Genomic DNA, 57,671 nt, shown 5'->3' with positions numbered 1-57,671 from the left:
ATTAGGCGTGGACAACGATATTGCCCTGCTTAACTACCTGTCATCGGTGAGTATGACTCCCGTAGAAAAATAAGGTCTGGTTCGCGTCACCCCGGTCAAAAGCATCATGTTTTTGTTCCTCATGGCCGGGCAGCGTGAATCTTCGGCCCCGTTATTTCGACAATCCGCCGGTCATCGGCGGGTTGACTCTTTATCTCCCTTCGCTGCCCCGCATTAAACGCTTTTCCGACTCTTTCTCACCCGCCCGGCATAAGAGAAGAGTACCTGCTGTAACGTCTCCATCGTGACCGGTTTAGACAGGCAATTATCCATGCCCGCTTCAATGCAGCGCTGTTTTTCTTCCGCCAGCGCATTGGCCGTCACGCCAATGACGGGGAACGTTTGCCCCAGTTCCCGTAGCCGTTGAGTAAGACGATAACCATCCATATTCGGCATATTGACATCCGTTAGCACAATATCAATCTCATTGCGGCTGATAACATTGAGCGCATCAACGCCATCCTGGGCGGTTTTCACCCGATAGCCCAGCGATCCTAGCTGATCGGATAGCAGCATCCTGTTAATTGGATGATCGTCTACTACCAGGATCAGGATATCGTCGTTATTAACGCTTTCCCCGACCTTAGCCAGTGCCGCTGGCGTACCTTGGGGCACCGCCACCTCAACACGATAGATGCGTCCCAGCAGCAGAGGCAGCTCGTTAGGGGTCGTGGTTGCACAGACCCAGCGCCCGCTTGCCACTTCTCTTGGTGCGTCGTTATGGCGTCCGTCAAAGCGAATGACCGCCCGTAAACTCTGCGGTGACTGGAACTCGTGATCGGTAATCAGAATGTCGTCAGCCACCGCCTCACCCTCATAGTGCTGAACCTGCATTCCATGTTCACGCAGCAGCCTGATAAGATAAGTGGCCAGGGTTTCATTACGTAACTGCAGCCAACACTGCTTACCCTGCAGCCCATCACAGGGTTCCAGCTTCATCACATGGCTGTTATACAGCGGAATGCGCACAACAAACTGACTGCCCATATCCGGTTCAGAGTCCACCTCTATGTCGCCGTCCATCATATTCATCAGCTTTTCACAGATTGCCAGCCCCAGTCCGGTACCCTGAAAGTTACGCTGCACGCCGCTGCCCACCTGGACGAAAGGATCGAACAGACGTGTTAGTTCCTTCGCCGATATCCCTACCCCGCTGTCACGCACGCAGAAAGTCAGGTAATCACCTTTGACGTAGACCTGCAGAATAATGCCGCCGGTGTGGGTAAATTTGATCGCGTTATTCAGCAGGTTTGAAATAACCTGCTGCAAACGCATCGGGTCACCCTCCATTAACACCGGCACATCGCTGTTGATAAAACACCACAGCGTCAGGCGCTTTTTGACCACCATCGCCAGGTAATTTGCGGTGATATGAGCAATGACCTCTCGGGGAGAAAACTCTCGCGGCTCTATTTTGAGCTGCTCCGACTCAATTTTGGAGAAGTCGAGAATATCGCTAATAATTTTCAGCAGCAGGCTGGAAGAGTTGTTCATCGCCGTCACCAGTGATTCGGCCCCGGCAGGCAGCGCTTTTGTTTTTAATAAATCAAGGTTACCGATAATCCCGTATAACGGGGTGCGCAGCTCGTGGCTGACGGTGGCAAGGAACATTGATTTAGACTCGCTGGCCTGTTCTGCCTCTTTGGCAATCTCATGCAGGGACTGCTCCATTTTCACACGCGCACTCACATCGACCAACACGCAGATCGCCACATTTTCATTGCGATAGCGAGAGTGCACAAAGCTGATTTGCAGGTTGGTATTGCTGCCGGTCAGTACGTCAACAAAGTTGACCTGCTGCCCGCAGATCATCTCGGTCAAACGCAGCCTGTCCTCCTGAGTCAGCAAGGTCAGATAGTTATGCGCCAGCTCATTGCTAAGTATGTTGGTTCCGTCGCTGGTGCGCAGAATACAGATCCCGACCGGGGCAGACGCCACGATTTTGCGGTTAAACTGCTCCTGTTCCTCCAGGCGGTAAGCGTTATCTTCCGCGGGCAGGAACATCCGCCGCTCAAACAATCGGGCAAAGGTCACTACGATGATGCCGCTGATCAAATTCAGCAAAATGGCGTTAACGATCAACATTTTTAGCCGCTCAATCATCTCACTGGTGGCGACGGTATAAACCACGCTGAGTGAAGAGGATGGCAGGTTCTTTTTCATCACCAGCCGACTGTAACCCGATATATAGCCAAACCACGTGGGGTCGTCAGGCAGATCGTCGGCGGAAAATTTTGCCTCGCCCCGCTCGGAGGTGAGCACGCGCCTGTTATTCTGGTCCACCAGCGTGACCGTCATGGGCAGACTCCCGGCCGTCATGAGATCTTCTATCCGGATACTTTGCTCGATACCCAGCAGCGCGGTGACCTTATCCGTCACGTAAACCGGGGTGATCATGTAGTAGAACCCGACGCCGGGCTGCACCGCAGGAGCAATCCATGAAAGATTATTCTTACGCTCTTCTTCCGTACCGTTGCGATAGATAGAAATTCTCTCACGCAACACTTTCATCATCCTGTTTTGGTCCGCAGCCGTGGACACCAGGTCGAAGTTTGCCAGGCATTGATTTTCCCCGCCAATAAAAAACACCCTGTTCAGTCGGGCGGCCGTAGCGAAGTTATCTCTCCAGTAGTTAAGAAAATAACTGAAAGACCCCAGGGAGTTATGCAGGGTGTTACGCATGTAATCACAGTCGGATGAGGGGTAAAATTTGCTGAATTGTGGCTGTAAGAAAGTGCCCGTATGTTGTTCGCTGCCCGACTGAATGGCGCTGTCGACTGATGTATTCAGATGATTTTCAGCGATAAATTTTAATTCTCGCATCACATCTAACGAGTGGCGAACATACCATTCGGCCTGCTGGTAGCTGGTGTTGAAATCATGTCGAACCTGGGTTTCTCTTTCACGTAACACATTGAAAATATAAAAAGCGGTCAGTAATGCTCCCAGCGTCCATAGCATCAGCGCCAGCGCACGGAACAGATAGCGGGAGATCTTTAACGTAGTGCGGAAAGAGACAGGATATTTCAAGCGTAACCTACTGGCAGCCATAGCGAAAAAAAGAGTGCCGATACAGTAGCGCCAGCCTGCGAAAAAAGCCAGTTATCCCGGCTATTGTCCGCAGATATTTCCCCCATTTTCATCCTGTTCCCCACTATTTCACGCCAGTAAAATAACGTTTCACCGGCAATACTGTGGAACGCGCGGTTAAGGCTAAATGTGCTCAGAAAAACCAATACCTGCCGCACTCAGTCCGTCATCTACAAACGGTCCCTGCGACGGGCAAAGTCTTAGACGACATATCCGCGGCAGCGTAACGGGCTGACGTCAGCGATAGTGATGAGTAGGGAATTCTTCCTGTGCGCCAACACTTTTGAACAGTTGATTGATGTTCACAAGAGGGGAACTCGTATCGCCGATCCCCAGCCCCATGATAAAAAAAGCCAGGGAATCGGCGTTGTTTACCGATATCTCAGCGCGAGTGATCCCTGCATCTTTCATTCCATCCAGAAAGATTCTGTCAATAGCTGCATCATTATTGGGGTCAGGTATATTTAATTTTTTGAAAAGATCGTCTCCGGGAACCAGCAGTGACATATCAGGTCTTTTCATAAGACGCGCCACTTTAGTCATCAAAACAGTATAAATATCCTTATTATACCGTATGCAGAAATCCAGCAGGCTTAAGCCTTTTTTACCTATAGTGGGATTCGAAGGGTAATAAAACAGGTCGTCTGTCTTTGCCACTCCATGACTAATCTCATGTATTAGTGTTATTGCAGCCATAGCGGGATCTAATTTTACAAAAAACGAATCAGTTATCATTATTACAAGTTCATGAGGTACAACGTACGCCAGGTCACCTATATCATCTGAAATCAGAATGACTCTCTTATCTCTTTCTTGATAATAAACTTCACTGCCTTGTGCAATTTCCATTACCTTATTTTTTACACTATCAGCCTGAGTTCCACTAATGCTTGTACCCGCATACTTCCCGAAAGCCATTATGATTTGCTCTTGACTCATACCGGTGACTTTATTTTTTGCGGTTTGACATAGCGAATAGGCATTTCTTAGTGACTCTTCGACTATCTGATAGCGAACCATATTGACCATCTTTAAGTAAGGTAACCTGAACGCGAAGGCTTTCTCCCCTCTTCCAAGATCAATATAAAAATGGTTGCCTCTATGAGCATAGGATGTTGCTGCGCATAGTTCCTCAATGCCCCTTTTGGGTCGACGAGAGCATATTGGAACTATACCCGTCGCGTCAGGGCCTCTCTTTTTTTTACCCCAATTTTTTTTCTCAATTTTTTTTTCATGCGTTCGAAACAGGGCTTTAGGGGGTAAAGACGGTACCAATTTTTCCCCGTCAAGGTAATAAAATCGGCCCAGACCCTCCCCTGTTACCGGATCGACAATCACATAAAGTTCCTTTCGATTTTTCAGCCTTACCGCTTTAACAGGGATTTTCAATTTCGAATTGGGTAGATACGCCTTTTTAAAATCAAAAACCTGATCGCTTATTTTTGCATCGACAGTGTTTATTTTATAAATAATTTTCTCTATATTTTTCATATCATCAGCGTTCTTTCCAGCGCGCACCCAGTCGGTGAGTTCACTGATCCCCTTGTAAGAGAATTTACCTACGCCGGCAAGAAGCTCAAAACCGGGGTCCAGCGTCTGCACTGCGGTTTTACTCAATAAGGTCAGCTCTGAAATTGTTGGCAAATGGATTTGTTTTAGCGCCTGCTTCCCGGCCGCTTTGGCGATGTTCGTCGACAAGGCACCTGAAGGTAAGAGTTTCACGCCTACATTTATCGCTCTTGAGAGATTGACTCCGAATTTCCCCGTTAAACCCGCCACCTGACCCACCAGAGGAATAAAGGAAATCACATCGAGGACACAGGAAATAATATTGTAGGGGAATTTTCCATTGATACAGTCGTAAAAAGGAATAAAGCTCTTTAATATTTCAATGACTATTTTCTCTGGTGTCTCATTATAACCGGCCTGTCGCGTGCGATCATAAAACTCCGAACGACGCTTCACCTTAAAATGATTAACGATATTTTCAGGAGCGCCCTCCCCGAGATCAACAACCCGTAAAGATGTTGTAATATGAAGCCGGTACGATGGCAGAAACTCGCAGCTACTGTATACCTGTGGTATCACGAAGCGGCGCCCCCTCATACGCTTGAGTTCAGGCGCGTCAAAAATGTCATATTGGAGATAATCATCGATGGTCCTGTCGACACGACGAATGACAACCTTGTCACCCTCTGGCCTGACAAATGCGTAAATCCGTTCTTGATTGCCAACAACCACTGAGAAAAGGTCAGAGATTATCAATTGCTTTTCCGGGGCGGGGATAGACAATGGACAGGAAAGAGAAGGTACGACCAGGCTGATAACAGCGCCCTCTGAACGAATAAAGTGAAGTTCTTTTTCTTTAAGCCCGCCCATTGCCGCAGCCAGCATATACTCATCTACAGCAGAAAATGTATCAGCCAGCTCTCGGGTTTTGCGGTCGTACTCTGCGGTAACGCTGAAATCGGGGCATCCGATAGGCGTCACGTCATTAAGATATCTATTCTTTGCAAAATCTCTGCCCCTTCTAAGGATTTTATCAGGCGTCTCACGAGGATTATTCATGATCGGAACCCACTTCCCGTTCCCCACCCAGTGTCCCATTTGCATCAGCCTATCTTCAGGACACTGCTCAACATATTTAGCGGCAATATCTCCACGGGATGTCCAGTTCTTACCCGCCACGTTGAATGCTTCGGCTTTTACGCGCAGGTCTGCGACAAGACTGCGATATTCAGCATATTGTTTAACGACCTTCAGGTGGAGAATGAAACCGTGCTTCTTACGATGAGACACTTTTTTAGGATGGTTCACCGCCTCAAACAACAGCGCCGGCAGGGTGAGGTATCTCAGATAACTCATGTCCATATCGCCGGACTCCACCCTCTGCCAGATTATCCTCCCAAGCGCCTGACACTCTTCTGCACTGAATTCACTCAGCTCAGCTCCTGCGTCTTTCAGCCAGAGCGCGCCGGAATGTAACCAGACAAAAGCATCATCCGTCGCGGTCTGGGATGCCACCTCCTCCGCTGCAAGAAAATTTTTGAAGGGCAGCGTATTATCCAGGGCATAGTCCCAGAACCTGTAAAGCTGCTCAATTTCTTTAGCGCCGATCCCCTCAAGATCGATTATCCTGGTCGAGCGCAGTGAGTCTGAATTCAACAGGCTTTTCATATCCGAGACGTTATACTGTCTGGGCTGATTTAAAGCCGCCAGTTTACCCGCGAGCCAGGGTTCGACAGGCATTCCCAGTACATTATCAAACAGCCAGTTCCGCACCACTATCCCGGCCCGCGCGGGGCTGACTTCTTCATATCGCCCGCCACCATAGAGTTTTTTTTCCTTGAGGATCTTTTTTGCAACGTTTATCAGCCTTTTATCCAAACCGTAAGCGTAATGAGTAAAACGGGGATCCGGGGCAAAAAGATAGATGCCAACAGCGGCAATAATTTCCTCTTTCTTGAAAGAGTCGGCCATTCTAGCTTCTTCAAGGATCCTGAATTTCTGCATTGTTTCAGTCAGCTTTGCATTAATGCTCTCCCTCTCTGCCCAGCGATGAGGTTTCCTGTCCTTATACGCATCCTGTGACGGTTGAATAACCGCCTCTTCAGCATTTTTCGCTGCGTACGAGTTCCATATTTTCCTGCCTATGAATGCAGCCCCGGCCAATACGGCAGCGCCACCCGCAACCCTCGCTACTTTACTTCTCAGCGCCTGAATCCAGGTGTTGACGACGGGGCCAGAAGAGGCTGCCATGGGGATAACGGAATATATGTGGGAGCTTTCGGCCGCCGAGTTTGGCAAGGAGGCAGATTCTTTCGTTTGCCGCTCAAAACTCGTGGCGGGTTTGGACAACGGCTCCGGAAACTTTATGGCCCCACATTTCATATTGATATGGGTATGGGTGGTTTTCACCCCGTCCTGATAATGTTGCGTTTGTGTCTGATGGGCTGTGCAATGCAACAGCCTGGACAGCAAGTGGTGTCTCATCAAATGCCCTATCACCCAAGCCTGCGCCTGCTTCTCCACGCTGTCAGTGACTCCCGGCGTCTCCATACTCCGATTTTCCACCGTTGCCGTTGTATAAGCTTCAGGATCCACCGTTGAGTTCGATGTAAAGGCGGTGATGAGCGTTTCTGGGGGGCCTTTAGCCATGCTAAAGTCTGCGGACGGCCTGAGGTATGAGACCGTTTCAATGCTGCTGTCTACCTCAAAGGCGGGCCGGACGGCAGGCTCCTCCAGGAGTATGTCGGGCTGCACCATTCCGCCAAGCGCTCTCCAGTAATAATGGACTCGCAGCATCAGGTTGGCGACAAAAGCAGGCACCTGAAACAAACCACGCTGCGGGGCACTGGGGGAGGTGATGAAGTAGCTGGCCGCTACAATCGCCACGGCTAAAGATGTATACAGATAAGCCTGATAGCCATCATCCTCACTGATGTCTTCACGCAAAAATGACGCGCCCGTCCAGTTGATTATCGTCTCCCTGATGAATGCGGCCAGCCTGGAGATAATATTTATATCAATAGGAAGATACCAAGATGCCAGAGAAAGGCAGTTCAGCACGGCACTGTCGATATGTTTTTTTTCGTTAACAGCAGTACACAGACTGTTGATGACCAGGATAATATTGGTTGGAACGTCAGGAAATATCTTTGTTAATAGCTGGGAAACCAGCTCGTTCTTTTTAACGTCACCCAGCATGATAATAAGTTGTTTGATGCAGCGGTAGCCATCTTCTGTCACCGGAACACGAGAGTCTGCGTAGTCTTCTGCGGATATATTTTTAGCAGGGGATTTACTTCCTTCATCAAACAATATGTGATCCACGTCTATCCGAACAAAGGAGGCTGATCCGATATCCTGTCCTTCAGTACCCGCCTCCCTTGGGGGATGACTTAATAATAGATTTAAAGACGTAGATTTTATGATATTGCTTAGCATTTATCGCTCCCTGATTAAGTGTAACCACGATCAAAAAAATCTGATTATCGGTAAGTTTTTACCGTTACATAAAATCATTCCCAACGAAAGACACCCTCTTCCATCCATTAGTGGGATTTATTATTTAATATAGTCCTACCTTACCCCTTACTCTTTATAGCAGCCAAAATCACATCACGAAAAAATGAACCTATCCCATTATAAAATGAAACAGGAATATAATAATCATTATCATTCGAGTCTATATATACAAAAACGAAAGTAAAAAAGTAATCGAGCCCTAAACTCATGCTAATTTAAAGTGATTTATTGATAAAACAGACATATACACTTTATCAGCAGAGGAGAAATGCAATAAGACCGTATAAATAGGATAAATCCAACATACTTATCGCGAGATAATCCGGATAGGAGGCTTATCAATCTGGCAGGTTCATAAAGTGATAACTTTACTTCGTCACCAAAGATAATGAGAGCAGAAATGGTTTCCGGCTCTCATGACTATCAGCGTCTCGCCGTAAATCAAAAATTAGATCTAATAGGATCGGTACAACTCAGGCTAAGACTGCCATGCTGGTATACACAGTTAAGGGGGCTGATGAAATGACAGATACAGTGCCTGCTGGCGCTAGTTTTCGTCTGAGACGTCATGGAAGGCTGGCTCAAAGCGGTAGCAGAGCATGCTGGGAAGGAATATGCGGTAATGGGAGAAGCGAAAATATTGCGATCTTGACTTCAGGCCGCTACAAAAAATAAACCCCATGTGAACCATGGGGTTTGTTAGCGGACTGAGCCGGTTCAGACGAACCGGCTTTTGTCAGGCTGCTTCTAACGATTACTCGTCGTCAGCTTCTGGCGCTTCATCATGAGCGTCCACTTCAGGGGCGATATCTTCATCCCCCTCGGCCAGACTCCCATCGATTGCATCAAGCTCTTCCTCGGCAACCGGTTCAGCCACGCGTTGTAGCCCCACCACGTTTTCATCTTCGGCAGTGCGGATAAGGATAACGCCCTGGGTATTACGCCCCACCACGCTGACCTCGGACACGCGGGTACGCACCAGGGTACCGGCATCGGTGATCATCATAATCTGATCGCCGTCGACTACCTGTACCGCACCGATCACCGGCCCGTTACGCTCGGTCACCTTGATCGAGATAACCCCCTGAGTCGCGCGCGACTTGGTCGGGTATTCGGCGTTAGCCGTACGTTTGCCGTAGCCGTTCTGGGTCACGGTCATGATAGCGCCATCATCTCGCGGCACGATCAGTGATACCACGCGGTCGCCTTCAGCCAGCTTGATGCCACGAACGCCGGAGGCGGTACGGCCCATCGCACGCACCGCGCTCTCCGCGAATCGCACCACTTTACCGGCGGCAGAGAACAGCATCGCCTCATCGCTACCGTCAGTCAGCGACACGCCGATCAGTTCATCGTCATCACGCAGGTTGACGGCAATGATACCGGCGCTGCGCGGGCGGCTGAACTCGGTCAGGGCGGTTTTCTTCACGGTTCCGCTGGCGGTAGCCATAAAGATATTCCAGCCTTCGGCATATTCACGTACCGGCAGAATAGCGGTAATACGTTCATTGGCTTCCAGCGGCAGTAAGTTGACGATGGGACGCCCACGCGCACCACGGCTGGCTTCCGGCAGCTGGTACACCTTCATCCAGTACAGACGACCGCGGCTTGAGAAGCACAGAATAGTGTCATGGGTGTTGGCCACCAGCAGGCGGTCAATAAAGTCTTCTTCCTTGATACGTGCCGCCGACTTCCCTTTGCCGCCGCGGCGCTGCGCTTCGTAATCAGACAACGGCTGATACTTAACGTAGCCCTGGTGCGACAGGGTGACCACCACATCTTCCTGGTTGATCAGATCTTCGATATTGATATCGGCACTGTTGGCGGTGATTTCGGTACGACGCTTGTCGCCGAACTGATCGCGGATCAGCTCCAGCTCTTCGCGGATCACTTCCATCAGACGCTCTGAACTGGCCAGAATGCGCAGCAGTTCCGCAATCTGCGCCAGCAGATCTTTATACTCATCGAGCAGCTTTTCATGCTCAAGCCCGGTCAGTTTCTGTAGACGTAAATCAAGGATCGCCTGCGCCTGCTGCTCGGTCAGATGGTACTGGCCGTCACGAATGCCGTACTGCTCTTCCAGCCACTCGGGGCGGGCGGCGTTATCACCGGCTCGCTCCAGCATCGCAGACACATTACCCAGCGCCCACGGGCGGGAAATCAGTCCCGCTTTCGCTTCTGCCGGCGTGGGGGCTGCGCGGATCAGCTCAATAATCGGGTCGATATTGGCCAGCGCTACGGCCAGCGCTTCGAGGATATGGGCACGGTCACGCGCCTTGCGCAGTTCGAAAATGGTACGGCGGGTGATCACTTCCCGGCGGTGACGCACAAAGGCTTCAAGAATGTCCTTCAGCGGCATGATTTTCGGCTGGCCCTGGTGCAGGGCCACCATGTTAATGCCGAAAGAGGTTTGCAGCTGGGTCAGCGAGTAAAGGTTGTTCAGCACAACCTCACCCACCGCATCGCGTTTCACCTCGATCACGATGCGCATACCGTCTTTATCAGACTCGTCACGCAGGGCGCTGATGCCTTCAAGACGTTTCTCTTTGACCAGCTCGGCAATTTTCTCAATCAGGCGTGCTTTGTTCACCTGATACGGGATTTCATGCACGATGATGGTTTCGCGGCCGGTTTTGGCGTCCACTTCAACCTCGCCACGGGCGCGGATGTAAATCTTGCCGCGTCCGGTACGATAAGCTTCCTCAATGCCGCGACGGCCGTTGATAATAGCCGCGGTCGGGAAATCCGGGCCTGGGATGTGTTCCATCAGGCCTTCGACGGTAATGTTCTCGTCGTCAATGTAGGCCAGACAGCCGTTGATCACTTCCGTGATATTGTGTGGAGGAATGTTGGTCGCCATACCCACGGCAATGCCCGAAGAACCGTTGATTAACAGGTTCGGGATACGGGTTGGCATCACTTCAGGGATCTGTTCAGTGCCATCGTAGTTGGGGACGAAATCAACGGTCTCTTTTTCCAGATCCGCCAGCAGCTCGTGCGCAATTTTAGACATGCGCACTTCGGTGTAACGCATCGCTGCCGCGGAGTCACCGTCGACGGATCCGAAGTTACCCTGCCCGTCGACCAGCATATAACGCAGTGAGAATGGCTGCGCCATACGAACGATGGTGTCATACACGGCGCTGTCGCCGTGGGGATGATATTTACCGATGACATCGCCGACGACACGGGCGGATTTTTTATAAGCTTTGTTCCAGTCGTTACCGAGCACGTTCATAGCGTAAAGCACACGGCGGTGAACCGGCTTTAAACCATCACGGACATCTGGCAGTGCACGGCCAACGATGACCGACATTGCATAATCCAGATAGGAGTTCTTTAACTCTTCTTCGATATTGACCGGTGTAATTTCGCGGGCGAGGTCGCTCATGGACGCGCATTCCTTACTATTTAATCCCGGATTCAAAGGTGCGAAAGTATATCACACTGCGTCCTGGTGGTGAATGGAAAGCGTTGCTGTCAGCGCTTAATCGCTTTCTGTCAGAGACATACGCCGAAGCGCTGCCCATCCTGGCGAGTAACCATGTATACTGCAGTAAACTTTGGCTGGAGTCCTGTCCCAATGAAAGCAGAACAAAACACAGACGCACATAACGTCGATCGCGGTGAAATCGCCAAATTTGAAGCGGTAGCTTCACGCTGGTGGGATCTGGAGGGTGAATTTAAGCCGCTGCACCGGATCAATCCGCTGCGCCTCGACTGGATTGCGCAACACGCCAACGGCCTGTTTGGTAAGAAGGTGCTGGATGTCGGCTGCGGCGGCGGCATTCTTTCCGAAAGCATGGCGCGCGAAGGCGCAAACGTCACCGGACTGGATATGGGTGCGGAGCCGCTCCAGGTTGCGCGTCTGCACGCGCTGGAAAGCGGCGTGAACATCGATTACGTCCAGCAAACGGTAGAAGAACACGCCGATCGATTTGCCGGGCAATATGACGTGGTCACCTGTATGGAAATGCTGGAGCACGTTCCCGATCCACGCTCCGTGGTTCATGCCTGTGCCAAGCTGGTCAAACCCGGCGGCGAGGTGTTTTTCTCCACTCTCAACCGTAACAGCAAATCCTGGCTGATGGCGATTGTGGGTGCTGAATACATACTGCGTATGGTGCCACGCGGTACGCATGACATTAAAAAGTTTATTCGTCCGGGCGAACTGCTCAACTGGGTGGATGAAACGCCGCTGCGCGAACGTCATATTATTGGACTGCACTATAATCCGCTGACCAACCGTTTCAAGCTGGCCCCCGGCGTTGACGTTAACTATATGGTGCACACTCACCGCAACATCACGGACTAGCTGGCCTTATTAGCACCACATTAACACCACGCGCCGTGCTGCTTCTTTGTACTGTAAGCCCCTCTTACCGTCGGGCTTACATGACACCGCCACGACGCCACCACTCGCCACGATCCTCCCCGACGGGTTTTTTTTATGCTTTTAGACGTGCGCTGGCGTTTTATTACGCGTATTTTTCCGGCCATAAAAAGTCCTTAATTACCAGGCTGAGCAAGAAACCTGCACCCGGTCAAATAACTAAAAAAAATCTTTACCCATTGACAATTCCCCAGGGCCTTGAGAATCGAGGACTTAGGAAATAAGCCAGCCAGGCACTCCCATTTTTCTGCGAAAATCAAGCCTTGTTAACCGCGCAGAAGTTACTAGAATACTCAGCATATTGTTGTTGAAACTTCTATCACCCCCTACATGTAGTGTTTATCCACAGAGTTACTCACAAAGAGCTACCTGTGTATAAGCGTGGGGATTATTTGTTAAGGACAGGTAAAACGCGACATGAATCAGAGTCTGCTTGTAACCAAACGCGATGGTCGCACCGAGCGTATCGATCTCGATAAAATCCACCGTGTTCTCGACTGGGCTGCCGAAGGTCTGCAAAATGTCTCCGTCTCCCAGGTTGAACTGCGTTCCCATATTCAGTTCTACGAAGGTATCCGCACTTCTGATATCCATGAAACCATTATCAAGTCAGCCGCTGACCTGATCTCACGCGATGCACCTGATTATCAATACATGGCAGCGCGCCTGGCCATTTTCCATCTGCGTAAAAAAGCCTACGGCCAGTTTGAGCCACCAAAGCTGATTGACCAGGTGACGCGTATGGTCGAGATGGGGAAATACGATCCGCATCTGCTGACGGACTACAGCGCCGAAGAATTTGAACAGATGGACGGCTTTATTGACCACTGGCGCGATATGAACTTCTCCTATGCCGCCGTGAAGCAGCTGGAAGGCAAGTACCTGGTGCAAAACCGCGTCAGCGGAGAAATTTACGAAAGCGCCCAGTTCCTGTATATCCTGGTGGCCGCCTGCCTGTTCTCTGGCTATCCGCGCACCACCCGTCTGGACTACGTCAAGCGCTTCTATGACGCGATTTCAACCTTCAAAATCTCGCTGCCAACGCCAATTATGTCCGGCGTGCGTACCCCTACCCGTCAGTTCAGCTCTTGCGTACTGATTGAATGCGGTGACAGTCTGGACTCGATCAACGCCACTTCCAGCGCCATTGTGAAGTACGTTTCCCAGCGTGCCGGCATCGGCATTAATGCTGGCCGTATTCGTGCCCTGGGCAGCCCGATCCGCGGCGGTGAGGCCTTCCACACCGGCTGTATTCCGTTCTACAAACATTTCCAGACGGCGGTGAAATCCTGTTCTCAGGGCGGCGTGCGCGGTGGCGCGGCGACGCTGTTCTACCCAATGTGGCATATGGAAGTAGAAAGCCTGCTGGTTCTTAAAAACAACCGTGGCGTCGAAGGTAACCGCGTACGCCATATGGATTACGGTGTACAGATCAACAAGCTGATGTATCAGCGCCTGCTCAAGGGCGAAGACATCACCCTGTTCAGCCCGTCAGACGTGCCGGGCCTGTATGATGCTTTCTTCGCCAATCAGGATGAATTTGAACGCCTGTATACGAAATATGAGAAAGACGACAGCATTCGTAAACAGCGCGTCAAGGCCGTCGATCTGTTCTCACTGATGATGCAGGAACGTGCCTCGACCGGCCGTATCTATATTCAAAACGTTGACCACTGCAATACCCATAGCCCGTTTGACCCGGCTATCGCCCCGGTTCGCCAGTCTAACCTGTGCCTGGAAATTGCGTTGCCTACCAAGCCGATGCAGGACGTTAATGACGAAAGCGGCGAAATTGCGCTTTGTACCCTGTCGGCGTTTAACCTGGGTGCTATCGAAAGCCTGGACGATTTGCAGGAGCTGGCAACGTTGGCCGTTCGTGCACTCGATGCGCTGCTCGACTACCAGGATTACCCTATCCCCGCGGCGAAACGCGGCGCGATGGGCCGTCGTACCTTGGGTATCGGCGTGATCAACTTCGCCTACTATCTGGCGAAGCATGGCGTGCGTTACTCAGACGGCAGTGCCAACAATCTGACGCATCAGACTTTTGAAGCCATTCAGTACTGGCTGCTGAAAGCATCCAACGAACTGGCGATCGAGCAGGGTGCCTGCCCGTGGTTTGCAGAAACCACCTACGCCCAGGGCATCATGCCGATTGATACCTACAAAAAAGATCTGGATGCCATCTGTAATACCCCGCTACAGCTCGACTGGGAAGGTCTGCGTGAGTCGGTGAAAACCCACGGCCTGCGTAACTCGACCCTGTCGGCGTTGATGCCTTCAGAAACCTCTTCACAGATTTCTAACGCCACCAACGGCATAGAACCGCCACGCGGTCATATCAGCATTAAAGCCTCGAAAGACGGCATTCTGCGTCAGGTGGTGCCGGAATATGAGCGCCTGAAAGATCAATATGAACTGCTGTGGGATATGCCAAATAATGACGGCTACCTGCAGCTGGTTGGCATCATGCAGAAGTTTGTCGACCAGGCCATTTCGTCGAACACCAACTACGATCCGACCCGCTTCGCTAACGGTCGCGTCCCGATGAAACAGCTGCTGAAAGATTTGCTGACCGCCTATAAATTTGGCGTCAAAACGCTCTACTACCAGAACACCCGTGACGGAGCAGAAGATTCACAGGACGACCTCGCGCCTTCCATCCAGGATGACGGCTGTGAAAGCGGCGCCTGCAAAATCTAACCTTTATCCCTGGGGCAGATACGTCTGCCCCCAGTTTTTGGAATGAAACATGGCTTACACAACGTTTTCGCAGAACAAAAACGACCAGCTGCTGGAGCCGATGTTTTTCGGTCAGCCGGTTAACGTCGCGCGTTTCGATCAGCAAAAATATGACATCTTCGAAAAACTGATCGAAAAACAGCTCTCCTTCTTCTGGCGTCCGGAAGAAGTTGACGTATCCCGCGATCGCATTGACTACCAGGCGCTGCCGGATCACGAAAAACACATTTTTATCAGCAATCTGAAATATCAGACGCTGCTGGATTCCATTCAGGGGCGCAGCCCGAACGTGGCGCTGTTGCCGCTGATCTCCATTCCTGAGCTGGAAACATGGATTGAAACCTGGGCGTTTTCAGAAACGATCCACTCACGCTCCTACACCCATATCATCCGCAATATCGTTAACGACCCGGCGCTGGTGTTTGACGATATCGTGACCAACGAACAGATCCTGTCGCGTGCCAAAGATATTTCCGGCTACTACGACGATCTGATTGAGATGACCAGCTACTGGCATCTGCTGGGTGAAGGAACGCATCAGGTCAACGGAAAAACCATTACCGTTAACCTGCGCGCGCTGAAAAAACAGCTGTATATTTGCCTGATGAGCGTCAATGCGCTGGAAGCCATCCGTTTCTATGTCAGCTTCGCCTGCTCCTTTGCCTTTGCCGAGCGCGAGCTGATGGAAGGCAATGCCAAAATCATCAAGCTGATTGCGCGCGACGAGGCGCTGCATCTGACCGGTACGCAGCATATGCTCAACCTGCTGCGCAGCGGCGTTGATGACCCGGAAATGGCCGAGATTGCCAAAGAGTGTCGTCAGGAGTGTTACGACCTGTTTGTGCTGGCAGCCGAGCAGGAAAAAGAGTGGGCAGAGTATCTGTTCAGCGGCGGTTCGATGATTGGCCTGAATAAAGACATTCTGTGTCAGTACATCGAATACATTACCAATATCCGCATGAACGCCGTGGGCCTGGATCTGCCGTTCAAAACGCGCTCGAACCCAATACCGTGGATCAACTCCTGGCTGGTTTCAGATAACGTGCAGGTTGCCCCACAGGAAGTGGAAGTCAGTTCCTACCTGGTTGGGCAGATTGACTCCGAAGTGAACGCTGACGACCTCAGCGATTTCCAGCTGTAACAATGGCACGGTCGACCATTACGCTGCGTGCTTCCGGTACGCAGCTGGAATGCCATGATGAGCACCCTTCCCTGCTTGCCGCACTGGAGTCGCACAGCGTATGTGTTGAATACCAGTGCCGGGAAGGCTACTGCGGCTCCTGCCGCACTCGTCTGCTGAAGGGTGAAGTCAGCTACAGCGCTAAACCGCTGGCCTTTGTACAGCCGGGTGAAATTTTGCCCTGCTGCTGCTCGGCCAGCGGCGATATTGAGATCGAGCTGTAAGTGATGGCCTCCGTATCAGGGAAGCCGATAAAACTTCAATGGGTTTATCAATCGGATTAGGCAGGAGTTGAGTATGACTTGTCAGCTACAACATCATTATTCCCCTGATTTTAGCCGCCTCCCAGAGGATCAAAGTAAATTTAATGGTCGGCATAAGTGCGCTGGTTGTGCTTATGAAAAGGGTTACGAACAAGGGCGTTCTAAGACTCAGTTCCTGAATATTGATTACACTACATTACCGGATAGCCAGGCAGGTACTGTAAGACACAGAAGCGTTCAGGCTGCCTTTGCTAAGGGTTATTTTGACGGTGTCATCGCCTCTTATTAACAGAGCTGAAATTTTCAGTCAGAGTAATACTCTGTGATGTCGGACAGATGCGCCTGACTAAAATAGTCCACACATCATGCATATCGACTTTCACAGCAGGAAGCCAAACGCCATTAAGCTGGCGCAAGCTTCCCGTAAATATATATTACAAGGTTTCCACCACCTCAACCCAGCCGTGCCCGCTGGTCACCGTCTGCCCATTCAGCCAGCGGCGCAGCATATTCATTGCCAGCATTGCCACCATATCCTGACGTGCTTTCAGCCCATGGCGATTGACGCTAAATTTCACCTTTTGCGCAAAAGTCCCTTCCGGCGTATGCAGCGCCAGGCCTAAACGCTCATCTTCCATTGACCCAACCACCAGCGCCAGCTGGGCACGATGCTTGCTGGCAAGCTGCTGGCTGCGTGCTGCCAGCAGGCCGAGCGTTTCGGCCTGTGCTGGCAGAACATTGCCCGCTCCCAGCCTGGCTCCGGCGGCATTGAGCTGCCACTGAAGCAGTCCGGCGCTGAACTGCTCGCTGATCGACAGCAACAGCTTGTGTTCTTTCAGGCGCCGCGCCAGCTGTTCAGGCAGGGTTTCCAATCCTTCAAAAATAACGCTGTCGCCGGCGATTTCCCGCACCTGCTGCCAGAACCGTTCCATTTCCGCACGCTTTTGCGCCGGGCCGTTCAGCTTCAGTTCGATGATGGGCATGGAAGCGCGATAGCCCATCACCACGCCCTCCGGCAGCGGTAACGCTTCAATGGCTGAAGCCAGGTCACTCTCGCCACGACCGAAAGTGGTCATGCGCAGACACAGCGGGGGTTGTGGCAGCGGGAAACGGGCTTTCAGACGTGGCAGGATTTGATCCGTCACCATCACCTTGTATTCGGACGGTACGCCTGGAGTAAAGAATATCCAGCAACGATTTAGCTCCATGGCGAAGCCGCAGGCGGTGCCAACCGGGTTATCAATCATTTCTGCACCCTGCGGAATTTCAGCCTGCTTGCGGTTGCTGGCCGCCATGACTTTGCCACGGCTGGCAAAAAACGCCTCCATCTTGCTCAGCCACTCCGGTTGCATTTCCAGCGGCACGCCGGCCGCCGTAGCCGCCGCCAGCGCGCTCAGATCGTCACTGGTTGGCCCCAGACCACCATTAACGATCAGCACATCAGCCATCTGGCTGCGCTCTGTCAGTACCGCAACCAGCTCTTCCAGGCTGTCACCCACCGTCTGGCGACGCGTCATTGCCAGACCCTGCTCGAAAAGCAGCGCGGCCAGCCAGGCCGCATTGGTATCGACGATCTGGCCATGCAGCACTTCATCGCCGGTTGCGAGCATTTCCACTCTTATCATTTTTATCTCCGGGTATAGGCAAGTCTTCACACTGTATGAAGCACCTATCAGAAACACAACGTCATTTTAACAATTTGTGGTGATTTCTGTCGGGGATCTGCACAGTTAAAGTGAGTTGTTGTTGTCTTGCCAGTCAAAAACGCCGCTATCATCAGTACCGTGTTTCACGGCCGCTGCCGGTATAAAAATGCTGTAAAAATCACGCTACCTGTCTATAAATCACAGAAATAATATTGTATCTATGAATGTTCTTACAGCATTTCACGGCCCTGTTCTGCACGCGAATATCTAAAGTGTTGTTGTTTTCGGCTGAAATATCGCGTACTTACAGCTGGCCGTTGAGAGACAAATGTCGTCATACCTAACCGTAAATAAGATTGATAAATGAAAACTTCGGAAAAAAAGCCCCTACCCACAGCCGTGCTGGCGGCGGCAGGTATCGTATTTGGTGATATTGGGACCAGCCCGCTTTACACGCTGAAAGAATGTCTGTCCATCCTGCCGGCGGGCGGCATTAATGAAGTGGCGATCAAAGGATTTCTTTCCCTGATCTTCTGGGGACTGACGCTTATCGTAACGATAAAATACGTCTGTTTTGTGATGCGTGCCGACCATGATGGCGAAGGCGGCATTCTCACGCTGATGTCTCTTGCCAGGCAGAAAGTGGGCCCTAAGGCAGCACGCGTTATCGTGCTGGCCGGACTGACGGGCGGCGCCTTCTTTTATGGTGACGGCATTATCACCCCGGCTATCTCCGTGCTTTCCGCCGTTGAAGGGATAGAGGTCGTTGCTCCATCGCTGGATAGGTATATCGTTCCGCTGTCCGTTATCATCCTGGCGCTGCTGTTTATTATTCAGAAGCACGGTACGGAGAAGGTCAGCCGGGTCTTCGGGCCGGTCATGGTGGTCTGGTTTATCACGCTGGCGGCGATGGGCATCCGGGGCATACTGATCAATCCCGCGATATTAGAGGCGCTCAATCCTGCCTTTGCACTGCAATTTCTGTTGGGCAACAAAGCACTCTCTGTCGCCGCGCTGGGCATGGTGGTGCTGGCCGTCACCGGTGCCGAAGCGCTGTACGCTGATATGGGGCACCTCGGCAAGCGTCCAATCAGGCTGGCCTGGCTGTTACTGGCAATGCCAGCGCTGGTATTGAACTACTTTGGCCAGGGCGCTCTGGTTATGGCCGACCCTGCGACCGCTAAAAACCCCTTCTACCTGCTGGCCCCTCATTGGGCACAAATCCCGTTAATCGTCCTGTCGACGCTGGCCACCGTGATTGCTGCCCAGTCGATCATTACCGGAATTTACACCCTGACCCAGCAGGCAATACGCCAGGGCTTCCTGCCCCCGGTACGCATTGTGTTTACCTCGGCCACCGAGTCCGGCCAAATCTATATTCCGGTGGTTAACTGGCTGCTGTTCGCGGCGGTGACCGCGGTCATTCTGGCTTTTAAACACTCATCTGCCTTATCTTCGGCTTACGGTATCGTGGTCACGGGTACCATGGTGCTGACGTCCTGCCTGGCCGGCGTGGTGGCGGTGAAAAACTGGAAATGGCCTGTTATCGCATCCGTTCCCTTTATCTTTGGCATGCTGGCGATTGATATTCCGCTGTTCGGCGCTAACGTGCACAAGCTGCTGTCCGGCGGATGGGTTCCCGTTCTGATGGCGCTGATGATGCTGGTGTTGATGTCTATCTGGAGCGCCGAACGCGCAAAACTGATCCGCCGCCTGGGCAATAATGCTGAAGGTCTTCTGGCGATGATCGGCTCGTTAGAGAAATTACCGCCGAAACGCGTTGCGGGCACGGCCATCTTCCTGACGAGGAAAGAGCACGAAATTCCACAGGCGCTGCTGCACAACCTGAAACACAACCGGGTACTGCATGAGCGTGTTGTGCTGCTGCATATCAGAACCTGCGACACGCCCAGGGTACATAATCAGCAACGCCTGGTTATCCGCCAGCTCTCTCCCTCTTTCTGGCAAATCATCGCCTCCTACGGCTGGCAGGAAGTGCCTTCCATGCAGGATATTCTCCACCTCTGTGGGCTGGAAGGGTTCGGATGCACGATTAATGAAGCCTCATTCTTTACATCGCACGACACGCTGGTGATGAAAAAAAGAACGGGGCTGGCCCGCCTAAGCGGCGGTATCTTTCACTTTCTCCAGCGCAATGCCCTGCGCGCCCACGCCCAGTTTATGATCCCACCGAACAGGGTGATTGAGCTGGGGGGACAAAAAGAGTTCTGATTGCTGCCCGACGTGCAAAAAAAAACCGGCCACCTGGGTGGCCGGTTTTATCCGCAACGGGATTGACTGTCGTGAAATAAACTATCGACGCGTCAACAGCAGGCCGACGACCAGACCCAATGTGGCACCCACGCCTACACCATGCCAGGGTTTGTCATGAATGTAATCATTCGCGCAGCATGCAACCTCTTTGGCGCGTGCATAGTAAGAATCTGAAGCGCTGCCGAGGCGGGATTTGACTTCATTCAGTGACTTTTCCGCTTTCGCTTTCAGCTCAACGTACTTCTCATCGGCCGAGTCGCCGGACGATTTCAGCACCGACTCCAGCGTTTCTGCCAGCAGAGCAAGATCGTCATCAAGGCGGGTGTCTTGTGATTCAGTTTTCGTAGCCATTTGGTTCCTCCGTGGGCGAATAAAGGTTTGTCGACTAACTATAGACAGTATTTGTCATTTTGCCTGATAAAGACCAGCAATTGGCTGTAAACCCCGACAAAACTCACTCTCCGACCGCCCGAAAACGCCCAGAAAAACGCGCCTGTAAATGGATTTCCACTCGAAATTTATGCGCTGATTAGAATAATCTGATAAATTTTGCCTGAACTGAATTATCCATCAGGCCTGGTGTCGTAACTCCCTGTAACCGGGCCAAATCCGGTTGAGCGAATGTGAATATGCCCGTCAGATTTCAGGATGCAGGATCACGGTGAGTTAACCGCTGCGGGTGAGTTGCAATAGCCCCATCCAGCTGAAAAATGAAAGGCGTAGCGACCACTACAAACTCCGTTCTACCAGAGGAAATGATTTCCGGCATGAATCGAAGAATGTTTATGAAAGCGTCAATGGCATTCGCGACCTTAAGTGGGATGTCCGGCCTCTCCACGTTATTCTCCCAGGCTGCCTGGGCTGAAGACGGGATTGCCGACGGCAGCGCAAAGCGATTTGATTTTGACGTGCTTAAAAAAATGGCCGCCGGTATGGCGGGTAAAGCCTGGGGCGGCGTGCCCGCTCCTTTACCAGAAACCCTGGCTAAGTTGACCCCACAGGCCTACAACGAAATCCAGTACGATGCTAACCACTCGCTGTGGAATGGCATCGACAATCGCCAGCTTGATGTTCAGTTCTTCCACGTTGGCATGGGCTTCAAACGCCGCATCCGCATGTTCTCCGTTGATGGCGAAAGCCGCGAGGCGCGCGAGATCCATTTTCGCCCGCAGCTATTCAACTATAACGATGCCCATGTGGATACCAAACAGCTGGAAGGCAAGACCGATCTCGGCTTTGCCGGGTTCCGCGCCTTTAAGAAACCGGAACTGGCCAAGCGTGATATTGTCTCTTTCCTCGGAGCCAGTTACTTCCGTGCGGTAGATGACACCTTCCAGTACGGCCTGTCTGCCCGTGGGGTGTCCATCGATACCTTCAGTAACGGTAAGGAAGAGTTCCCGGACTTCACCGCTTTCTGGTTTGAAACGCCAAAAGCGGATGAATCGACCTTTGTCGTCTACACCCTGCTGGACGGCCCAAGCTGTACCGGCGCATTCAAATTCATCATTCACTGCGAAGACAAACGCGTGGTGATGGAGGTGGAAAATCATCTCTATGCGCGTAAGGATATCCAGCAGCTGGGTATTGCGCCAATGACCACCATGTTCAGCTGCGGCACGGTTGAACGCCGCATGTGCGATACCCTCCATCCGCAGATCCACGACTCGGATCGCCTGGCGATGTGGACCGGTAGCGGCGAGTGGATCTGCCGCCCGCTCAATAATCCGCAGCGCCTGACCTACAACGCCTACCAGGACGAGAACCCACGCGGGTTTGGCATGCTCCAGCTCAATCATGACTTTGACAGCTATCAGGATGTTATCGGCTGGTACAACAAACGCCCGAGCCTGTGGGTCGAGCCGGTTGGCAAATGGGGCAAAGGCGCAATTAACCTGATGGAAATCCCAACCACGGGTGAAACCCTGGACAATATCGTCTGCTGCTGGCAGCCTGCTGAGGCGATTAAAGCCGGTAGCGAGCACAGTTTCTCCTACAAGCTCTACTGGAGCGGCCTGCCGCCGGTGCGTAGCGGCCTGTCGCGCGTTAACGCCACCCGCAGCGGTATGGGTGGTTTCCCTGAAGGCTGGGCGCCGGGAGAAAACTACCCCGCCGTCTGGGCGCGCCGTTTCGCGGTAGATTTCGTCGGGGGGGATTTGAAAGCCGCCGCGTCGAAAGGTATCGAGCCGGTGATTAACGTCTCATCCGGTAGCGTTAAGCAGGTGGAGATCCTCTACGTGGAACCCATCGACGGCTACCGTATCCTGTTTGACTGGTATCCTGACAGCGATGCAGTACATCCGGTGGATATGCGCCTGTTCCTGCGCACTAAGGATGAAACGCTGAGTGAAACCTGGCTATATCAATATTTCCCGCCGCCGCCTGATAAGCGCAAATATGTTGATGACCGGGTGATGACCGCCGGCTAAATCAACCTTCACCGGCAGGAACCGCATGGCTCCTGCCGGTGGCATTTTACCCCGCAGAAAGAGAAAAAGCCGTGTTGCGCTGCCAACATCGCCCCCCTTCCCAGCGACAGCACGATCCACGGTTGGTGCCAGGGGATTTCATCTTGGCCTTAGAGTAATGAGCGGCGCGGGCGCACGCCTTTTCTGTTCAGATGAAGCTCCATCAGGCTATGGCGTCGCTGCGCCAGCGCATTATTCATACGCTTATGCCAGCTGCGACAGGGGGCCGGTTGCAGCACCTTTTGCAGCAGGCAGACGTAGTCCATCAGCAGGCCTGGCGTCCACGTCATGCCCTCAGCGCGACTGCGTACCAGCCACAATAACCAAAAGTTAGGGTTAATAAGCAGCCCGAATACCCCCACGCCGTGCGCGCTCAGAGCGCCCTCTATCGCCACATCCAGCACCTGGATCACCGTGGTTGAACAGTTACGTGACGTGAGGTTATAGCGGGTGTCCGAGGAGTAAGTCTGCCAGTAATTACGCAACGCTTCTGCATTGTAGTGATGCAGCGCGAGCCGTCTGTCAGGAGCACACCATTCATCGATTTCCTGCTTCAGGGAATCCAAAAAACGGCCCGCAACGTCGTACTCTTCACCCGCGCGCACCATTAAGCGAAACTGACTAAAGTCGCGATCGATATCCTCCAGCGGATAGTGGCTGATATAGAGCCGATCGGGAAGCTCCAGCGCGGTATGACCGGTGGATATATTGCGTTCAACGTCGATGGCAGCCAGATAACGGTCGACGACAATGCGGCGCTCTTTTACCGTGGCCGAGCCCACCGGCGTCCAGACCAGGACCTGCATCGCCACTTCTGGCTCTGCATGGGGAAACGGCGGATGCACGTAGGCGGTGCCATGAGGGCGACGCAGCCCGCGCGAGGTAAAGAGCGGTAGCGTGGTTACCGACGTGTTCGCAGGCAGCCGCCAGACCTGTAGGGCAAATTTGAACAGCGACAGGCCGGAATTCATCATCATTGCGGCAAAACAGCCGGCGATAACGATATGGTGATGATACGGCCAGTTGCAGAAGATCAGCAGACTCAGCAGCAGCTGTAGCAATCCAAAGGTAACCTTTTTGCCATAAAGGCGGCAGCGTATCAGGCAGGTCGAGATAATGCGGAACAGGCCATCCAGCAGGAGGGCGGCGGCAAAAATTAGCGACAGCAGATTATTATCGCCGCTATAGCCAAATACCAATAGCGCAATGGCGATAAAAAAGCCGCTGCGGGCAAGGTTCATCCGGCTCAATGGCCGTGGTGCTATTAAGGCGGTGAGCAGCTCCACCACGCCCTCTATCAGCAGCACGCATGTCAGAATATACAGCGGTAAGGTCAGCGTTCCGTCCGATGCAATATCCATAAGCATCGCGGCACCCGCGCTTGTCCAGGCCAGGCTTAATACCACTAACAGCACCCAGCGCGATTTCAGCTCCTGGGCACCAACTAACAACAACAACAATCTCAGCAAGGGGATCCTCCAGCATCGCAGAGCATTAAAATCATTAAGACGACGTCTCATACCTGAAGACTCGCGCCATAAGATTTTGTTCCAGCATGCGGCTGGCTTAACGATGTCGTTTATTAACCGTTATAAATTTCCCCCAAAATACGCCACAAAACTTAACGTATGCTTAAACGCGGCGAATTATTCGACAATACGCTGTCGATAGACGCGAAAAAAATCGGGCTCCTGAGAGCCCGATTCATGACGAGATGGTTACCGCGTTAATCTTAATGCAGCGGCTGTGCCAGATTAACCAGCGATATCAGCGGCTGTGGGTATATCCCCAGCACCAGCACCAGAATCGCTGAAATCAACACCACTACGCCACCGGCGGTGAACGCCCAGTTGGCCGGGGAATCGCGCTGCATCAGCTCCGGAGGCGACAGATACAGGCTGACGGTCATACGCAGATAGTAGTACAGGCCGATGGCGCTGCCCAATACCACCGCCCCGGTCAGCCACCACAGGTGCGCGTTGACGCCGACCGCAATCACGTAGAACTTACCGATAAAGCCCAGCGTCATCGGGATGCCCGCCAGTGACAGCATCATGACCGTCATCACCGCGGCAAGGATCGGGCGATGCCAGAACAGGCCGCGATAGGAGTAGAGCGATTCCGCATCAGGTCCACGGTACGGGCTGGACATCAGGCTGACCACGCCAAAAGCACCGAGGCTGCTGAACAGGTAACCCGCCAGATAGACACCCACGGTTTCCACTGACAGCTGCTGGGATTGCACCGCAATCAGCGCTACCAGCAGATAGCCGAGATGGGCAATGGACGAATAGCCGAGCAGACGCTTGATATTGCTCTGCGAGATCGCCATCAGGTTACCGAATAGCATCGATGCCACGGCGATGATACCCAGTACGGTACGCACGCCCTCACTGTTAGCCATTGGGGCGTACATAAACAGGCGCATCAGCACGCCAAAGATAGCGATTTTGCTGGCGGTGGCGAGGAACGTCGAGACCGGCGCGGGCGCGCCCTGGTAAACATCCGGCGTCCACAGGTGGAACGGCACCAGCGACAGCTTGAAGCCAAAGCCAACGATCATCAGACCCAGACCCGCCAACAGCAGCGGCTGGTGGATCACATCGTCGTTCAGGCTGCGACCGAGCGCCATAAAGCCCAGGTTGCCGGAGTCGGCATACACCAGCGCCATACCGAACAGCAGGAATGAAGAGGCGGCGGCGGACAGGATGGTGTACTTGATCGCCGCTTCCAGCGAACGCTTTTGCTGGAAGGCGTAGCCCACCAGACCAAACAGCGGCAGCGAAATCAGCTCAATACCGATAAACAGCGACGCCAGATGGCTGGCACTGGCCAGCACCACGCCGCCAAGAGCGGCAATCAGCACCAGCAGGTAGAACTCTTCGCGGTTGTCCGGGTAAGTTGCCAGCCACGGATAGGCAAAGGTACAGGTCGCAAGGCTGGCAAGGATAACCAGTCCGGTATAGAACATCGAGTACGCATCAATTCGCAGCAGCGGGGTGACGTCCATTGGCCCTGCCTGGCCGACAAAGTACAGTGAAAACAGCGCCAGGTTGAGGCCGACGACGGCCAGCGTGGCGTTGACGAAGTGGTTGCGTCGCCACGCAATGGACAGCATCACAACTACCACCGTCAATCCGACGATCAGCAGCGGCAGAAGCGCGATCAATTGTTGAGGAGTTATTGTCATGGCGAATTACGGCCTTGTAGTTGAAATTGAAGCAGTAAACCACTGCTGAATATTGCTCATCGCAGCGTGGGAAGTATCCAGAATCGGCTGCGGATAAACCCCCAGCAGCACCAGCAGTACCACCAGCACCATGATCATCAGGAACTCACGTGCTGACATGCCGCGCAGCGGCGTCTCCGATTTTGCCGGGCCGTAGTAGGCCCGCTGCATCATCACCAGCGAGTAAACCGAAGCAAACACCAGACCAAAGGTGGCAATGATGATGATCAACGGTACGCTGTGGAAACTGCCGGTCAGGATCATAAACTCACCGACAAAGTTACCGGTGCCCGGCATCCCAAGATTCGCCACCGCGAAGAACAGCGACAGGCCAGGCAGCCATTTGATGCGTGACCACAGGCCACCCATTCGGCGCATATCGCGGGTGTGCAGGCGTTCATACAGCTGGCCACAGAGGATGAACAGCGCCGCCGCCGAAAGGCCGTGTGCGATCATCTGGATCACCGCACCCTGGTACGCCAGCTGGCTGCCGGTGTAGATAGCAATCAGCACAAAGCCCATATGGGAAATTGAGGTATAGGCAATCAGACGCTTGATATCGTACTGCGAGAACGCCATCCACGCGCCGTAGAAGATCCCGATAATCCCCAGCCACATGGCAATCGGGGCAAACTCGGCGGAGGCGTTGGGGAACAGCGGCAGCGCGAAACGCAGCAGGCCATAGGCCGCAGTTTTCAGCAGAATACCGGCGAGATCGACCGAACCGGCGGTCGGTGCCTGGCTGTGCGCGTCCGGCAGCCAGCCGTGCAGCGGCACCACCGGCATTTTCACCGCGAAGGCGATAAAGAAGCCCAGCATCAGCAGGTATTCAACGCCGTGCGACATCGGGGTTTTCAGCAGGTCTTCATAGTTGAACGTCCACACGCCGGTGGCGTTATAGTGCACGAAGACCAGCGCCAGAATGGCGATCAGCATCACCAGACCGCTGGCCTGGGTGTAGATAAAGAACTTGGTCGCGGCGGTAATGCGCGTCTTCCCGTCGGAGGCTTTATGGCCCCACAGCGCGATCAGGAAGTACATCGGCACCAGCATCATCTCCCAGAAGAAGAAGAACAGGAACAGGTCGATGGCAAAGAACACGCCGATGACGCCGCCGAGGATCCACAGCAGGTTAAGATGGAAAAAGCCCTGCCACTTCTCGATTTCGTTCCACGAACAGAGGATTGCCATCACGCCCAGCAGGCCGGTAAGCACCACCATCAGTAACGACAGGCCGTCCAGCGCCAGATGGAAAGCAATGCCGAAACGCGGGATCCACGGCACGGAGAACTGAGCCTGCCACTGCGGGCCGCCTTCAGCCTGTGACAGCGAATAGCCGCCCTGTAGCCACAGCTGCAACGAAAGCGCCAGCGTCAGTCCCATTGCGATCAGGGCAATCCAGCGCGGCAGCTTCGCGCCGAAACGCTCCGACTGCCAGCACAGCAGGCCGCCGACGAAGGGTAGTATGATAAGCCAAGGTAGTAACATGGCGGTTTGTTCCCTATTGTGTCCTTTGTTTGGGCTATCTTGCTCGGTATTTTGCTTCCCGGCAGTGCTCGCAATGCTCACATACTTAAGTATGCTCCGCTTGCTGCGCGCTGGCGGTAAACAAACTCCCTTCGCCGATAACGCCCATCATTCAGGAGAAATTTTCGATTTTTTTCTTTCCGGGGCGGCGGCAATATGCCACCCCACTCACTCACCTTTACATCACCATCAGCAGCGCCAGCACCACCACGGCGCCGATGCTCATTGAGGCGAGATACCAGCGCAGATAGCCGTTTTCGCTGAACGCCAGCCCTTTGTTACCCGCGCGTGCTAACAGAGCCGGGATATTCATCAGGGAATTCAACGGATCGCGCGACAGCAGTCGGGCCACAAAGAGGTAAGGCTTGACGAAAATTTTGTCGTACAGCCAGTCGAAGCCCCATGCGGCAAACCACCAGGTGGAGAAGAAACGCCCCGGCGCGCTGTTGGCAATAGCGGTAACCAGCGTGCGTTTGCCCAGCCACAGCGCGGCGGCCAGCAGAATGCCGACAATCGCCACCACGCCAGAGGCAATCTCCAGCGTCAGCACGCTGCCGTGCGCCAGTTCGCTGGTCTCCGGCAGTACGCCACGCAGCGGTGGCACGATCATGGCACCGATAAAGGTCGAGAGAATTAACAGCACCAGCAGCGGCAGATGATGGGTAATGCCCTTCCCTGCATGCGCATGGATTTGTTCTTTGCCATGGAAAGCAATAAAGATCATGCGGAAGGTATACAGGGAGGTCATAAACGCCCCTGCCAGCCCGGCCATCATCAGATTCAGATGGCCGTTGGCCAGCGCTCCGGCAAGGATCTCATCCTTACTGAAGAAGCCTGCGGTGATCAGCGGCAGCGCCGACAGCGCCGCGCCGCCGACCAGGAAGCAGACATACACCAGCGGGATACTCTTACGCAGACCGCCCATTTTGAAGATGTTCTGCTCGTGGTGGCAGGCGAGGATCACCGAACCGGAGGAGAGGAACAGCAGCGCCTTGAAGAAGGCATGGGTCATCAGGTGGAAGATCGCCGCATCCCACGCCTGCACGCCAAGCGCCAGGAACATATAGCCTATCTGGCTCATGGTGGAGTAAGCCAGCACGCGCTTGATATCGGTTTGCACCAGCGCGGCAAAGCCGGCCAGCACCAGCGTCACCGCGCCGACAATCCCCACCAGATGCAGCACTTCCGGCGTCATCAGGAACAGGCCGTGGGTGCGGGCAATCAGATAAACACCGGCGGTCACCATGGTTGCGGCGTGGATCAATGCGGACACCGGTGTGGGGCCCGCCATCGCATCGGCCAGCCAGGTCTGCAACGGCAGCTGGGCAGATTTACCGACCGCACCGCCCAACAGCATCAGGGTAGCCCACTGCAACATATGATTATCGGCGGCAAAGTGTGCCGGAGCCAGCGCCATCATTTCGCGGAAGTTCAGCGTCCCCAGCTCGTTGTAGAGAATAAACAACGCCAGTGCGAGAAACACGTCACCCACGCGGGTGATGATAAAGGCCTTCATCGCCGCCGCGCCGTTGGCCGGGTGGGTATAGTAGAAGCCGATCAGCAGATAAGAGCAGAGGCCCACGCCTTCCCAGCCGAGGTACATCAGCATCAGGTTATCGGCCAGCACCAGAACCACCATGCTGGCAATAAACAGGTTGGTATAGGCGAAGAAGCGTGAATAGCCCTCCTCGCCGCGCATATACCAGGAGGCGAACATATGGATCAGGAAGCCTACGCCGGTTACCACCGACAGCATGGTCAGCGACAGGCCGTCCAGCGTCAGATTGACGTCGATCCTGAAGTTGCCTACGTGCATCCAGGTCCACAGCGCCTGGTTAAACACCTGCTGCCCGTTGTGGAAGAAGTCGAGGCCGACATACGCGGTAACCAGCGCCGCCAGCCCCACGGAACCCATACCGACGGCGGCAGACAGATTTTCTGACCAGCGACCGCGCGAAAATGCTAGCAGTAAAAAGCCGATCAGCGGAAACAGAATGGTTAAATAGAGAAGGTTCATCCGCGCATCTCGCTCACTTTATCAATGTTGAGGTTCTGACTACGGCGATGCAGCTGCAACAGCAGCGCCAGGCCAATACTGGCCTCTGCCGCGGCGAGGCTGATAGCAAGGATAAACATCACCTGACCGTCGGCCTGCCCCCAGTAGCTGCCCGCCACCACGAACGCCAGCGCGGCGGCGTTAATCATGATTTCCAGACCAATCAACATAAACAGCAGATTGCGGCGAATAGTCACGCCTGTCAGTCCAAGAACAAACAGGATGGCCGCCAGAATAAGTCCATGCTGCAAAGGGATCATGCCCGCTCCTCCTTACTTTTCGCCGCGTCCGCTGGACGATTAGCCAGCACTTCACCCGCGCGCTGTTCGCGTCCGACGTGGAACGCCACCACCAGCCCCGCCAGCAGCAGCATGGAGGCCAGCTCAACCGCCAGGACATAAGGGCCAAACAGACTGATACCGACCTGTTTGCCGTCAATCATGGTGCCGTCAATGCCCTGATCGTTGACCGACAGAATGGCGTAGACGAGGGTGACCAGCAGCAGCAGTGACAGCAGCCCAGGGCCGATCCACATGCCCGGTTTCAGCCAGTCTTTCTCCTGCTGCACTTCGGCACCGCCGAGGTTCAGCATCATCACTACGAAGACGAACAGCACCATGATGGCACCGGCATAGACGATGATTTCCAGCGCACCGGCAAAGTAAGCGCCGAGCGAGAAGAACACGCCGGACACCGCCAGCAACGAGATAATCAGGTACAGCAACGCGTGCACCGGGTTGGTATGAGTGATAACGCGCAATGTCGCCAGCACCGCGACCAGTCCGCAAAGATAAAACGCAAATTCCATGCCTGGCTCCTTAAGGTAACAAGCCCTTGACGTCGATGGGTTTGGCTTCGTTTTCAGCGTCGCCTTTGTCTTTGCCGTCGATCGCCATACCCGCCATCCGATAAAAATTGTATTCCGGGTACTTGCCCGGGCCGGAAATCAGCAGGTTTTCTTTTTCATACACCAGATCCTGACGCTTAAACTCACCCAGCTCAAAGTCCGGGGTAAGCTGAATCGCAGTGGTCGGGCAAGCCTCTTCACACAGACCACAGAAAATGCAGCGCGAGAAGTTAATGCGGAAGAACTCCGGATACCAGCGCCCGTCGGCGGTCTCGGCCTTCTGCAAGGAGATGCAGCCAACCGGGCAGGCCACGGCGCACAGGTTACAGGCCACGCAGCGCTCCTGGCCGTCCGGGTCACGCGTCAGCACAATGCGCCCACGGTAACGCGGCGGCAGATAAACCGGCTCTTCCGGGTACATCAGGGTTTCGCGTTTGGCGAAGGCGTTCATACCTATCAGCCAGATACTGCGTACCGTGGTACCGAATCCAACGACAATGTCTTTTAATGTCATGTTCTTAACCCCTTACTGCGCCGTGTACAGAATCACTGCGGCGGTCGCCAGCAGGTTCAGCAGCGTCAACGGCAGACAAACTTTCCAGCCGAACGACATCACCTGGTCATAGCGCGGGCGTGGTAACGCGGCACGGATCAGAATAAACATCATCATAAAGAAGGCTGTTTTCAGCGCGAACCAGATAACCGGCGGCAGCCACGGCCCCTGCCAGCCGCCGAAGAACAGCGTGACGATCAGCGCAGAAACCGTAACGATGCCAACGTATTCACCGACAAAGAACAGGCCAAACTTCATCCCGGCGTACTCAATGTGGTAACCATCGGCCAGCTCCTGCTCGGCTTCCGGCTGATCAAACGGGTGGCGGTGACATACGGCCACCCCGGCAATGCAGAAGGTGAGGAAGCCTAAGAACTGCGGGATCACGTTCCACAGATGCGCCTGGCTGTTAACAATATCGACCATATTGAACGAGCCGGCCTGTGCCACCACGCCCATCAGCGACAGGCCGAGGAACACTTCGTAGCTCAGGGTCTGCGCCGAGGCGCGCATCGCGCCCAGCAGCGAGTACTTGTTGTTGCTCGACCAGCCTGCGAACAGCACCGCGTACACCGCCAGCCCCGCCATCATCAGGAAGAACAGCAGGCCGATATTCAGGTCAGCGCCCATCCAGGTGGAGGTGACCGGCACGATAGCCATCGCCAGCAGCAGCGAGGTAAAGGCGATCATCGGTGCCAGGGTAAAGATAACGCGGTCGGTAAACGGCGGGATCCAGTCCTCTTTAAAGAACATTTTGATCATGTCGGCGACCAGCTGTAGTGAGCCGCCCCAGCCCACGCGGTTCGGCCCGTAGCGGTTCTGGAACAGGCCGAGCAGACGACGCTCGCCGAAGCTCATAAACGCGCCGCAGCCGACGACGACGAACAGGATCACTAAGGCTTTAACCACGGCGATAATGACGTCGATAACTTCCGGTGTCAGCCAGCTCATTGCGCAGCCTCCTGCAGATTGTCAACATTTGCCCCGGACAGGAACGGTGGGACACCCGGCAGACCGAGCGGTAAGCCCACCTGCCCTGCCTGCAGCGCGCTCGAGAAGCGCACCGGCAGACGCAGATTTTCGCCCCGGCAGCTGAACGCCAGGGTCGCGCCCGCGTTAACGCCGAGCTTTGCCGCATCTTCCGGGTTCACCATCACGTAAGCCTCCGGCATACGCTGCTGGATAACCGGAGCGCGCTGGGTCATTTCTTCACTGCCAAACAGGTGGAAATACGGCGCCACGCGCCAGCTGTTACCCGCTCCCGCAAATGCAGCGGGAATATGTTCAAACCAGCCCAGCTGCGGCATGCCTGCTTCGATCAGGCGTACACCGGGATCGCCGTTGCGCAGCTGGCCGCCCACTTCGGCCTGGAACTTGTTCCATGCCTGCGGTGAGTTCCAGCCTGGCGCCCAGGCAAACGGGATCTGAGAACGCGCGGCATCCGGCTGGTTGTTCCCTTCCATTGAGAAGGCAAACATGCTGTCTTTGTCCTGCGGCTGGCGCGGCTCGTGCACGCTGATATTGGCGCGCATCGCCGTGCGCCCGCTGGAGCGGTGCGGGGAGCGTGACAGCTTCTGACCACGAATGCGGAAGCTGGCATCCGGCGCGGCCTGTTTGATCCCCGCCAGCTGTGGCAGGGCCACGATGCAGGCATCAATCACATGGTCGAGCTGGCTCCAGTCCACTTCGCGGCTGTTAATGGTGCTCTGCAAGGAGTGCAGCCAGCGCCAGCTTTCCAGCATCTGGACTTTTTCGTCGTAGTAGGCCGGATCGTAAACCTGGAAGAAGCGCTGGGCGCGACCTTCCTGGCTGACCACCGTACCGTCGCTTTCGGCAAAGCTGGCGCTGGAGAGGATCAGGCCGGCTTTTTCCGTGGTCGCGGTACGCTGATGGTCGAGCACAATCACGTTTTGCGTGTTGCTCAGCGCGGCATCGACGGTGGCTTTTGGCAGATGACGATAGAGATCGTTTTCCAGGATTATCGCTGCATCGGCCGCACCGCTGGTCAGTTCGGCCAGCGCCGTATCCAGAGAATGCCCACCGATCAGCCCCAGGCCGATGCTGTTGGTGGCGGCGGCCAGCAGGGTGATCCCCACATCGGCTCCGCGTCCCTTCAGCGCCTTAGCCACGTTAGCCGCCGCCTGGATCATCGCCTCGCTGCCGGCATGGGTGCCGGAAATAATCAGCGGTTTTCTCGCCCCGGCCAGCGCCTGCACGATGACGTCAATTTTACCCGCCAGCGCTTTATCAAGGTCACTGACCGCCGGTGCGCTGGCGTCCAGCTGATGGGCGATGGCAAAACCAAGACGCGCCTGGTCTTCCACCGGCGCGCGGTAGCTCCAGGCGGCGATATCATCGAGCCGGGTTTCATCAACGTTGGTGACAAACAGCGGATACTTGGCGTTCTGGCCAATATTGAGGATCGCCGCGATCTGCCAGTCGGCCACCTTCTGTGCCGCCGCCATCTCACGCGCCTTGCCTTTTACCGCCTGACGCACCGAGAGCGCCACGCGAGCGCCGGTCTGGGTCAGATCTTCACCCAGCACCAGCACCGCATCATAGCTTTCGATTTCGCGCAGCGCCGGCGTATGAATACCGCCGTCACGCAGCACCTGAAGCATCAGCTCCAGCCGTGCCTGCTCGCCTGCCGCGATACCGGTGGAGAAGTTTTCCGCGCCCACCAGCTCACGCAGGGCAAAGTTGCTCTCCACGCTGGCGCGCGGTGAGCCGATGCCGATCACCTTCTTCGCCTGGCGCAGCACGTCCGCCGCACCCTGCATCGCCTGGTCGGCGTTCAGCGCGATCCAGTCGTCACCGCGGCGCTGCATCGGCTGACGTGGACGATCTTTGAGATTCACGTAGCCATAGCCAAAGCGGCCACGGTCACAGAGGAAGTAGTGGTTAACCGTACCGTTATAGCGGTTTTCTATGCGGCGCAGTTCGCCATAGCGCTCGCCCGGGCTGGTATTACAGCCGATGCTGCACTGCTGGCAGATGCTGGGGGCAAACTGCATATCCCACTTACGGTTATAGCGTTCGGAGTGGGTTTTATCGGTGAATACGCCGGTCGGGCAGATTTCTACCAAGTTGCCCGAGAACTCGCTTTCCAACACGCCATCTTCGGTACGGCCAAAATAGACGTTATCATGAGCACCGTAGACGCCGAGATCGGTGCCATCGGCATAATCTTTGTAGTAACGCACGCAGCGGTAACAGGCGATACAGCGGTTCATCTCATGCGATATGAACGGCCCCAGATCCTGATTGCGGTGGGTACGCTTGGTGAAACGGTAACGGCGGAAGCTGTGCCCGGTCATCACCGTCATATCCTGCAGATGACAGTTGCCGCCCTCTTCGCACACCGGGCAGTCGTGCGGATGGTTGGTCATCAGCCACTCCACCACGCTTTCGCGGAACTCTTTCGCTTCACCGTCATCGATTGAAATAAAGGTGCCGTCAGATGCCGGGGTCATGCAGGACATGACCAGGCGGCCACGGGTATCTTCGGCATTTTGAAATTGCTTTACCGCACACTGGCGGCAGGCACCGACGCTACCGAGCGCCGGATGCCAGCAGAAATAAGGAATATCGAGGCCGAGGGAGAGACAGGCCTGTAACAGGTTGTCTGCGCCGTCAACATCATATTCTTTACCGTCTACATGGATTGTAGCCATAGTGAACATGCTTCCATAAGGCTCGTGCTGGCACGAGCGTTAAACTTTGCTTACCAGCGTGCCTTTAACAGGTTGGGCTGGATGCCGCTAATCGCGTGTGCGTTGCTGTATACCTGGGGTGCCATACCCGCTTCAAACTCTTCGCGGAAGTATTTAATGGCGCTTTGCAGTGGCTCTACTGCTCCAGGCGCATGCGCGCAGAAGGTCTTGCCCGGCCCAAGCTGGCGACAAAGTTGCAGCAGGGTTTCGATATCCCCCGGCTGCCCCTCTTTGCGTTCCAGCGCGCGCAGAATTTTCACGCTCCACGGCAGGCCGTCGCGGCATGGCGTACACCAGCCGCAGGATTCACGGGAAAAGAACTCTTCCAGGTTGCGCACCAGCGACACCATATTGATTTCGTGGTCTACCGCCATCGCCAGCGCCGTGCCCAGACGGCTACCGGCTTTACCGATGCTGGCAAACTCCATCGGCAGGTCAAGGTGCTGCTCGGTGAGGAAGTCAGTCCCCGCCCCGCCCGGCTGCCACGCCTTGAACTTCAGCCCGTCACGCATGCCGCCGGCATACTCTTCGAGGATTTCGCGTGCGGTGGTGCCAAACGGCAGCTCCCAAACGCCCGGGTTTTTTACCCGGCCGGAGAAGCCCATCATCTTGGTGCCGGCGTCATCGCTGTTGGAAATGCCCTTGTACCAGTCAACGCCGTTGGCGAGGATAGCGGGCACGTTGGACAGAGTTTCAACATTGTTGACGCAGGTCGGCTTGCCCCAGACGCCGGCGGAAGCCGGGAATGGCGGTTTGGAGCGCGGGTTGGCGCGACGCCCTTCCAGCGAGTTAATCAGCGCGGTTTCTTCACCGCAGATATAGCGGCCCGCGCCGGTGTGCACTATCAGCTCGAAATCAAAGCCGGTGCCGAGAATATTTTTACCCAGCAAACCCGCTTCGGTGGCTTCGGCAATTGCCCGGCGCAGATTAACGGCGGCCTCAATATATTCACCGCGCAGGAAGATATAGCCACGGTAGGCCTTCAGGGCGAAGGCGCTGATCAGCATGCCTTCTACCAGCTGGTGCGGCATCTGCTCCATCAGCAGGCGGTCTTTGTAAGTGCCCGGCTCCATCTCATCGGCGTTACACAGCAGGTAACGGATGTTCATTGACTCGTCTTTCGGCATCAGGCTCCACTTCAGGCCGGTGGAGAAACCGGCACCGCCGCGCCCCTTCAGGCCAGAGTCTTTTACCAGGCTAACGATCTCATCAGGCGCCAGGGTTTTCAGCGCTTTCTCCGCCCCGGCATAGCCGTTCTTACTGCGGTATTCTTCAAGAAATACCGGTTGTTTATCTTCGCGCATGCGCCAGGTGAGCGGATGCATTTCGGCAGTACGCACAATCTGTCTCATTGATACTGCTCCAGTAAGTTGGCGATATTTTCCGGCGTCAGGTGGACATGGGTATCTTCATCCACCATCATCGTCGGCCCCTTGTCGCAGTTACCGAGGCAGCAGGTTGGCAGCAGCGTAAAGCGTCCATCCGCCGTGGTCTGTCCCGGCTTGATGTTGAGATTCGCTTCCAGCGCGGCCTGAATCCCCTGATAGCCGGTGATATGGCACACCACGCTATCGCAGTAGCGGATCACATGGCGACCTACCGGCGTGCGGAAGATCTGGCTATAGAATGTTGCCACCCCTTCCACATCGCTGGCTGGAATAGCAAGCACCTCGGCGATTGCATCAATCGCGCCGTCCGGCACCCAGCCACGCTGCTTCTGTACGATTTTCAGCGCTTCAATCGAGGCGGCGCGCGCGTCTTCATAGTGGTGCTTTTCATGCTCGATGGCGTCACGTTCTGCCGCACTCAGCACAAAAGCACCGGATTCATCGATCGTTTCGATCGCAATTCTTTGATCGTGCATAATTAGCGGTCCACGTCTGACATAACAAAATCGATACTACCGAGGTACACGATCAGGTCGGATACCAGGCTGCCGTTGATCACCGAAGGGATCTGCTGTAGGTGCGGGAAGCTCGGCGTACGTACGCGCGTGCGGTAGCTCATGGTGCTGCCGTCACTGGTCAGGTAGTAGCTGTTGATCCCTTTGGTCGCCTCAATCATCTGGAAGGATTCATTGGCCGGCATGACCGGGCCCCAAGAAACCTGAAGGAAGTGGGTGATCAGGGTTTCGATATGCTGCAGCGTGCGCTCTTTAGGCGGCGGCGTGGTCAGCGGATGATCGGCTTTGAACGGGCCTGCCGGCATATTGTTCAGGCACTGTTCCAGGATGCGCATACTCTGACGCATCTCTTCCATCTTCAGCATCACGCGGCTATAGGCACAGCTCACGCCGTCTCCGATGGGGATTTCAAAATCGAAGTTTTCATAACCAGAGTAAGGACGCCATTTACGCACGTCAAAATCGAGGCCGGTGGCGCGCAGCCCGGCACCGGTGGTACCCCATGCCAGCGCTTCTTCCATATTGTAGGCAGAAACCCCTTTGGCACGGCCGATCAGCACCGAGTTTTTCAACGCGGTCTGCTCATAGGCTTTCAGGCGTTTTGGCATCCAGTCAAGGAACTCGCGCAGCAGGCGCTCCCAGCCTTTCGGCAGGTCGTGCGCCACGCCGCCGATGCGGAACCAGGCTGGGTGCATACGGAAACCGGTGATGGCTTCCACCACATCGTAAATTTTCTGGCGGTCGGTAAAAGCAAAGAATACCGGTGACATGGCACCGACATCCTGAATAAACGTCGAGATGTACAGCAGGTGGCTGTTGATACGGAACAGCTCTGATAGCATCACGCGGATCACTTCCACGCGCTCCGGCACTTTAATTCCGGCCAGTTTTTCTACCGCCAGCACGTACGGCATTTCGTTAACGCAGCCGCCGAGGTATTCGATACGGTCGGTGTAGGGGATATAGCTGTGCCAGGACTGGCGCTCTCCCATCTTTTCGGCACCACGGTGGTGGTAACCGATATCCGGCACGCAGTCGACGATCTCTTCGCCGTCCAGCTGCAGGATAATGCGGAAGGCCCCGTGCGCGGACGGATGGTTCGGGCCGAGGTTGAGGAACATAAAGTCCTCATTGGCGGTAGAGCGCTTCATGCCCCAGTCTTCCGGCTTGAAGGTCAGGGATTCCATTTCCAGATCTTCTTTCTGCTTCGTCAGCTCGAAAGGATCGAATTCGGTGGCGCGCGCCGGGTAGTCCTTGCGTAACGGGTGCCCCTCCCAGGTCTGCGGCATCATGATGCGCGTCAGGTGCGGGTGGCCGACAACATCAATACCAAACATCTCCCAGGTTTCGCGCTCGTACCAGTTGGCGTTGGGGAAAATTTTCGTCAGGGTCGGGACATGCAAATCGTTTTCTGACAACGCCACCTTGAGCATGATATCGCGGTTGCGCTCAATGGAGATGAAGTGGTAGAAAACGGAAAAATCCGCAGCCGGTAATCCGGCACGGTGGGTACGCAGGCGCTCGTCCATGCCATGCAGGTCATACAGCATCACATAGGGTTTTGGCAGCTTGCGCAGGAACTCGACTATCTCAAGCAGCTGCTCACGTTTTACCCAGACTACCGGCACGCCGGTACGGGTTGCTTGCACGGTAAAGGCATCAGGCCCAAAACGATTACGCAGCTCGCCGATCACAGGATCATCCTGGTGATCACGGGTTTGCCATGAAGGCTGAGCGAGCTCTTGCGCGGTTAAATCTGTCATAAGTTGTTCACCATTCTGGCCTGACTGACAGGCGCTCAGTGTTGGCGTCAAGGGGGTCAGCGCATCTTACGTTGTGTTTTTATTACGCTTTTTCTGACCGCACCCATAAACTGCTGGGTTAAATTTCGTCTGGGGTACGCAGATTGGTGACGGCAATACGCTCTGCGTTTTTCCTGTCGCGCTCGGACTGCATATTGGCGCGATAGACACCCTGATCGTTGACCACCCACGATAATGGACGCCGCTCTTTACCGATTGACTCTTGTAGCAGCAACAGAGCCTGCATATAGGCTTCAGGACGCGGTGGGCAGCCAGGGATATAGACGTCAACAGGCAGGAATTTATCAACGCCCTGCACCACTGAGTAGATGTCGTACATGCCGCCGGAGTTGGCGCAGGCGCCCATCGAAATGACCCATTTCGGCTCCAGCATCTGGTCGTACAGGCGCTGCACGACCGGGGCCATTTTGGTGAAACAGGTTCCGGCTACCACCATAAAGTCAGCCTGACGCGGCGAAGCTCGAATCACTTCCGAACCGAATCGCGCCACGTCGTGCACCGCCGTAAACGAGGTAGTCATTTCGACATAGCAGCAGGAAAGACCGAAGTTAAACGGCCAGAGAGAGTTCTTACGCCCCCAGTTCACCATATCGTGCAGGGCGTGTTCTAACTTGCCCATATAGACATTTTGATAAACGTGCTTTTCCAGGGGGTCGGTGACGATCTCCTGCTTTTGCAGGGGATAACGGTCATTCTCACCGTTCGGGTCTATGCGGGTGAGCGTATAGTCCATGTGTTTTTGCCTCGCTGTTACGGCTTCTGACGGTTGGCGTGCGAGATGGTGGTTGGTTTGACGTCGAACTGACGACGGGCAGGAGCCCAATCCAGCGCGCCAATGCGAACCAGATAAAACAGACCAGCAAGCAGGACCAAAATGAAAATAGCGGCTTCGACAAAGCCAACCCAGCCGCTTTCCCGGATGGCGGTCGACCAGGCATAGAGATAGAGCGCTTCAACGTCGAAGATGACGAAGAACATGGCGACCAGATAGAACTTGGCGGACAGACGCAGTTTCGCAGTGCCAACGGAAGCAATACCGGATTCAAAAGGTGTATTTGTATGCCTTCCGCGTGCTTTTCCGCCTAAAAACCATGCTCCCGCCAACATCAGGCAGCAGAGACCTATTGAGACGATCAGGAAAACAGCAAATGCCCAGTGATGGGCGACGACTTCTGTGGTTGTTGACATACTCTGACTTACTCACCAAAAGTGGCGTTACGCGTCCTGCTCTAATAAACGGCAGCTCACACACCACGTCGATTCAAGGGAACAATGTAAAAACCATACAATTTGCACTGGTTTCAGCAATAAGCCAGTGGTTTTATGTGGTTTTTACTCCTTTACCTCACCTTTTGTCAACTTTGACAAAACAATAAGCACATTATTTTACATTAAGAACATTAAATTAACACATGATGCGCATTTAGCGAGCTAAATCGAGTCAGTCACATCATGCATTGACGAGCGTAGCGAGCAAAACCCTGCGGAGTGTCGGTATTTATCCCAGCCTATTTTGGCAGGAATCATCTTTTTTTCCTTCCCCTTTGAGGGGGTATTTTTTTGATCCAGCACACAGTTTAAGGTTTTGTGATAAAAAAATAGGCAGTTTTTGACAGGCATAAAACCTTTTGGCTGAAAGGCAAATACGGCAGGTTATAAGAATTTTTTTTCAGTTCGGGGTAAAGCACGGCAGGCCAGAAGAAAAATTAAGGACCACGAAGGGAGAAAAAAGCCAGACGATTCACCAATAAAAAAAAGCCCTTCCGTCAAAATCATGAACAAAGGGCTTTTTTAAGATAAAAAAAAGGAAAATTAACTTTTAATCAGAAGGATAATCAATAAGTTTAAAAAATTAACCTTCTTCGTCCTCTAATGTCGAAGCATCCTGAAGACCCGCGCTCAGGTGATACGGATCGTTACCGGACGCCATCGCATTGAAAATCGTCAGCGCCAACTCGTTAGTGCTATCCGGATTACGACACAACAGGTATTCGGTATCTGGCAACATTGGCAGCCCTTCGGCAGCTCCCATCACCCGCAGCTCAGGACTCATCATCTCTACCGGACGAGCGGTCACCCCCAGACCAGCCTTAACCGCAGCACGCACCGCAGCAAGCGTGGATGCGACATATGAAATGCGCCACGGGATCCCGGCCTGATTAAGATGGTCTATTGCCAGATCGCGATAGGGGCTTGGCTCATCCAACAGGACTAAGGGGATCGCTTCTCCACTCTGGAACATATAATCTGCCGCGCAGTACCACAGAGTGGGTGACGTGCGCAGCACCTGCCAGGTGAAATTCATCGGGCTGGAGGTGGTGACCACCAGATCGACCTCGCCCTGATTGAGCATTTCCATCATGAACGGGTTACGTTTAACGCGAACATCAATGGCAAGCTTAGGATAAAGCGAGGTCACCCGGTTCAGCATAAAGGGTAAGATGGTGTCTGAAGTATCATCGGAGGCGCCAATGGACAGAACCCCCTGAATATTACTGTACATCAGTGAGGTACAGGCTTCATCATTGAAGCGAAGGATCTTTCTGGCGTAGCCAAGCAGCTGGATACCGTGTTCAGTCAACAACTTATTACGCCCATGTCTGGCGAACAGCTCTTTGCCTACCAACTGTTCAAGGCGTTGCATTTGCTGACTGACTGCCGACTGCGTTCTGCACACCGCTGCCGCGGCAGCGGCAAATGTGTTCAGATCGGCAACGGCAACAAACGTTCTTAGCAGGTCAAGGTCAAGATTGAGTATCGGACGATTTGTACTAGTCATGTTATATCTTCACTTTTATAAGTTTTTACAAACAACTACCCTGGTGTTATTACCCTGTTTATCAATGAGGTAAACTTGTAACAATTGCATAATGGTTAAAGTGTTTAGCAATCAAAAAAAAACCGTTGCATGGCCTGACTCGCAGACAAATAAGTCTTCTTTACTCTGGTCAATTCTACTCGGCTCACGCCGGACAGATTGCCGCGGAAAGATTCTTTCATCTGATACATCACGCATGCATGCCGCACAAACCCATAAGTTGCAGGAAGCCGCGTCGTTATAGTTAATTAACACTGGCAAAGCTCAAGGGAAGATGAGTTGCCGTGCAGTTAGTCTAAAACAACCATTGAAAATTAAATTGCCAACACGCTGGGTTGCAGCGCAAATGTTAAGAATTACTTATCAATACATGGAATAAAAAACTTCTTTTTATTCCTTCAGAGTCTTGTGCATCAGATGCCAAGTACTTTGAACATTATCCTGACATACTGCCGTTCACTTTTTAAGCCTAAACCTGATTATTCTTTTCACTAAAGTAAGATTTTAGCGGCTATCGCGTGCTATGCGGTCCTTAGCATCTCAAAAACCAACTGTAAGTCACATTTCATCGCAATTATCAGCAGTAGCCGTCAGGCGATGATCGGGCTTCCCCCATGTCACCCTTATGCCCACAAGGCTCGTAAAATGCACTAATTATTAAGCTATTCTTGACAGTTTCAATTTTCATTAATACATAGATAATTAATCATTTCCGCAGTCCGCTCGACTTGTCCGCCTTCATCGCTGGCACGATGTACGACAATACCCCTGAACGGTTAAAAATATTTCATCAACCAGAACTTACAGCATAATGATATGAAATGTTCACACTCAAATTCTCCCGTTACCGGCAGAAGAAAAAAATCTCTTTAAACTCCCTAAAGCCATCGGCTGCCCTTCAAAACCAGTAAGGAGAGGAGTACATTGTGCCATGTTAAGTTTTCCACGGCAGGAACGCGGTTCCGCCAGTCAAGGCGACAGAAATGACCCCAATTGATAAATCCGACAAACTGGACAATGTGTGTTACGACATTCGCGGTCCGGTGTTAAAAGAAGCTAAACGCCTCGAAGAAGAAGGCAACAAGGTACTCAAGCTGAATATCGGTAATCCAGCCCCGTTTGGATTTGAAGCACCTGATGAAATTTTGGTTGATGTGATCCGTAATCTGCCGAGTGCGCAGGGATACTGCGATTCAAAAGGGCTGTATTCAGCACGTAAAGCGATCATGCAGCACTATCAGGCCAGGGGCATGCGCGATGTCACAGTGGAAGATATCTATATCGGTAACGGAGTATCTGAGCTGATCGTGCAATCCATGCAGGCATTGCTCAACAGCGGCGATGAAATGCTGGTACCGGCCCCAGATTACCCGCTGTGGACAGCGGCCGTTTCGCTATCCGGTGGCAACGCGGTGCACTATCTGTGCGATGAGTCCGCCGGCTGGTTCCCTGACCTGGACGATATACGCAGCAAAATCACCCCGCGTACGCGTGGGATAGTAATTATCAACCCGAACAACCCAACCGGCGCCGTCTACAGCAAAGCGCTCTTGTTGGAAGTTGTTGAACTGGCGCGCCAGCATAATCTGATCATTTTCGCTGATGAGATCTACGACAAGATCCTGTACGACGCCGCTCAACACCACTCGATCGCCGCACTGGCACCAGATCTGCTCACCATCACCTTCAACGGTTTGTCGAAAACCTATCGCGTGGCGGGTTTCCGTCAGGGCTGGATGGTGCTGAACGGTCCCAAGAAGCACGCTAAAGGCTATATTGAAGGACTGGAGATGCTGGCCTCAATGCGTTTGTGCGCTAACGTACCGGCACAGCATGCCATCCAGACGGCGCTGGGCGGTTATCAGAGCATCAGTGAATTTATCCAGCCCGGTGGCAGACTGTTTGAACAGCGTAACCGCGCATGGGAGTTGATTAACGAAATCCCGGGCGTCAGCTGCGTGAAGCCGGATGGCGCACTGTATATGTTCCCTAAAATCGACAGTAAAAAATTCAACATCCATGACGATCAGAAAATGGTGTTGGATTTCCTGCTGCAGGAAAAAGTCTTGCTGGTTCAGGGCAGCGCGTTTAACTGGCCGTGGCCGGATCATGTGCGTATCGTTACCCTGCCCCGCGTTGATGAACTGGAAATGGCCATCGCCAAATTTGGCCGGTTCCTCGGCGGTTATCGTCAGCTATAGGCCTTTTCTTCAGGGTGCGGTTCATGCCGCCCCTCGTTTTATGCTGTAAGGGAAAATCCACCATGATCCACAGCCACTTCTTTGCTCATCTCTCCCGTCTGAAACTGATAAACCGCTGGCCGCTGATGCGTAATGTGCGCACGGAAAACGTTTCCGAACACAGTCTGCAGGTCGCTATGGTTGCCCATGCGCTGGCGCTGATTAAAAATGCCCGTTTCGCCGGCAACCTCAATCCAGAACGCATTGCGCTGATGGCGGTTTACCATGATGCCAGCGAGGTGCTTACCGGCGATCTGCCCACTCCGGTAAAGTATTACAATGCGCAGATTGCCCATGAGTACAAGAAAATTGAAAAGATTGCGCAGCACAAGCTGATAGAGATGCTGCCCGAAGAGCTCCGCTCCGCCTACGCGCCCCTGATTGATGAACATCAGCACAGCGAAGCGGAGACGGCCATTGTCAAACAGGCCGATGCACTTTGTGCCTATCTGAAATGTCTGGAGGAGCTGTCTGCCGGTAATAATGAGTTTCTGACGGCAAAAGCGCGCCTGGAGAAAACCCTGGCACAACGCCGCAGTCAGGAGATGGATTATTTTATGGAGGTGTTCGTTCCCAGCTTCAGCCTGTCGCTGGATGAAATCAGTCAGGAGTCGCTGTGATCCGCCAGTCAGGGCGAAGGTCCGGTGAAAGTTTAGGGGTGAGATTGCCAGACTGGGTGTAATAATGGAGAGCGGCGCAGGCTAGATAAAAAGATATTTCATTCTGGCCTTTTCATCATCAGTGGGTTCCACCACTTCCTCCAGCTGAACATCCCTGCCGTTAATCGCTTTACATCTGAAAACGGTACCATCTTCAATCAATATTTCTGCCTCAATCAGCTTACCCGTATAGAGCATCACCGGGTGTGCCGCCTTTTCGACGAGAATTTTATAATGCACGCCGCTCGACGTGGCAGCAAAATTCCTGGCAACCCGCTGCTCGGTAGAGGCAGAGATAAACTTTTTACTTGAAATAATATCACCGGGCCTGAGTTCCATGAACGCCTTCATCCCTTGGGCATTGAGTACGCATCCTCGATAAACCACGCCACGGACAACCGGCAGTTTCTTCAACATTTTTCTGATATTCGTAACATGGCGAAACACCGTTTCTCTTATACGGGGGCTGATATATTCCTTCGGCATATCCCTTAACAGAAATCCATTAATGGTTAGATAGCTGGCCCCCCCATATGTGCGAATACTTTGATATTCATCTGATGTTATCCCTCCGACACGGTCGTCGAAATCCTGTAGTAAATGATAAACTTCTGCCGATGACCTGGAAAATTTGAAAACCTCCATCGTATTTTCAATTTTGCTGGTCAGGAACCCATTACCCTTTTCTAAGCTAAAGTACCCACTACCAATATAAAATTCTTTTTTTCTATTGAGAAAACCCCTCTTTTTCTCACCAAAAAGTCGAACTTCAGCGTTTGAGCCACGGCTCTCAATGATTTTGGCTTTGAGAAGAATATTATTGTGCCTGATATATCTCTTCCCCCTGGAAGAGACCAGCATAGCAGGATACTTTTCATCAGGACTCAGTTCGCCCACGCTTGCCGGATTGAAGCTGGCATCATGGTTATCTTTAAATATTTTACTGATATCCGCCGATAATGACATGCAGGGTAAAGCAGGTGCTCTTTTTAAACGGCAGGATGTGTAGGCTACATCAGCGCTTTTCATCCTGTTAGCCAGGTGATACTTCCCGTGGTAGAAAAATACTTCTTTATCAGGTTGGGCATCAAGCACCAGAAATCGTTGCACAGACCCTTTACGCACGCGGTAGAATTTTTCATTTATTTTCACCGCGCGCAAAGCATGATTTTTATTAGGGGTTGGACACCGATAAATCCCGTTTCCATTTGGCTTTAAGCGAAAAAACATTTTAGCATCAAGATGTGGCACCGAGTTCAATACGGCTGTTAACTCAAGATCGACGATATCCCGGCTGGAAATAATGCTTTTCAATGGTTTTTCCGGCAGCCCCGTATCAGGGCTTTGCACGGCATTTTTTTCTTCGAAAGATACCCATTGCTTATCTTTATTTGAATAGGTTACCCTGATTTTCATATCATCTTTGATAGCAACATACCCTTCGTCATGATGAGTTAAGCGATATTGATCACTATTCAAAGAGATATGCAGGTGGTTATTTTTTAGCGTAGTCCCCTCTGGCAGAGCAGCTTTATTGCCAATAATCCGATGATTCTCATCTTTAGGGGAAAAGTCAGCAATCAGCTTTGCCATCATCAGAACCTGATTATTCAAGTCGATAATATCCTGCTGATTGAGGGGCCGTTCGTCCAGACCATCAGCCAGCATCTTGAATAACTTTCCTCCTATTCTTTGTATCATGATTAGCGGGGTCATCTCCGGTATAAAAGAAAGCAATGCGCTGACTGTCTGATCGACTTTTTCTGTTATCGCTGAGATTTTCTCAATATCTGAATCTCCCGGGCAACGCCCCAGCTTATTGTAGTAGTCAATAACCAGCGATTCCTGCGCTAACATTTCAACAGGATTTGATAACGTATTGCCTATTTGTCTTAAGACCGATGGAAGGTTCAGAAATTGTCTTTTCTCCAGACACGAAAAGTCGAGTTTCACGCGCTTCACGTCATCAGCCTGGAATTTTTCAGTGGTTGTGACCACGCCGGGTGCCCACATCGCGGCCGCCACGGGTAACATCTCCGAGGGTAGAGCTGCATTGATAGAACGCGCTGTATTAGCGTGAAGATTTATATGCTGGTTAGCCACAGAGATCTCTGTTTCAGCTGAACCCATTAGCCCTCGCCCGTAGCAGAATGCTCCTACACCTGCCGTGACCAGCACCGCTCCACAGACCGCTCCTGTTTTTCCTCTCAGCGTAAAAACAGGGGCGGAAAGCGCATCCGGCTGCCGCCGTATAGGGCTGTACTCTTCAGCCATCCGCTGCAACCCGCCCCCTTTTACGTGTATCTCGTTAAGCTCATCCTCATCTGTGGCAGTTGTATTTGATTTGCTGCCGTCTCGCCAGCCGCCTGGGCCGCTGGAAACATACGGCCAAAAATGCCTGAAAGGAGAATCGGGGGGAACCGTCATTTCAACCGCAGAACGGGAGGCAGAACGGATACTCGATGCCACGCCTCGCCGGTAATATTCGGGATGATTATCATTTTCATGGGAAACCATAAGTGGGGATAGGGGGGGAGAAGATGGGGTTTCAGACGTAATAAATGGCATTATTTAATTCCTTTTATAGAAAACCTTAGTTAACTAAAATCTCAACGACGGGAAAAACTGTCAAAGGTATTTCCCTACCTTTAACGCAGACGTTCTTCTCTTTAATTAATCACAAAAAACTATAAATCACCCCCATCACAATAATGAATAAACCTGGCTTCACCCATTCATTGACGGGCAACGAACTCACTTCATGAAAATTATAAATTTATTTAGATGTAGAAGTTTTTCAATTTTCTCATGTCATATACAGAGGGATTAACGATTTCTTCTAACACCACATCCTTTCCATGAACGTAAACACACCTGAATACAGTATTGTCTTCAATCAGCACTTCGGCTTCTCTCAGCTTCCCCGTATAGGTTAATATAGGATGAGCAGCCTTTTTTACGTGAATTCGATATCTTACCGCGTTTGGGCCGGCGGCGAAAATATTTGCAATGTTCTGGTCTAGAGATGCAGAGATAAACTTCCGGCTTGAAATGACGTCTTCCGCTTTAAGCGTCGAAAATGCTTTTAACCCCGACAGGTTAATCTGGCTACCTCTGTAAACCACGCCATCGATACTGGGCAGTTTTTTTAATAATCCTCTAATATTCTTTATATGGGAAATAGTAATAGCGGTAAGCTCAGTATCAGTATAATCATTCAACCTGCCATTATAAATAAAATCATTAATGTCACGATAACTGACTCCACCATATGCACGAATGCTGGCATACTCTTCCGGCGTAATTTGGCCTTTCCTGCGTTCGAAATCCTTCACCTGTTGCCAGGCTTCTGCAATAGGCCTGGGTAAACAGAGAATTTCCATAACACTTTCAACCCGACTATATAAGAAGCTATTTCCTTTGGACTCACTATAGTATCCGCTGGTAATATAGAAATCGGTTTTCTTTTTCATCCAACCCATTTCTTTCTTACCATATATACGTATTTCTTTACTACCCGTCAGGCCGGAAGATATCGCGGGCACCACTTTAACTTTAAAAATCACACCACCATGCTGTATGTATTTTTTATTTTTTATCGATATCAAAATGGCAGGATTGGTCTTATCACTTCTGAGCCAGCTAAATTCTAATGGGCTTAAGCCGATATCGTGGTTAGCCGCAAGAATTTTTTCCAGGTCCTGTGAATAGCTCATGCATGATGAAGAAGGCGATCTTTTTGTCCTACAGGGAACAGATGTTATCTCGTTTTTTTTATCGTTAGTGGCAAGATACCAGGTTCCGTCGTACAAAACGATTTCTAATTCTGGTTTATCATAAATAGCCACTCTGTTTTTTGCAGTCCCTGAATATACACGATAGAAATGACCATTCAGCTTTACAGCTTGCATTGCTGCTCTTTTTTTCTGCTTAACGCATCGGTAGATCCCCTTAAAGTTTGGGTGTGATTTACTGAAGATATCAGGAGCAAGTGGCTTAACATCTCGTAAAGCGTCGGCTATTTCAAAATCAACCCCGTCGGAATAAAGGTCGATGATTTTATTTGACTCTTGTAATGGAGGTAATGGCAGAGATGCCAATTCGCTCTCACCCTTCACCAGATACCAGGACTTTTCTTTAGATGAATAGCTAACCGGGAATTCGCGATTATTTCCGCGTGCAATAAATCCCCCCTGCTTTTTTGTTATTGTATATTTATTGCTATCAATCCAGGCTATCACATTACCGTTTTAAAGATAAGTATTTTCAGGTAATAAAGATTCACTATCACTAAGTTGACCATTTTCATCCTTAGGTGAAAAGTCAGTAATCATTTTTGCCATCATCATGGCCTGATCGTTGACGGTCTGGACGTCAGAAAAATCAACAGGCTTCCCTCCCATCTGGTCAGCCAACATCCTGAATAACGCACCGCCCACCCGTTGTATAATCACGAACGGTGTCATTTCAGGGCTCAGAGATATCAGGGCACTGACTATCCGATCCACTTTACCCGTGACTTCCGACAGGAATTTTATGTCTTCATCATCAGGGCAGCGCCCCAGACTGTGGTAATAGTCAATGACCTGAGACTCTTTGGCTAACTCTGCAACCGGGTTCATCATTGTGTTGCCTATCTGTCGGAAAATATCCGCCAGCGACAGAGTTTCTCTTTGCATCAGACACGAGGAATCGAGCTTTTCAACCTTAACATCACTAGACTGAGTGACGTCACTGACGTTGGCAGTTTTGGCTGCCCATATTCCGGCAGCGACAGGCAAAGGCTCCGTCTGCATAACGGTCGTATCAGCACCCACAGGCGATGCAAAAAGAAGTTGCTTCAGCCGGGCAGAAGGACGCCCCTTACTTTCTGCACCAAACGGATAACGGCTGCAGACAAATGCCCCCATCCCCAGGGTCACCAGCGCGACACCCGTCAGCAGGCCGGACTTACCCCGGAGTTTAAAAACCGGGATCAGTTCGCTTTGCGCTTTCCGAGTGGCCTGAGAGGGGTCATCAGCCAACCGTTGCAGCTCACCTGCTTTCTCGCCAACTTCCTTAAGCTGTGCATCAACTTCAGTCGGTGTCTCTGGCGGCCTGCGTGACAAACTTCTTCCCGGTCGATTTAGCCCCTGTTGGCGCAGCGGGTGCCAGCGGTGTCCTCTCCCTGGAAACGCGGGCATTTCATTCGTTGATCTTGATACGGAAAAGACATGAGCTGAAAATCCATGACGGCGCGATTGCGCAATTTTTCTGTTGTGAGAACAATCTGAAACCCTGTTCATCGAAGGTACGGTGGGGTGACTCGTTGATTCAGAAATTTTATATCGCATTTGTAAAATCCTTTTGCATAAAAATCAGATATCCCTGCAACACTTTTTCAGTATATGTCGCTTAATTCAACAGAAATATTTATATAAAGGATCATTGGGAGCGTTTTGTGAAAAGTAAGATTATCTTAAGAATTGCATTTTCTTTTCGACCAATCGATTTATATCGAGCACATTCCTATTTTTATAAGTTTCGGCGAAGGCAAATAATTAATTTTTATTCAAAATGAAGCAAGAATTAAACAGATCGGGCATTGCGGAATAAAAAACCGTGTGTTTATAATTAAACCCGGAAGGTCTTGAGTATATATAACCAATCTAACTTATACTACATAAGACGAGAATGAAATAATTGAGACAAGCTAGCCACCATGATCATTCAGAATAATTTTTTTTGATGGCTTTCTTTACATTTTAAAGGCAGGAGGTATAATTTAAAATGACCTCTATTAAAAGAGACTTTTCTTACTAAAAAGATATTATGTCATAACGACCTTTAGTTTCAGCCTTATATATTTACAGGATTCATCATCATGAACGTAGTGAACCGTTCCAATCCGCACACGGTTTAAAAAAAATTTTTATCTTTTTTCCCCGCTATTCCGGGGCGACTTTCTTACCGGGAGTTATTCATGTTTCCAGTACGGCTTATTTCTCGTCGCCACTCGCGTATCAGATGAAAGAGGTTTCTGGCCGCTGGCATCCATAATAAGATCCATCTCGTCTACCCAGTGCGTTAGCTGCTCGCGCACAGAGATATCCTCTCCAAACAATTCACGGTCAGTATAAATCCTTTCCCGGTTCATTGCGTATATGCAGATGAGCCCGTAGCTAAATACTAAAAAAGAAGCCATCACCACACAAACGTCGACCAGTCTCGGCATTTTCTCAATAAGAGAATTCATCCAATCCAACGCCATCCTGTATAGCTCATCGCCCTCACGTAAAAGGACGTCAGGCCCAGGGTCATCAGCCGCTCTTTGTACTACCGGGTTGCCAGGATGCCACCTTGCGATGGCGATGGATCTGTCTTCTCTGATTTCGCCAGGATAATGCGGCACCATCGCCATATCACTGGCGGCATTATCAACGGAGGCAATCCTCACCGTAACAGGATGAACAGTGCGATTAAGAACAGGGGTATTCGAGGCTGACGGTGAAGATAGGCTATGCGGAAAGTCGGGCGCAGAAGCTAACACAGGTGCTGGCATGATTAAATTCCTCTTATATTAAGGTTCATTTTTCACCCGTGACTATTGCAATAAGCCCTGCGTAAAACAACGGCATAAGTTATCAATATTGAGATAAAGGCGTTTTATGTAATCGGTGACTTTAGTCAGAGGTTTACTGCCCGGCCTCGGGCGGAAAAACCGATAATGCCGGATTAAAAGGCTATTGGTCATCGCGTTCGGGCGGGACACAAAGAGTACGCAAGGAGTGAAAAAAATCTGTTATCTGCGCTGGGGCGGCACCCAGCGCAAACACGGGATTCAGGCGGTTTTAATGTCGGCGATAGACATCGATGCTGCCATCAGCATTTTTATGAATGATCAGTTCCCCCAGCGAGCCGAGCACCATATCGACATCATCCAGCCGTTCAGCATCCGACGGCGGATTAACGGCAATGACGTGGCAACCTGCGGCCAGCCCGGAGAGAATGCCAGCAGCAGCATCTTCCACCACCACGCACTCTTCAGGCTCCAGGTCAATGAGCTGGGCGCCGAGCAGATAGGCATCGGGTTCCGGTTTGCCGCGCTCTACACGTTCTGCGGTAACAAAGGCTGCCGGGGCGGGTAACCCAGCCGCAGCATGCCGGGCGCTGGCAACCGGCACCGAACCGGAGGTCACAATAGCCCAGGGGATGGATAATTCATCCAGCGTTGCCAGCAGCCGCAGCGCGCCCGGCAGGGCCACAATGCCGTCGGTATCGCCCGCTTCCAACGTTTCCAGCGCCACAAACTCCTGCTGGATCTCCTGAGCGGTTGCTCCCGCCATAAAGTGGCGCAGCGACGTGATGGCCTGCTTGCCGTGGATAAAGCCCAATACCTCGTCAGCGGCTATGCCGTGGCGTTCCCCCCAGCTTGTCCAGGCACGCTCAACCACCGCAAGGGAATCGACCAGGGTGCCATCCAGATCAAATAGAAAACCTTTACACTTCACTCCATCCCCCTTCTTGATATAGATGATAAGCGCAGTGTGTGCGCTGTAAGGCCGCCGTTAGCGAGCAAGACCAACATATTTTCTTAAAGATCGTCAAGGAAGGTTTTATCCAGCTGTTTAAACGCGCGCCTGAGGACATCTGCCAGAGACTGATAGGTCGGTTTACCTTCGATGGGCGCAATGGCCTGACCCGCAGCCTGCAACTTTTCACGCACATCGTGGAACCAGCCCAGTAAAGCGGGCGGTAGCGGCGTCACCGAACGTTTTCCCAACCACCATAGTCCCTGCATCGGCAGGCTACAGGCGAACAGCGCGGTGGCAACGGCGGGCCCCAGCTGCCCGCCAAGAGCAATTTGCCAGCTCAGGCAAAAGACAGCCACTGGCGGCATAAAGCGTATTGAGAAGCGTGTGGCGCGCGACACTCTATTTTCAGGAAACATTGGCGCAAGACGTTTATCGACGGGCCATGTCTTCATATAGTGCTGTCCGTGCTGGAACAGTTTGAACCAACCCACGGAGCCAGATTCATTAGCCATGGCAAACCTCAACTTCTAAGATAATTTTTAAAAAAAAGACGCAATACACCAACTCTACCTTAAAGAAATCAAAATATTTTGTTTTTGCGAGTGACTCTGGTTATCCTGTGCGCATTTATTACCCTGGACAGCCGCGACATGCTGCATGGCTCAAGGTGCAAACGCATAAAACAACAGAATTCAGACCATCAGAATTCCAATTTTTTTTGCTTTTGAACAACGCTTTTAAAAGCCAGATGTCCAATATTAATGTAGCAGCTTTCACGCGTCACGCTGATCGTCTGATTGACTTTTATTTCGTCACCTTAAACAAATAGGACCTTCCATGTCGAGTAAGTTAGTACTGGTTCTGAACTGCGGTAGTTCTTCCCTGAAATTCGCCATCATCGATCCCGCTAACGGTGACGAGTATCTGTCAGGTTTAGCTGAATGTTTCCATCTGCCGGAAGCCCGCATCAAATGGAAGCTGGACGGCGCTAAACAGGAAGCGGCGCTGGGCGCTGGCGCTGCACACAGCGAAGCACTGAATTTCATGGTGAAAACTATTCTGGCACAAAAACCAGAACTGTCGGCACAAATTGCTGCAATCGGTCATCGTATCGTTCACGGTGGCGAAAAGCTCACTCATTCGGTGGTGATTGACGAGTCCGTTATCCAGGGCATCAAAGACGCCTCTTCTTTCGCACCGCTGCATAATCCGGCGCACCTGATCGGTATCGATGAGGCGCTGAAAAACTTCCCTCATCTGTCAGATAAGAATGTCGCCGTTTTTGACACCGCTTTCCATCAGACAATGCCTGAAGAGTCTTATCTCTACGCCCTGCCCTACAAACTGTACAAAGAACACGGCGTGCGTCGCTATGGCGCCCACGGCACCAGCCATTACTACGTGACCCAGGAAGCGGCTAAAGCACTCAACAAGCCGGTGTCCGAACTGAATATCATCACATGCCACCTCGGCAACGGCGGCTCCGTTGCGGCCATCCGTCACGGCGAATGTGTGGACACCTCAATGGGTCTGACTCCGCTGGAAGGTCTGGTCATGGGCACGCGCAGCGGCGATCTCGACCCTGCCATTATCTTCTTCCTGCACGATACGCTGGGCATGAACGTTGGCGCCATCAACAACATGCTGACCAAAGAGTCTGGCCTGCTGGGTCTGACCGAAGTTACCAGCGACTGCCGCTATGTTGAAGATAATTACGATAGCAAGGCCGATGCTAAACGTGCGATGGATGTTTACTGCCATCGCCTGGCCAAATATATCGGCTCCTACTCGGCACAAATGGATGGCCGCCTGGATGCGGTTATTTTCACCGGCGGTATCGGCGAAAACTCCTCAATGGTGCGTGAACTGACGCTGAATAAGCTGGCGCTGCTGGGTATCGAGGTTGATGCAGAGCGTAATCTCGCCGCTCGCTTCGGCAAATCCGGCTTTATCAACAAAGAAGGCACCCGCCCGGTGCTGGTGCTGCCAACCAATGAAGAGTTAGTTATCGCCCAGGACGCCAGCCGCCTGACCGCATAATGACCTTTTGTGTCCGTCAGCTCAGACTGACGGACCTGTTTCAGACACCACGTTTTATCTGGTCAACCGCGTTTGCGTGGCGGAGATCGGCAACGGCTTCACCCGATAGAGACCCACCGTTGCACAGTTCCGCCCTCAAGACTCTTCCCCGGATGGTATCAGTGGGACGAACAGCACGCGGCGTGGGAGGCCAGTCCAAAGGAGAGCTTATCGTGTCCCGAACTATTATGTTGATCCCTACCGGCACCAGCGTCGGCCTGACCAGCGTCAGCCTCGGCGTTATTCGTGCTATGGAGCGTAAAGGCGTTCGTCTTAGCGTGTTCAAACCTATCGCCCAGCCACGCGCCGGAGGCGACACGCCGGATCAAACCACCACCATTATCCGCAAACACTCCGATATTCCCGCCGCCGTACCGCTGGCTATGAGCCGCGTGGAGTCACTGCTGGGTTCCAACCAGCAGGACGTGCTGATGGAAGAGATCATCGCCAGCTATCACGAAAATACCCAAGAGGCTGAAGTGGTATTGGTAGAAGGCCTGGTTCCCACGCGCAAGCACCAGTTCGCCTCCGCGCTGAACTATGAAATTGCCAAAACGCTGAATGCTGAAATCGTCTTCGTGACGGCGCTGGGCAATGACTCGGCGGATCAGCTGAAAGAGCGCATTGAACTGACGCAGGCCAGCTTTGGCGGCAGCAAGAATAAAAGCATTACCGGCGTCATCATCAATAAACTCAATGCTCCGGTGGATGAACAAGGCCGTACCCGTCCAGACCTGTCGGAAATTTTCGATGATTCCAGCAAAGCCAGCGTGGCCAATATCGATCCGAAACAGCTGTTTGCCAACAGCCCGCTGCCGGTACTGGGCTGCGTGCCGTGGAGCTTTGAGCTGATCGCCACCCGCGCTATCGATATGTGCCGCCACCTGAACGCCAGCGTGATCAACGAAGGCGAAATTGCGACACGCCGCGTGAAATCGGTTACGTTCTGCGCACGCAGCCTGCCTAATATGCTGGAACATTTCCGCCCTGGCTCCCTGCTGGTCACCTCTGCCGATCGCCCGGACGTGCTGGTCGCTGCCTGCCTGGCCGCGATGAACGGAGTCGAGATTGGCGCCATCCTGCTGACCGGCGGCTACGCCATTGATGCACCGATTCAGAAACTGTGCGAACGTGCCTTCCAGACCGGCCTGCCGGTATTCCGCGTTGATACCAATACCTGGCAGACCTCGCTTAGCCTGCAAAGTTTTAACCTCGAAGTGCCGAGCGATGATACCCAGCGTATTGAACGCGTGCAGGAGTATGTGGCCAGCCACATTGATGCCGAGTGGATCGAATCCCTGACCGCCACCTCCGAGCGCAGCCGTCGCCTGTCCCCACCGGCATTCCGCTACCAGCTCACCGAGCTGGCGCGCAAAGCCGGCAAGCGCATCGTACTGCCGGAAGGTGACGAACCGCGTACCGTTAAAGCGGCGGCTATCTGCGCCGAACGCGGTATCGCCACCTGTATCCTGCTGGGCAACCCGGAAGAGATCCAGCGCGTTGCGGCAGATCAGGGCGTTGAGCTGGGCAAAGGGATTGAAATTGTCGATCCGGCCAGCGCACGCGAACACTATGTGGCGCGTCTGGTGGAGCTGCGTAAGAGCAAAGGCATGACCGAAGTGGTGGCGCAGGAGCAGCTGGAAGATAACGTGATGCTCGGCACCATGATGCTGGAGCGCGGCGAGGTGGATGGACTGGTCTCCGGGGCGGTACACACCACGGCGAATACCATTCGCCCGCCGTTGCAGCTGATCAAGACCGCGCCAAACAGCTCGCTGGTCTCGTCGGTGTTCTTTATGCTGCTGCCTGAGCAGGTGCTGGTGTACGGCGACTGCGCCATCAACCCAGACCCGAACCCGGAGCAGCTGGCAGAGATCGCGATCCAGTCTGCAGATTCAGCGCTGGCGTTCGGTATTGAACCGCGCGTGGCGATGATCTCCTACTCCACCGGTAACTCTGGAGCCGGTAGCGATGTGGAAAAAGTGCGTGAAGCCACGCGCATCGCCCAGGAAAAACGTCCCGATCTGGTGATCGACGGGCCGTTGCAGTACGACGCGGCGATTATGGCCGACGTGGCAAAATCAAAAGCGCCAAACTCCCCGGTTGCGGGCCGCGCTACCGTGTTTATCTTCCCGGATCTGAACACCGGTAACACCACCTACAAAGCGGTGCAGCGCTCTGCCGACCTGATCTCCATCGGGCCAATGCTACAGGGCATGCGCAAGCCGGTTAACGACCTGTCGCGCGGCGCGCTGGTAGACGATATCGTCTACACCATCGCCCTGACGGCAATTCAGTCGAAGCAGGCTGAGGGCTAAACGCCAACACCGCAGTGGGCCTGTTTAAGGCCCGCTTTTTTTTAACTATTGCAGCACCACATCCAGCGCCCGCAGATGCTGCGGCTGCCATGACAGCATCACTTCACTGCCCGCCTGCCAGCGTCCGTCCATTTTGTCCGGTGACAGCTTCACCATAAAGTTGCCCTGCCCCGCCACTTCCGTCAGCATACGCACATGATCGCCCAGGTAGATAAACTGCTGGACGCGCGCTTTAATTTGTTCGTCACCCTGCTGCGGCGCGTTAACGTTAATCCGCTCCGGACGGATGCTGAGCTGGATTTTTTTACCCGGCGAACTTGGCCGCACCTTCAGCGCATCCAGCTCGCTGCCGTCGTCCAGCCGCACGCGATAATAATCGCCGCTGGCAGAAATCTGCGTGGCCAGCAGGCTGTTATTTTCGCCGATAAACTGCGCGACAAAGGCGTTGGCCGGCTGCTCGTAAAGTTTGCCCGGACTGTCCATTTGCTGGATCACCCCATCGTTGAATACCGCCACCCGGTCCGACAGGGTCATCGCTTCGCTCTGATCGTGCGTCACATAGACGATGGTCAGTCCGAGCAGCTCATGCAGCTGTTTAATCTCCAGCTGCATATGTTCGCGCAGCTGCTTATCCAGCGCGCCCAGGGGTTCATCCATCAGCACCAGCTTCGGCTCAAACACCAGCGCTCGCGCCAGCGCCACACGCTGCTGCTGGCCACCGGACATCTGCGCCGGATAGCGGTCGGCCAGCGGAGTCAGCTTGACCATGTCGAGAATGCGCGCCACGCGCTGTTTGATATCAAACCGGCTCATGCGGCGGATAGAGAGCGGAAACGCCAGGTTTTCCGCCACCGTCATATGGGGAAACAGGGCATAATTTTGAAACACCATGCCGATATCGCGCTGGTGCGGAGGCAGGATATGCAGCGGCCTGTCGCGCAGAAAAATTTCCCCATCGGTCGGCGTTTCGAAACCGGCCAGCATCATCAGGCTGGTGGTTTTCCCCGATCCGGAAGGCCCTAACAGGGTGAGAAATTCCCCTTCCTGCACGTCCAGATTCAAATTGCGAACCACCAGCTTTTCGCCGTCGTAGCTCTTTTTAATGTTTTTAAAACTCACCAGTGATCTCATCGCATTCTCTCGTCAAACGGGGAAAAAACATCCGGGCACGCTTTGTGTATCACTGAAACCGGGCGCATCTGTCGGGCGGCTCTTTTTTAGCTCTACCACAACAAATTTCGTTTCGACAAGCAGAATTTACGAAACCCATAA

General features: G+C 52.9%; 38 protein-coding genes and 1 pseudogene (1 of these 39 cut by a window edge). 12 read left to right on the top strand and 27 right to left on the bottom strand.

Going from position 1 to position 57,671, the window contains the following annotated elements; all coding sequences use genetic code 11:
• Positions 1-73: the final stretch of a response regulator transcription factor RcsB gene (gene rcsB, locus ETA_RS07225; RefSeq protein WP_012440971.1), read on the top strand. The gene continues 575 nt to the left of window position 1, outside the view; 73 of the gene's 648 nt are visible here — the last part of the coding sequence; the start codon falls outside the window, past its left edge; it ends in the stop codon at positions 71-73.
• Positions 74-213: 140 nt separating this feature from the next.
• Here the strand turns inward: rcsB and rcsC are convergent, their stop codons facing one another.
• From rcsC to gyrA, 3 genes are all read right to left on the bottom strand, one after another.
• Positions 214-3,069 carry a two-component system sensor histidine kinase RcsC gene (gene rcsC / locus ETA_RS07220; RefSeq protein WP_012440970.1) on the bottom strand — a complete coding sequence of 952 codons (2,856 nt, stop codon included), beginning with the start codon at positions 3,067-3,069 and terminating at the stop codon, positions 214-216.
• Between the two features lie 297 nt (positions 3,070-3,366).
• Entirely contained in the window at positions 3,367-8,076 is a 4,710-nt protein-coding gene (locus ETA_RS07215) for a hypothetical protein (protein WP_012440968.1), read from the bottom strand.
• A gap of 835 nt (positions 8,077-8,911) precedes the next feature.
• Complete coding sequence (gene gyrA, locus ETA_RS07210) at positions 8,912-11,548, bottom strand: DNA topoisomerase (ATP-hydrolyzing) subunit A (RefSeq protein ID WP_012440967.1); 2,637 nt, start codon at positions 11,546-11,548, stop codon at positions 8,912-8,914.
• Positions 11,549-11,740: 192 nt separating this feature from the next.
• Here gyrA and ubiG point away from each other — a divergent pair, with 192 nt between their 5' ends.
• The 5 genes from ubiG to ETA_RS07185 all read left to right on the top strand — a co-directional run bounded on the left by ubiG (position 11,741) and on the right by ETA_RS07185 (position 17,024).
• Positions 11,741-12,472, top strand: coding sequence for a bifunctional 2-polyprenyl-6-hydroxyphenol methylase/3-demethylubiquinol 3-O-methyltransferase UbiG (ubiG, locus tag ETA_RS07205; protein ID WP_012440966.1), 732 nt, complete (start codon positions 11,741-11,743; stop codon positions 12,470-12,472).
• Positions 12,473-12,967: 495 nt separating this feature from the next.
• On the top strand, positions 12,968-15,253 hold the full coding sequence (gene nrdA, locus ETA_RS07200; RefSeq protein ID WP_012440965.1) for a class 1a ribonucleoside-diphosphate reductase subunit alpha: 2,286 nt from the start codon (positions 12,968-12,970) through the stop codon (positions 15,251-15,253).
• A 49-nt stretch (positions 15,254-15,302) separates the two neighbouring features.
• Positions 15,303-16,433, top strand: a complete 1,131-nt coding sequence (nrdB, locus tag ETA_RS07195) for a class Ia ribonucleoside-diphosphate reductase subunit beta (protein ID WP_012440964.1) — start codon at positions 15,303-15,305, stop codon at positions 16,431-16,433.
• 2 nt (positions 16,434-16,435) lie between these two features.
• Entirely contained in the window at positions 16,436-16,696 is a 261-nt protein-coding gene (yfaE, locus tag ETA_RS07190; RefSeq protein ID WP_012440963.1) for a class I ribonucleotide reductase maintenance protein YfaE, read from the top strand.
• 73 nt (positions 16,697-16,769) lie between these two features.
• Positions 16,770-17,024: a hypothetical protein gene (locus ETA_RS07185; RefSeq protein ID WP_042958769.1), complete on the top strand. Its 255-nt coding sequence runs from the start codon at positions 16,770-16,772 to the stop codon at positions 17,022-17,024.
• A 145-nt stretch (positions 17,025-17,169) separates the two neighbouring features.
• On the opposite strand, the gene ETA_RS07180 is transcribed toward ETA_RS07185, so the two are convergent.
• A complete protein-coding gene (locus tag ETA_RS07180) occupies positions 17,170-18,360 on the bottom strand; it encodes a nicotinamide mononucleotide deamidase-related protein YfaY (protein ID WP_012440962.1) in 1,191 nt (396 codons plus the stop codon).
• Between the two features lie 384 nt (positions 18,361-18,744).
• Between ETA_RS07180 and kup the strand changes: the two genes are divergently transcribed.
• On the top strand, positions 18,745-20,613 hold the full coding sequence (gene kup, locus ETA_RS07175) for a low affinity potassium transporter Kup (protein WP_012440961.1): 1,869 nt from the start codon (positions 18,745-18,747) through the stop codon (positions 20,611-20,613).
• A gap of 81 nt (positions 20,614-20,694) precedes the next feature.
• On the opposite strand, the gene elaB is transcribed toward kup, so the two are convergent.
• On the bottom strand, positions 20,695-21,006 hold the full coding sequence (gene elaB / locus ETA_RS07170) for a stress response protein ElaB (RefSeq protein ID WP_012440960.1): 312 nt from the start codon (positions 21,004-21,006) through the stop codon (positions 20,695-20,697).
• Between the two features lie 416 nt (positions 21,007-21,422).
• On the opposite strand from elaB, the gene ETA_RS07165 reads away from it, so the two are divergent.
• A complete protein-coding gene (locus ETA_RS07165) occupies positions 21,423-23,081 on the top strand; it encodes a glucan biosynthesis protein D (RefSeq protein WP_012440959.1) in 1,659 nt (552 codons plus the stop codon).
• A gap of 149 nt (positions 23,082-23,230) precedes the next feature.
• Here ETA_RS07165 and ETA_RS07160 read toward each other — a convergent pair whose 3' ends face one another.
• The 15 genes and pseudogenes from ETA_RS07160 to lrhA all read right to left on the bottom strand — a co-directional run bounded on the left by ETA_RS07160 (position 23,231) and on the right by lrhA (position 41,550).
• Positions 23,231-24,589, bottom strand: coding sequence for a membrane protein (locus ETA_RS07160; RefSeq protein ID WP_042958767.1), 1,359 nt, complete (start codon positions 24,587-24,589; stop codon positions 23,231-23,233).
• Between the two features lie 263 nt (positions 24,590-24,852).
• Positions 24,853-26,310: an NADH-quinone oxidoreductase subunit NuoN gene (gene nuoN, locus ETA_RS07155; protein WP_012440957.1), complete on the bottom strand. Its 1,458-nt coding sequence runs from the start codon at positions 26,308-26,310 to the stop codon at positions 24,853-24,855.
• Between the two features lie 6 nt (positions 26,311-26,316).
• The gene (nuoM, locus tag ETA_RS07150) at positions 26,317-27,837 is read right to left on the bottom strand and encodes an NADH-quinone oxidoreductase subunit M (protein WP_012440956.1); all 1,521 of its coding nucleotides are present in this window, start codon (positions 27,835-27,837) and stop codon (positions 26,317-26,319) included.
• A 217-nt stretch (positions 27,838-28,054) separates the two neighbouring features.
• On the bottom strand, positions 28,055-29,893 hold the full coding sequence (gene nuoL / locus ETA_RS07145) for an NADH-quinone oxidoreductase subunit L (protein ID WP_012440955.1): 1,839 nt from the start codon (positions 29,891-29,893) through the stop codon (positions 28,055-28,057).
• Positions 29,890-30,192: an NADH-quinone oxidoreductase subunit NuoK gene (gene nuoK / locus ETA_RS07140; protein ID WP_012440954.1), complete on the bottom strand. Its 303-nt coding sequence runs from the start codon at positions 30,190-30,192 to the stop codon at positions 29,890-29,892. Before nuoK ends, nuoL begins: the two co-directional genes overlap by 4 nt.
• The gene (nuoJ, locus tag ETA_RS07135) at positions 30,189-30,740 is read right to left on the bottom strand and encodes an NADH-quinone oxidoreductase subunit J (RefSeq protein ID WP_012440953.1); all 552 of its coding nucleotides are present in this window, start codon (positions 30,738-30,740) and stop codon (positions 30,189-30,191) included. Before nuoJ ends, nuoK begins: the two co-directional genes overlap by 4 nt.
• Before the next feature lie 10 nt (positions 30,741-30,750).
• Entirely contained in the window at positions 30,751-31,293 is a 543-nt protein-coding gene (gene nuoI / locus ETA_RS07130) for an NADH-quinone oxidoreductase subunit NuoI (protein ID WP_004158594.1), read from the bottom strand.
• Between the two features lie 12 nt (positions 31,294-31,305).
• A complete protein-coding gene (gene nuoH / locus ETA_RS07125; protein ID WP_012440952.1) occupies positions 31,306-32,283 on the bottom strand; it encodes an NADH-quinone oxidoreductase subunit NuoH in 978 nt (325 codons plus the stop codon).
• Positions 32,280-35,006 carry an NADH-quinone oxidoreductase subunit NuoG gene (nuoG, locus tag ETA_RS07120; RefSeq protein ID WP_012440951.1) on the bottom strand — a complete coding sequence of 909 codons (2,727 nt, stop codon included), beginning with the start codon at positions 35,004-35,006 and terminating at the stop codon, positions 32,280-32,282. Before nuoG ends, nuoH begins: the two co-directional genes overlap by 4 nt.
• 50 nt (positions 35,007-35,056) lie before the next feature.
• Complete coding sequence (gene nuoF / locus ETA_RS07115; protein ID WP_012440950.1) at positions 35,057-36,397, bottom strand: NADH-quinone oxidoreductase subunit NuoF; 1,341 nt, start codon at positions 36,395-36,397, stop codon at positions 35,057-35,059.
• Positions 36,394-36,909: an NADH-quinone oxidoreductase subunit NuoE gene (nuoE, locus tag ETA_RS07110; RefSeq protein WP_004158605.1), complete on the bottom strand. Its 516-nt coding sequence runs from the start codon at positions 36,907-36,909 to the stop codon at positions 36,394-36,396. Before nuoE ends, nuoF begins: the two co-directional genes overlap by 4 nt.
• 2 nt (positions 36,910-36,911) lie before the next feature.
• A pseudogene (gene nuoC, locus ETA_RS07105) lies at positions 36,912-38,725 on the bottom strand (NADH-quinone oxidoreductase subunit C/D).
• 104 nt (positions 38,726-38,829) lie between these two features.
• Entirely contained in the window at positions 38,830-39,504 is a 675-nt protein-coding gene (locus tag ETA_RS07100) for a NuoB/complex I 20 kDa subunit family protein (protein WP_012440948.1), read from the bottom strand.
• Positions 39,505-39,521: 17 nt separating this feature from the next.
• On the bottom strand, positions 39,522-39,959 hold the full coding sequence (nuoA, locus tag ETA_RS07095; protein WP_012440947.1) for an NADH-quinone oxidoreductase subunit NuoA: 438 nt from the start codon (positions 39,957-39,959) through the stop codon (positions 39,522-39,524).
• A 664-nt stretch (positions 39,960-40,623) separates the two neighbouring features.
• A complete protein-coding gene (gene lrhA / locus ETA_RS07090) occupies positions 40,624-41,550 on the bottom strand; it encodes a transcriptional regulator LrhA (protein WP_012440946.1) in 927 nt (308 codons plus the stop codon).
• A gap of 1,022 nt (positions 41,551-42,572) precedes the next feature.
• Here lrhA and ETA_RS07085 point away from each other — a divergent pair.
• Both ETA_RS07085 and yfbR read left to right on the top strand, forming a co-directional pair.
• Positions 42,573-43,790, top strand: coding sequence for a pyridoxal phosphate-dependent aminotransferase (locus tag ETA_RS07085; RefSeq protein ID WP_012440945.1), 1,218 nt, complete (start codon positions 42,573-42,575; stop codon positions 43,788-43,790).
• A gap of 62 nt (positions 43,791-43,852) precedes the next feature.
• Positions 43,853-44,449 carry a 5'-deoxynucleotidase gene (gene yfbR, locus ETA_RS07080; protein ID WP_012440944.1) on the top strand — a complete coding sequence of 199 codons (597 nt, stop codon included), beginning with the start codon at positions 43,853-43,855 and terminating at the stop codon, positions 44,447-44,449.
• Between the two features lie 81 nt (positions 44,450-44,530).
• Here yfbR and ETA_RS07075 read toward each other — a convergent pair whose 3' ends face one another.
• The 6 genes from ETA_RS07075 to yfbV all read right to left on the bottom strand — a co-directional run bounded on the left by ETA_RS07075 (position 44,531) and on the right by yfbV (position 52,514).
• Complete coding sequence (locus ETA_RS07075; RefSeq protein WP_012440943.1) at positions 44,531-47,056, bottom strand: ADP-ribosyltransferase; 2,526 nt, start codon at positions 47,054-47,056, stop codon at positions 44,531-44,533.
• Positions 47,057-47,268: 212 nt separating this feature from the next.
• The gene (locus tag ETA_RS20375) at positions 47,269-48,729 is read right to left on the bottom strand and encodes an ADP-ribosyltransferase (RefSeq protein WP_012440942.1); all 1,461 of its coding nucleotides are present in this window, start codon (positions 48,727-48,729) and stop codon (positions 47,269-47,271) included.
• Between the two features lie 9 nt (positions 48,730-48,738).
• Entirely contained in the window at positions 48,739-49,821 is a 1,083-nt protein-coding gene (locus ETA_RS20370) for a hypothetical protein (RefSeq protein WP_012440941.1), read from the bottom strand.
• Positions 49,822-50,444: 623 nt separating this feature from the next.
• Entirely contained in the window at positions 50,445-51,029 is a 585-nt protein-coding gene (locus ETA_RS07060; RefSeq protein WP_012440940.1) for a hypothetical protein, read from the bottom strand.
• Between the two features lie 289 nt (positions 51,030-51,318).
• A complete protein-coding gene (locus tag ETA_RS07055; protein ID WP_012440939.1) occupies positions 51,319-51,978 on the bottom strand; it encodes a sugar phosphatase in 660 nt (219 codons plus the stop codon).
• Between the two features lie 83 nt (positions 51,979-52,061).
• Positions 52,062-52,514 (bottom strand): terminus macrodomain insulation protein YfbV, encoded by a 453-nt coding sequence (gene yfbV / locus ETA_RS07050; RefSeq protein ID WP_012440938.1) that lies wholly within the window; start codon positions 52,512-52,514, stop codon positions 52,062-52,064.
• Between the two features lie 325 nt (positions 52,515-52,839).
• Between yfbV and ackA the strand changes: the two genes are divergently transcribed.
• Both ackA and pta read left to right on the top strand, forming a co-directional pair.
• Positions 52,840-54,042, top strand: coding sequence for an acetate kinase (gene ackA, locus ETA_RS07045; protein WP_012440937.1), 1,203 nt, complete (start codon positions 52,840-52,842; stop codon positions 54,040-54,042).
• A gap of 212 nt (positions 54,043-54,254) precedes the next feature.
• Complete coding sequence (gene pta / locus ETA_RS07040; protein ID WP_042958760.1) at positions 54,255-56,399, top strand: phosphate acetyltransferase; 2,145 nt, start codon at positions 54,255-54,257, stop codon at positions 56,397-56,399.
• Positions 56,400-56,444: 45 nt separating this feature from the next.
• Here pta and ETA_RS07035 read toward each other — a convergent pair whose 3' ends face one another.
• Positions 56,445-57,530: an ABC transporter ATP-binding protein gene (locus ETA_RS07035; RefSeq protein WP_012440935.1), complete on the bottom strand. Its 1,086-nt coding sequence runs from the start codon at positions 57,528-57,530 to the stop codon at positions 56,445-56,447.
• Positions 57,531-57,671: the final 141 nt, after the last annotated feature.

The sequence above is a fragment of the Erwinia tasmaniensis Et1/99 genome (assembly GCF_000026185.1).
Classification (GTDB): domain Bacteria; phylum Pseudomonadota; class Gammaproteobacteria; order Enterobacterales; family Enterobacteriaceae; genus Erwinia; species Erwinia tasmaniensis.
Note: the sequence above shows the minus strand (reverse complement) of the source record. Positions and strands in the feature narration are given on the sequence as shown.

Coding starts and splice junctions, on each gene's coding strand:
- ETA_RS07215 (WP_012440968.1), bottom strand. CDS start 8,076: ATGCTAAGCAATATCATAAAATCTACGTCTTTAAATCTATTATTAAGT.
- gyrA (WP_012440967.1), bottom strand. CDS start 11,548: ATGAGCGACCTCGCCCGCGAAATTACACCGGTCAATATCGAAGAAGAG.
- ubiG (WP_012440966.1), top strand. CDS start 11,741: ATGAAAGCAGAACAAAACACAGACGCACATAACGTCGATCGCGGTGAA.
- nrdA (WP_012440965.1), top strand. CDS start 12,968: ATGAATCAGAGTCTGCTTGTAACCAAACGCGATGGTCGCACCGAGCGT.
- nrdB (WP_012440964.1), top strand. CDS start 15,303: ATGGCTTACACAACGTTTTCGCAGAACAAAAACGACCAGCTGCTGGAG.
- yfaE (WP_012440963.1), top strand. CDS start 16,436: ATGGCACGGTCGACCATTACGCTGCGTGCTTCCGGTACGCAGCTGGAA.
- ETA_RS07185 (WP_042958769.1), top strand. CDS start 16,770: ATGACTTGTCAGCTACAACATCATTATTCCCCTGATTTTAGCCGCCTC.
- ETA_RS07180 (WP_012440962.1), bottom strand. CDS start 18,360: ATGATAAGAGTGGAAATGCTCGCAACCGGCGATGAAGTGCTGCATGGC.
- kup (WP_012440961.1), top strand. CDS start 18,745: ATGAAAACTTCGGAAAAAAAGCCCCTACCCACAGCCGTGCTGGCGGCG.
- elaB (WP_012440960.1), bottom strand. CDS start 21,006: ATGGCTACGAAAACTGAATCACAAGACACCCGCCTTGATGACGATCTT.
- ETA_RS07165 (WP_012440959.1), top strand. CDS start 21,423: ATGAATCGAAGAATGTTTATGAAAGCGTCAATGGCATTCGCGACCTTA.
- nuoN (WP_012440957.1), bottom strand. CDS start 26,310: ATGACAATAACTCCTCAACAATTGATCGCGCTTCTGCCGCTGCTGATC.
- nuoM (WP_012440956.1), bottom strand. CDS start 27,837: ATGTTACTACCTTGGCTTATCATACTACCCTTCGTCGGCGGCCTGCTG.
- nuoL (WP_012440955.1), bottom strand. CDS start 29,893: ATGAACCTTCTCTATTTAACCATTCTGTTTCCGCTGATCGGCTTTTTA.
- nuoK (WP_012440954.1), bottom strand. CDS start 30,192: ATGATCCCTTTGCAGCATGGACTTATTCTGGCGGCCATCCTGTTTGTT.
- nuoJ (WP_012440953.1), bottom strand. CDS start 30,740: ATGGAATTTGCGTTTTATCTTTGCGGACTGGTCGCGGTGCTGGCGACA.
- nuoI (WP_004158594.1), bottom strand. CDS start 31,293: ATGACATTAAAAGACATTGTCGTTGGATTCGGTACCACGGTACGCAGT.
- nuoH (WP_012440952.1), bottom strand. CDS start 32,283: ATGAGCTGGCTGACACCGGAAGTTATCGACGTCATTATCGCCGTGGTT.
- nuoG (WP_012440951.1), bottom strand. CDS start 35,006: ATGGCTACAATCCATGTAGACGGTAAAGAATATGATGTTGACGGCGCA.
- nuoF (WP_012440950.1), bottom strand. CDS start 36,397: ATGAGACAGATTGTGCGTACTGCCGAAATGCATCCGCTCACCTGGCGC.
- nuoE (WP_004158605.1), bottom strand. CDS start 36,909: ATGCACGATCAAAGAATTGCGATCGAAACGATCGATGAATCCGGTGCT.
- ETA_RS07100 (WP_012440948.1), bottom strand. CDS start 39,504: ATGGACTATACGCTCACCCGCATAGACCCGAACGGTGAGAATGACCGT.
- nuoA (WP_012440947.1), bottom strand. CDS start 39,959: ATGTCAACAACCACAGAAGTCGTCGCCCATCACTGGGCATTTGCTGTT.
- lrhA (WP_012440946.1), bottom strand. CDS start 41,550: ATGACTAGTACAAATCGTCCGATACTCAATCTTGACCTTGACCTGCTA.
- ETA_RS07085 (WP_012440945.1), top strand. CDS start 42,573: ATGACCCCAATTGATAAATCCGACAAACTGGACAATGTGTGTTACGAC.
- yfbR (WP_012440944.1), top strand. CDS start 43,853: ATGATCCACAGCCACTTCTTTGCTCATCTCTCCCGTCTGAAACTGATA.
- ETA_RS07075 (WP_012440943.1), bottom strand. CDS start 47,056: ATGCCATTTATTACGTCTGAAACCCCATCTTCTCCCCCCCTATCCCCA.
- ETA_RS20370 (WP_012440941.1), bottom strand. CDS start 49,821: ATGCGATATAAAATTTCTGAATCAACGAGTCACCCCACCGTACCTTCG.
- ETA_RS07060 (WP_012440940.1), bottom strand. CDS start 51,029: ATGCCAGCACCTGTGTTAGCTTCTGCGCCCGACTTTCCGCATAGCCTA.
- yfbV (WP_012440938.1), bottom strand. CDS start 52,514: ATGGCTAATGAATCTGGCTCCGTGGGTTGGTTCAAACTGTTCCAGCAC.
- ackA (WP_012440937.1), top strand. CDS start 52,840: ATGTCGAGTAAGTTAGTACTGGTTCTGAACTGCGGTAGTTCTTCCCTG.
- ETA_RS07035 (WP_012440935.1), bottom strand. CDS start 57,530: ATGAGATCACTGGTGAGTTTTAAAAACATTAAAAAGAGCTACGACGGC.